Genomic DNA, 57,671 nt, shown 5'->3' on the forward strand with positions numbered 1-57,671 from the left:
CCCCGGCGTCACGCTGTCCCGCCGCGAACTCCCCGAGTGCCGCGAGCCCTTCGCCCGAGGACGCCACGACGACTCCGCCTTTGGCCTCGAACTCGATACTCGCGCCCAGCCCCGGCTCGGCGGCCAGCCGGGACCACAAGCGGCCCGAGAGGAGGGCGAGTTCGAGTTCCGGGCCAGGCTCCTTGTCGGAGACCAGGAGGTTGCCCTCGCCGGATCCGGTCGTTCCACCGGCCACCGGGCCGCGGTCCACAAGGACGACGGAGAACCCGGCCCGCGCGGCGTAAAGGGCGCACGCGGCGCCCACCATCCCGGCGCCGACTACCACAACATCGCAGGTCAGCTGCTTTGTCACGCCAGTACTATGTCACATGTTCCCTTATGGGCCAAGGGTCTCTACGCTGGCAGAACCGCCACCGAACACTCCGCCGCCGGCCCCGGAACGGGGCAGAAAAGGTGAACCCCATGGCCAAGCCCAAGGCGCGCAAGAACGCTCTGTACCCCGAGGTCTCCGGCGAGCTCTCCGCCCTGATGCGGACGGGCTGGGCCGACACCGAGCAGCGCGACCTGCGCCCCTCCGAACAGGCACCGCACGCCGCGCGCCGCCGCGCAGCCCTGTCCGCGCTGTTCCCGGGCGAGCGCCTGGTGATCCCCTCGGGAAGGCTCAAACTCCGGTCGAACGACGACCATTACCCTTTCCGCCCCTACTCCGCCTACGTCCACATGACCGGCGACCGGGCGAGGGACTGCGCCCTGGTCCTCGAACCACGCGCCGGCGACGAGCGCGGCCACGACGCGCACCTCTACCAACTCCCCCGCGACAGCCGGGACAGCGACGAGTTCTGGACCGGCATGACGGCCGAGTTGTGGATGGGCCGCAGGCGCAGCCTCGCCGAGGCCGAACTGCTCTACGGCCTGCCCTGCCGCGACGTACGCGACGCCCCGGCCGAACTCGCCGCCGCCCCCGCCGTGCCGACCCGGATCGTGCGCGGCCACGACCCCGACCTCGAAGCGGCGGTGACGACCGACGAGGAGCGCGACGCCGAACTGGAGGAGGCGCTCTCGGGTCTGCGCCTGGTCAAGGACGACTGGGAGATCGGCGAGCTGCGCAAGGCGGTGGACTCCACGGTCCGCGGATTCACGGATGTCGTACGGGAGTTGAGCACCGCCGTCGCCACGTCGGAGCGCTGGATCGAGGGCACCTTCTTCCGCCGCGCCCGCCTGGAGGGCAACCACGTCGGCTACGGCTCGATCTGCGCGGCGGGCGAGCACGCCACGATCATGCACTGGCAGGAGAACGACGGCCCGGTGCGTCCCGGCGAACTCCTGCTCCTGGACGCGGGCGTGGAGACCCACACCCTCTACACCGCCGACGTCACGCGCACGCTCCCCATCGGCGGCGCTTTCTCCCCTCTGCAGCGCAAGATCTACGACGCGGTGTACGAGGCGCAGGAGGCGGGCATCGCCGCCGTGAAGCCGGGTGCCGCGTACCGCGACTTCCACGACGCGGCGCAGCGGCACCTCGCGCACAAGCTCGTCGAGTGGGGCCTGCTCGACGGTGACCCGGAGCGGGTCTTCGAACTCGCCCTGCAGCGGCGCTTCACCATGGCGGGCACCGGACACATGCTGGGCCTCGACGTCCACGACTGCGCCCGGGCGCGCACCGAGGACTATGTGGGCGGCGTGCTCGAAGAGGGCATGGTCCTCACCGTCGAACCCGGCCTGTACTTCCAGCCGGACGATCTCACCGTGCCCGAGGAGTACCGGGGCATCGGGGTCCGTATCGAGGACGACATCCTCGTCACGGCCGACGGCAACGAGAACCTGTCGGCGGGCCTGCCGCGCGAGGCCTCGGCGGTCGAGGCCTGGATGAGCGGCCTGACGCAGGACCACTAGGGGCCGGCCCACCGACCGCGGCTCGCGCGTTTGCGGGCGGCGGCCTGGCAGGATCGCCCTGTGGCTCACTTCCGGATCGACCGCGCATCGTCCCTGCCCGCCGACGAGGCCTGGCGCCGGCTCACCACATGGGAACGGCATGCCGACGCGGTCCCGCTGACGCGGGTGTACGTGCGGACGCCGCCGCCCGGCGGGGAGGGGACGGTGTTCGTCGCCCGCAGCGGGATCGGCCCGGTCGGGTTCGACGACGTGATGGAGGTCGTGACCTGGCGGCCTGCCTCGGAGGGCGGCGGGGGCAGGTGCCGTCTGGAGAAGCGGGGGTCGTTCGTGACGGGCTGGGCCGAGATCGAGGTGTCCCCCGGGCCGGTGTCCGGTTCGACGGTCGCCTGGCAGGAAGAGCTGAATGTGCGGTGGCTGCCGCGTTTCCTGGACGGCGCGCTCAAGGCCGCGGCGCGCTGGATGTTCGCCCGCGCGGTGCACCGCCTGCTGTCCTCTCCCCCGCCCCGCCGTCCCGCCTGACGGGGGCAGCCCCGCCCGCCCCGCTCACGCGGAAGGACGGGGCCGCCCCGTCTCCGCGTCCAGGCGCAGGCCGGGGAACCTCTCGAACAGCGCGGCCAGCGCCACCCCGGCGTCCGGTCCGGCCGGCGGGTGGCGCCGTGCCGCAGCGGCAGGTTCGCGATGGACGGCGCGAAGCGCAGGTCGCCTCGATGACGTCGCTCCACGCCGCCCGCAGGAGGGCGAGGCAGACGCGGGTCCGCGGCAGCCCCTAGCCCCGGGGAGCCCCCGTCCGGCCGTGCAGCGTCCGCGCCACCCTCGGTCCGAGCCACCGCTTCATCCTGCGCAGCGGCTCCAACTGCTCCGCCGCGCGGTCGATCCGGTAGTACAGCTGCGGCGGGATGTGCGGCAGAAGCGGCGAGTGGCGCTGGCCGAGGAGCGCGAACATCTGGGCCGGGTCGAGCCCGATGTAGCGCGGCAGGTTCTCGTACCACTGGGCGCTGTAGCGGGCCGCGCTCTGCACGGAGAGGAGGGCCGACCTGCGCTCCCGCTCGTAGCGCGCGAGGGCGGGGCCGAGATCCGGGGGCCCGTCCGTGCTCCCCCGCAGTGCTCCCGCGAGGCCGATCGCGTCCTCCAGGGCGAGTGTCGTGCCGGCGCCGATCGAGTAGTGCGTGGTGTGGGCGGCGTCGCCGAGCAGGACCACGTTGCCGCGCCGCCACGTGCGGTTGGTCAGCGTGCGGAAGTTGAGCCACTGCGCGCTGCCGTCGCCCTTGGCGCGGCCGATCAGGCGGTGGCCGTCCAGCGGCCCGGCGAAGAGCCGCTCCAGGAGAGCCAGACCGTCGGCCTCGCTCGCCTCGTGCAGGCCGAGGCCGGTCCAGGTCTCCGGGGAGCACTCGACGACGCAGGTGCTCTGCTCGTCGCTGAAGCGGTAGCCGTAACACCAGATCCAGCCGTGCGCGGTTTCCACGAAGGCGAAGGTGAAGGAGTCGAAAACCTTGGTGGTGCCGAGCCAGATGTACTTGTTCCGCCCGATCGAGACCTCCGGGCCGAAGTGCCCCGCGTGGCGTTCGCGCAGCGCGCTCCGCACGCCGTCGCCCGCGACGATGAGGTCGGCGCCGGGCAGCTGGGCCGCGGCCGTGATCTCCGACTCGAACTCGACGCGCACGCCGAGGGACCTGGCCCGGTCGGCGAGGATGTCGAGCAGCCGGTGGCGCCCGATGCCGTGGCCCTCGTCGCCGTGGTGGACGGTGGTGCGGTCGCCGACGTGCGCGACGCCGTCGCTCCAGCGGACCGAGTGCTCGCTGATGGCGTCGGCGGACTCGGGGTCCCCGGCGCGGAGCTTTTCGAGGAGTCCGCCCCAGTAGGTGACCCCCCAGCCGTAGGTCGACCCGGCCGGGTTCCGTTCGTGGACGGTGATGTCGTGGGACGGGTCCTGCCGCTTGAGCAGGATCGAGAGGTACAGGGCGGCGGGTCCGCCGCCGACGCAGGCGACCTTCACGGATGCTCCCATTGCGTCACAAAGTGGTCATTATGTAACGCAACGTAGCAGGCATATGACATGATTCCCTGGATATCGGGCAGCGCCGTCCGGGGGCGTCAGGCCACGGAGCCGATGCGCCCCGCGGGCGGGCGCGAGCCGTCGTGGTGGATCGGCGTGTGCGCGCCGGTCAGCGAGACCCCGCTGCCGCCCCGCCGGTTCGCGACGATCTCCGCGGCGATCGAAAGGGCCGTCTCCTCCGGGGTGCGCGCCCCCAGGTCGAGGCCGATGGGCGAGCGCAGGCGGCTCAACTCCAGCTCGCTCACGCCGACTTCGCGCAGCCGGGCGTTGCGGTCCTCGTGCGTGCGGCGCGATCCCATCGCGCCCACGTAGGAGACCGGGAGGCGCAGGGCCAGTTCGAGCAGGGGCACGTCGAACTTGGCGTCGTGCGTCAGGACGCACAGGACGGTGCGCCTGTCGACCTCCGTGCGCTCCAGGTACTCGTGCGGCCACTCGACGACGATCTCGTCGGCGTCGAGAAAGCGCGCCGCGGTGGCGAACACGGGCCGCGCGTCACACACGGTGACGCGGTAACCGAGGAACTTGCCGACCCTGACGAGCGCCGAAGCGAAGTCGATGGCGCCGAACACGATCATGCGGGGCGGCGGGACGCTGGACTCGACCAGAAGCGTGAGCGGCTGCCCGCAGCGCGAGCCGTCCTCCCCGATCACGACCGTGCCCGTGCGGCCCGCGTCCAGCATCGCGCGGGCCTCGCCCGCCGCCGTGCGGTCCAGTTCGGGGTGGCCGCCGAGCCCGCCCTCATGAGCGGCGTCGGCGTCCGGACGTACGAGAAGGGCCCGGCCCACCAGCTCCGGGGGCCCGGCGGTGATCCGCGCGAGCGCCGCCGACTCGCCGGCGGCCGCCGCCGCGAGCGCGACGGCGAAGACCGGCCGTGCGCGGGAGTCCGCGCGGACCGGGGTGACGAGGATGTCGATGATTCCGCCGCAGGTCAGGCCCACGGCGAAGGCGTCCTCGTCGCTGTATCCGAAGCGTTCGAGCACGCTCTCGCCGTCTTCGAGCGCCTGCCGGCACAGCTCGTAGACGGCGCCTTCCACACACCCGCCGGAGACGGACCCGATCGCGGTGCCGTCCGAGTCGACGGCCAGGGCCGCGCCCGGCTGCCGGGGCGCGCTGCCGCCGACCGCCACCACGGTGGCGACGGCGAAGTCACGTCCCTGCTCGACCCACCGGTCCAACTCTTCGGCGATGTCCAGCATGTCCGTCTCCTAACGGGTGTGTGGTCAAAAGGAGGGGGCTACTTGACGCCCATCCAGTTCTCGATCGGATGGAGCGCGAAGAAGGCGAGGAACACGAGCGCGAGCACCCACATGAGCCAGCCGATCTCCCGGACCCTGCCCTGCGCGGCCTTGATCAGGACGTGGGCGATGACACCGGCCGCGATACCCACCGTGATGGAGTACGTGAACGGCATCAGGACCGTGGTCAGGAACACCGGGATGCTGGTGGCCTGGTCGGACCAGTCGATGTGCCGGGCGTTGCTCAGCATCATCGCGCCGATGACGACGAGGGCCGCGGCGGCGACCTGGGTCGGGATGAGCTGGGCCAGCGGGGTGAAGAAGAGGCAGAGCGCGAAGGCGAGACCGGTGACGACGCTCGCGAAGCCGGTGCGCGCGCCGTCGCCGACGCCGGCGGTGGACTCGACGAAGACCGTCTGCCCTGAGGCACCGGCGACACCGCCGACGACACCGCCGGCGCCGTCGATCGCCAGGGCCTTGTTCAGCCCCGGCATCTTGCCGTCCTTGTCGGCGAGGTTGGCCTGCTGGCCGATGCCGATGATGGTGCCCATGGCGTCGAAGAAGCCGGCCAGGACGAGGGTGAAGACGATGACACCCACGGTGATGCCGCCGATGTCGCCGATGCCGCTGAAGGACACCTCGCCGAAGAGGCCGAAGTCGGGCGACGAGACGATGGAGCCGTCGAGCTCGGGGGCGTTCAGACCCCAGTCCTGCTTGCTCATGCCCGCGACCTGGTTGACGATCGCGGCGAACACGGTGCCGCCGACGATGCCGATGAGGATCGCGCCGGGCACCTTGCGGACCTGGAGCACGAAGATCAGCAGTACGGTGACGGCGAAGCAGAGGACGGGCCAGCCGATGAGCTTGTCGTCGATGCCCATCTGGATCGGCTTCGCGCCCATGTCGCCGTGCTTGGACGGCATGGAGGTGACGAAGCCCGCCTGGACCAGGCCGATCAGCGTGACGAACATGCCGATGCCCATGGTGATGGCGTGCTTCAGCGCCAGGGGGATCGCGTCCATGATCAGGGTCCGCAGTCCGGTGAGGACAAGCAGGATGATGATGACGCCGTAGATGATGCACATCGCCATCGCGTTGCCCCAGGTCATCTCCGGGGCGACCTGGAAGGCCATGACGGCGGAGACACCGAGTCCGGCCGCGAGGGCGAGCGGCACGTTGCCGAGGATGCCCATGACGATGGTGGTGGCGGCCGCCGCGAAGACGGTGGCGGTGGTCAGCTGGTCACCGTCGAGACGGTGTCCCGTGGCGTCGGGGACCGAGAGGATCACGGGGTTCAGCAGGATGATGTAGGCCATCGCCATGAAGGTGGTGATGCCGCCGCGCACCTCCCGGCCGACCGTCGATCCTCTGTGGCTTATGTGGAAATACCGGTCCAGCCAAGACCTGCCGGCGGGGACGCGTGAGCCGTTGCCCGCGTCCTCCGCGCTGGTCTTCGGCTCCGTTGACTGCTGGGTCATGGTGCCTAACTCCCAAGGTTCATAGGGGCACCCGCAACAGGCTGGTCGTACAAGGGTTGGGCCTGTGGAGACTGCGGGATTTGGGATGCTGCGTTGGGCGCACGACCCGGGGGACGGCCCGAGACGAACTGGGGCTCCGTAGAGCGTGGGTACTGCGTGGGTGCTGCTCGGGTACTGCGCTGACCGCGAGCGGTGCGGCAGCGGTACTGGTGTTCTCCGGGCGGCGCGGGCGACGGGAAGTGTGACGTTCCATGGGAGGCACGCGCCGCCCGGAGAGATCGTGGGATCAGGTGCCGGTGAGGTGTTCGGGGCGTACCGGCGTCCTGTTCAGCTCCAGACCCGTCGCGTTCCGGATCGCCGCGAGGACGGCCGGGGTGGACGAGAGGGTCGGGGCTTCGCCCATGCCGCGGAGGCCGTAGGGCGCGTTCGGGTCGGCCAGTTCGAGCACGTCGACGGGGATGGTCGGCGTGTCGAGGATGGTCGGGATGAGGTAGTCCGTGAAGGAGGGGTTGCGCACCTTCGCGGTCTTCGGGTCGACGATGATCTCCTCCATCACCGCGACGCCCAGGCCCTGGGTGGTGCCACCCTGGATCTGGCCGACCACGGAGAGCGGGTTGAGCGCCTTGCCGACGTCCTGGGCGGTGGCGAGCTCGATGACCTTGACCAGGCCGAGCTCGGTGTCCACCTCGACGACCGCGCGGTGCGCGGCGAACGAGTACTGGACGTGGCCGTTGCCCTGGCCGGTCTTCTTGTCGAAGGCCACGGTCGGACGGTGCCGCCACTCGGCCTCGACCTCCACGGTCTCGCCTTCGAGCAGCTCGGCCAGGTCGGCGAGGGTCTCGCCGCCGTCGGTGACGACCTTGCCGCCCTCCAGGAGGAGTTCGGCGGTGGCCCACGCCGGGTGGTACGAGCCGAACTTGCGGCGGCCGATCTCCAGGACCTTCTCGCGGACGAGCTCGCAGGAGTTCTTGACCGCGCCACCGGTGACGTACGTCTGACGGGACGCGGACGTCGAACCGGCGGAGCCCACCTGGGTGTCGGCGGGGTTGATGGTGACCTGCTGCACGCCGAGCTCGGTGCGGGCGATCTGCGCGTGGACGGTGATGCCGCCCTGGCCGACCTCCGCCATCGCGGTGTGCACGGTCGCGACCGGCTCACCGTTGATGACCTCCATGCGCACCTTGGCGGTGGAGTAGTCATCGAAGCCCTCGGAGAAGCCGACGTTCTTGATGCCGACCGCGTAGCCGACGCCGCGGACGACGCCTTCGCCGTGGGTGGTGTTGGAGAGGCCGCCGGGCAGCGCGCGGACGTCGGCGCCCTCGCTGGACTCCCACTGGCGCTCGGGCGGCATCGGCCGTGCCTTGACGCGGCGCAGGATCTCGGCGACCGGGGCCGGCGAGTCGACCGGCTGTCCCGTCGGCAGGAGCGTGCCCTGCGACATGGCGTTGAGCTGGCGGAACTCGACCCGGTCCATGCCCACCTTGTCGGCGAGCTTGTCCATCTGGGCCTCGTAGGCGAAGCAGGCCTGGACGGCGCCGAAGCCGCGCATCGCGCCGCACGGAGGGTTGTTGGAGTAGAGGGCGATCGCCTCGATGTCGACGTCGTCGATCACGTACGGGCCGACCGACAGGGACGAGGCGTTGCCGACGACCGCCGGGGAGGCCGACGCGTAGGCGCCGCCGTCCAGGACGATCCTGCACTTCATGTGCGTGAGCTTGCCGTCCTTGGTGGCGCCGTGCTCGTAGTAGAGCTTCGCCGGGTGGCGGTGCACGTGGCCGAAGAAGGACTCGAAGCGGTTGTAGACGATCTTGACCGGCTTACCGGTGCGCAGCGCCAGGAGGCAGGCGTGGATCTGCATCGAGATGTCCTCGCGACCGCCGAACGCGCCGCCGACGCCGGAGAGCGTCATGCGCACCTTCTCCTCGGGCAGGCCGAGGACCGGGGCGATCTGTCCGAGGTCCGAGTGCAGCCACTGGGTGGCGACGTACAGGTCGACGCCGCCGTCCTCGGCCGGTACGGCGAGGCCGGACTCCGGGCCGAGGAAGGCCTGGTCCTGCATGCCGAAGGTGTACTCGCCCTTGACGATGAAGTCGGCCTTCTTGGCGGCCTCTTCGGCGTTGCCCCGGATGATCGGCTGGTTGTGCACGATGTTCGGGTGCGGTACGTGCTCGATGTACTCGTCGGTGCGGCCCTCGTGGACGAGCACGGCGTCCGGAGCGGTCGCCGATGCCTCGTCGGTGATGACGGGCAGTTCCTTGTACTCGACCACGATCTTCGCGGCGGCACGGCGTGCGGTCTCCGGGTGGTCGGCGGCCACGAGGGCGACCGGCTCACCGTGGTGGCGGACCTTGCCGTGGGCGAGGACCGGGGTGTCCTGGATCTCCAGGCCGTAGTTCTTCATCTCGGCCGGCAGGTCGTCGTACGTCAGGACGGCGTAGACGCCCGGCGTCTTGAGTGCCTCGACGGTGTCGATCGAGACGATCTCGGCGTGCGCGACGGTGCTGCGCAGCGTCTGGCCCCAGAGCATGTCCTCGTGCCACATGTCCGAGGAGTAGGCGAACTCGCCGGTGACCTTCAGGGTGCCGTCCGGGCGGAGCGTGGACTCGCCGATGCCGCCCTTGTTGTGCTTCTGGGTGACTTCGGTGGGCGCGCCCGTGGTGGTCTTGGTTCCAGCCATGATCAGACCGTCTCTTCCTGACGGGCGGCCGCCAGGCGGACCGCGTCCAGGATCTTCTCGTAACCGGTGCAGCGGCAGAGGTTGCCGGAGAGCGCCTCGCGGATGTCGGCGTCCGACGGAGAGGCGTTGCGCTCCAGGAGCTCGTCGGCCGCGACGAGGAGACCGGGGGTGCAGAAACCGCACTGGACGGCGCCGGCGTCGATGAACGCCTGCTGGATCGGGGAGAGTTCGCCGCCCTCGCCGGTCTGGCCGTCGGTGACCCTGTCAGCTGGACGAGCCTGCCACTGGCGGGCTTCCTGGAGGCTGGTGCCGCCGCAGACGGAGCCGCAGGCACCGCCCGGGTGGGAGTCCTCACGGTGCTTGGCGTAGTCCGCGAGACCCTCGACGGTGACGACCTCCCGGTCCTGGACCTGACCGGCGGCGACCAGACACGAACACACCGGTACGCCGTCGAGACGGACGGTGCAGGAACCGCACTCGCCCTGCTCGCAGGCGTTCTTCGAACCGGGAAGCCCCATGCGCTCGCGCAGGACGTAGAGGAGGGACTCGCCCTCCCAGACGTCGTCGGCTTCCTGCTGACGGCCGTTGACCGTGAAGTTCACGCGCATTATGCGACTCCCTCAGTGCTGCGGCCGTTGCCGCGGTACGACTCCCAGGTCCAGCCGAGCGTGCGGCGGGCCATGATTCCTACGGCGTGCCGGCGGTAGTTCGCCGTGCCGCGGACGTCGTCGATCGGGTTGGCGGCACCGGAGGCGAGCTCCGCGAACTGCTTGGCGATCGAGGGGGTGATGATCTTCTTGCTGTCCCAGAAGCCGCCCTCTTCGAGCGCGGCGTTCAGGAATTCCTCGGCCGCCTTCGCCCGGATGGGGGTGGGGGCGGCGGAGCCGATGCCGGTCCGTACGGTCCGGGTGTCGGGGTGCAGGGCGATGCCGAAGGCGCACACGGCGATGACCATCGCGTTGCGGGTGCCGACCTTCGAGTACTGCTGCGGGCCGGCCGCCTTCTTGATGTGGACGGACTTGATCAGCTCGTCCTCGGCGAGCGCGTTGCGCTTCACGCCGGTGTAGAACTCGTCGATCGGGATGAGGCGCGAGCCGCGTACGGACTCCACCTCGACCTCGCAGTCGGCGGCGAGCAGCGCCGGGTGGGCGTCACCGGCCGGGGAGGCCGTGCCGAGGTTGCCGCCGACGCCGCCGCGGTTGCGGATCTGCGGGGATGCGACCGTGTGCGAGGCGAGCGCGAGGCCGGGGAGCTCCGTGCGCAGCTCCTCCATGATCGTGGTGTACGGAACCGAGGCGCCCAGTCGGACCGTCTCCTCGCCCACCGCCCACTCGCGCAGTTCGGCGACGCGGTTGAGGTCAAGCAGGTACTCGGGACGACGGTGGTCGAAGTTGATCTCGACCATCACATCGGTGCCACCCGCAATCGGCACAGCTGTGGGGTGCTCGGCCTTGGCGGCGAGCGCCTCCTCCCAGCTGGCGGGGCGAAGGAAGTCCATGAGGCTCTCTTCTTCGTATCGGGGGTCGTTCGTTCGAGAAGATCCAGCCAAGTCGGACCGGAGGCCTCTCGACTGCTCGTTCATGTGCTGTTAACGCGGAGTGGGGTAAGTACACCGCCCCGTCGTCCGATGGGGTCAGTCACCGAAACCATGAAGGAGTTCGCTGGCCAAGGCGCGCGTCTTGTAGATTCGTATGAAGAACGGGCCTCAGTAACCTCGCGGATTCCCCCCGGAAACCGGAGGCGTCCCTGGGCACCGGGGTCCGGGACGATGATCGGCGACACCGGAGACCCCGGCGACCCCGAGTCGACTCGCCCGGACTGTCTGTACATCCCATTCGAGACAAGATCGGCGGCGACGACCATGCGGCTGCGCGCACTCCTTGACACCGACGCGCTGGGCCTGCGGCTGCTCGGCGGTGAGGAAGAGCTCGACCGCACCGTGCGCGGTGTGATGACCACGGACCTGCGCGACCCCAGCCGGTACCTCGCGGGCGGCGAGCTGGTCCTGACGGGCCTCGCCTGGCGCCGCGACGCCTCGGACACGGAGCCCTTCGTACGCATCCTCGCGAGCGCCGGCGTCGCGGCGCTCGCCGCGGGCGAGGCCGAGCTCGGCGACATCCCGGACGACATCGTCGAGGCCTGCGCGCGGCACCGTCTGCCGCTGTTCGCCGTCAACGAGTCGGTCGCCTTCGCGACGATCACCGAGCACGTCGTCCGGCAGGTCTCCGGCGAGCGGGCGGGCGACCTGGCGGCCGTCGTGGACCGGCACCGCCGGCTCATGACATCCGGCCCCACGGGCGGCGGCCCCGACGTCGTCCTCGACCTGCTCGGCTCCGACCTGGACCTGCGGGCCTGGGTCCTGTCCCCCGCGGGCCGCGCCATCGCGGGTTCCAGCGCGGCGGGCCCCGCCCTGCCCGCCGCGGTCTGCGCGCGCCTGGCGGCCGAGCATCTGGCCGCCGCCCGCACGGGGCGCCGCGGCCCGCACCGGGTCCTCCTGGACGGTACGACGTACTCGCTGTTCCCCATTCGGAGCAGCGGGCGCGGTTCGGCTTCCGCGGCGGCCACGGCGAGCACGGCGGCCCTGCGTGACGTGCGCGAGACGGTCCTCTCGGACTGGTTCCTCGCGGTCGAGGCCGACGCGGGCGACTGGCCCGAGGAGCGGCTCGACCTGCTCCAGGGCGTCACCCAGCTGATCGCCGTGGAGCGCGACCGGCGCGACGCCGCGCGCACCGTACGGCGCAGACTCGCCCAGGAGGTCCTCGAACTGGTCCAGACGGGCGCGGCACCGGCGGAGATCGCGGCGCGCCTGCGGGTCGCCGCCCCCGTACTGCTTCCCGGCATCGGCGCGGCGCCGCACTGGCAGGTCGTGGTGGCCCGCGTCGAGTGGGAGGGCGGCGAGATCGAGGGCGGCCCGGTGGCCCAGTCCCTCCTGGAGGAGATCCTCGTGGACCCCCTGTCGGCGGGCCCCGAGCCGTCCGACCGCATCGCGGTGGCCCATACGGGTGATGAGGCGATCGCGCTCGTGCCGCTCCCCGCGGTCTCCTCGGAGCACGACGGCCCGGAGACGGGCCTGCTCGCCGACTCGCTCCTGGAGTCCGTCCGCGACCCGCTCTCGGCGGGCCTGGACGGCGACGGCCGCCTCACCCTCGGCGTCAGCGCCTCCGTGCACTCGGCGGAGGGTCTGCGCGGCGCCCTGGAGGAGGCGCGGCACGCGCGCCGGGTGGCGGCGGCCCGCCCCGGACGGGTCTGCGCGGCGGGCCACCAGGAACTGGCCTCGCACGTACTCCTGCTGCCCTTCGTCCCCGACGACGTGCGCCGGGCGTTCACGGCCCGTCTGCTCGACCCGCTGCGGGACTACGACCGGCGCCACCGGGCGGAGCTCATTCCGACCCTGGAGGCGTTCCTCGACTGCGACGGTTCCTGGACGCGCTGCGCCGCACGCCTGCACCTGCACGTCAACACGTTGCGCTACCGGGTCGGCCGTATCGAGCAGTTGACGGGTCGTGACCTCTCGCGCCTCGAGGACAAGCTCGATTTCTTTCTGGCACTGCGCATGAGCTGACACGGGCGGCCCCGGCCGATCCCCTCCCGTGACGCGCCCTTTGTGAATTCTTTCACCCGGCCTCTTGGCCCGGTGCGCCGATCCATGCTGAGATGCGCCCACGACTCAACAGCTCAATGGCGTGCTCGGGGAGGGCAACGTGGCGTATCCCGCCATGTCTGGTACCGGAACGACTGCAGGGGACGATCCACTCCAGACCGCGGTATGGCGGCTGCGTTCGCGCGGCTGCTGGACCGACGCGGCCGCGCTGCTCGCCTCACGTGAGGGGCCGGGTCCCGCACTGCAGAGAACCTCGCTCCTGGTGGAGCGGTGCCTGTTCACGGGCGAGGGATGGGCGGAGGCGGAGGACGGCCTCCGTACGGCGGAGGCGCTGGCCGTGGCGGACGAGGACCGCGGGGCCGCGGCGTGCGAGCGCGGTCAGCTGGCGTACGCCTCCACGGTGCTCGCCGTGCGGGACCGGGCCGACGAGGCGCGTACGGCGCTCGGGCGGGCGGCGGCGCTGCTCGCCCCGAATGCTCCGGGGCGCCCTCTCCTCGATTTCCGGCGGGGTCTGATCGCCGAGCACATCGCGGACTCCCCCCAGGCGGCGCGGGCCGCGTACCGGCGGGCGCATGCGGGGGCGACGGCGCACTCCGATCCCCTGCTGCTCTCCTTCACCTGGCGTCACTTGGCCGGACTCGCCTTGCGGGAGGGCGAGTTGGCGGAGGCGCGGCACGGCTTCGCGGAGTCGCTGCGGATCAGGGAGGAGCTGGGATATCTGGTGGGCACGGCGCCGGCGCTGGCCGCGTTGGCGGACGCGGAGCCGGAGCCGGAGGCCGGGCGCCTTCGGGCCGAGGCGGCGCGTCTTTTCCGCTTGATGGGCGGGGTGCCGTCGTGGCTGGCACAGCATCTGACACCGCCGGCACCGCCTGCGCCTGCGGCGTGAGGCAGGGGGCTGGGGGCAGGGGGCAGGGGGCCATCACTAGCCCGGCCGGCGTTTGAGGCCAGTCTTTTCGGGGGTCCAGGGGGCGGAGCCCCATGGTTTCGGGAAGGGGCGGGATCGGGGAGAGCCCCGCGGGGACCGCCCGGGCCCTCAGCCCCCGGCCCCCGCGAAGTGCTCCCGCACCAGCGTCTGAACGACCCCCAGATCCTGCGCCACCAACGCCTCGAGCAGAGCCGTATGCTCCGCCGCGTCAGCGACAAGATCCGCCCGCCGCCCGGCGACAGGGCCGCTCACCAGGGGCCACTGCGACCGACGGTGCAGATCATCCGCCACCTGTACCAACTGCTGGTTACCCGAAAGGGCGAGGACCGCCCCGTGAAAGGCCCGGTCCGCCTCCGCGTACCGCGCGAGATCCCCGCCCGCCGCGGCCACCGCACTCGCCTCCGCGAGCGGCCGCAACTCACACCACCGCGCGGCAGGCACCGTACGGGCGAGCCGCAGCATCACCGGCACCTCGATCAGCGCCCGCACCTCCGCCAGCTCCCCCAGCTCGCGCGCGCTCCGTTCGGTGACCCGGAAGCCGCGGTTCGGGACGACCTCCACCGCCCCCTCGGTCGCCAGCTGCTGCATCGCCTCGCGCACGGGAGTGGCCGAGACCCCGAACCGCTCGCCGAGCGCGGGCGCCGAGTACACCTCGCCCGGCGCGAGCTCGCCCCCGACGAGCGCGGCCCGCAGGGCGTCCAGGATCTGACCGCGGACCGAGTTCCGCTGCACGGCCTTGCGGGGCGCGGGCAGCACCGCCTCCCCGTGCGTGTGCTCGCCGCGGGCCAAGGGGACGGCCGCGTCTCGGGCCGTCGCGGCCTGCACCTGCTCCGGCACGCGGAAGGCGAGGCGGTACGCGTCATGCGCTCTGGCCTGCTCCACGAGTCCACCCCAAAGTCCGCTCGGTTCGAAAGGTACGAGAGGCACCATAGGCGGACAGCCCTCCAGTTGAAACCTCGATCATTCCGGGTAAGGTTAGGCTTACCTGTAATCGATCGTGATTCGGTGGTTCCCTCATGTCCGTCCCCACCCTGGCCAAGCGCGCCCCCAGCGCCCTCGCGGACGCCTATGCCCGCCTCGCCGAGGTGTTCCCCGGACTGCGCGTGAGTGAGCTCGGCGACGGCGAGCAGGCCCCACGGGGCGGCGGCTGGGTCACCGCCGCCCGGCTCGCGGAGGGCGGGGCCGACCTCGACGCGTTCCTCGCGTGGGACGAGGCGCAGGTGCAGAAGGACTACGGACAGGCGGGCCGCCCGGACGTCATCGCCAGCTTCGCCCTGCACCGCTACGCCTGGCCGGCCACCCTGCTCTTCACCGTGCCGTGGTTCCTGCTGCGCAGGGTCCCCCGCTTCCCCGTGGAGAACGTCTCCTACGAACGCACCCTCGGCCGTCTCGCCGTCCGCAGCACGGGCTTCGCCTGCCTGCCCGACGACCCGGCCGCCTCCCTGCCGGGCGCGCACGTCGTGGCGGACGAGGAGGCGCTGCGCGCGGAGGTCCGTGACGCGGTCGCCGAGCACCTGGGACCGCTCCTTGACGCCTTCGGGCCCCGGATGCGGCGCCGCTCGCGCGCCCTGTGGAGCCTCGCCACGGACGAGATCGTCGAGGGCCTCTGGTACATCGCGCACCTCCTCGGCGAGGAGGAGCGCGCCACGGCCGATCTGGAGCGGCTGCTCCCCGGCGCCACCAAGCCGTACGTGGGCACGGCGGGGTTCCGTGAGCTGACGGGTCCGAACGGCGAGTCCCTGCCGACGCGGGATCGCGCGAGCTGCTGCATGTTCTACACGCTGCGCCCCGAGGACACCTGCGTGACGTGCCCGCGCACCTGTGACGCGGACCGCATCGAGCGGCTGAGCGCCGCCGCGGCGGCCTGACGGCGGCCTCCCGCCGGACCGAAACCACAACGCCTCCTTCCTGAACCACCCTTTCGTGTCCGTTTAATCGAACTCAACTCCCATCACCGTGGCCTGAGTTCGAGCAAAACGGCGCGCGCCACACCCCTTTGCACCCCCCTACGCGTTCTCTTGCCCCGAAACCCCTCTGAGGGCCATCGGGATTGGGTCACTATGGCGCCCGAACGCCCTACCGCGACGCAAGGGACCCCAGATGAGACTGACCGACATATCGCTGGACTGGCTGCTTCCGGGCTGCGTCCTGCTCCTGGGCATGCTGGCGGCGGTGGCGGTACTCGCACGCGGCAAGCGCGCAGGCCAGAAAGCGGCCGGCGGTGCCACCAGCGACGACTCCTGGGAACGCAGCGAGGAGCGCCGCAGGCGCAAGGAAGCCATCTACGGATCGGCCTCGTACGTTCTGCTGTTCTGCTGTGCGGCGGTCGCCGCCGCACTCTCCTTCCACGGCCTGGTCGGCTTCGGCCGGCAGAACCTCAACCTCACCGGCGGCTGGGAGTACCTGGTCCCGTTCGGGCTCGACGGCGCGGCGATGTTCTGCTCCGTGCTCGCCGTGCGCGAGGCCAGCCATGGTGACGCGGCCCTCGGTTCGCGCCTCCTGGTCTGGACGTTCGCCGGGGCGGCGGCCTGGTTCAACTGGGTGCACGCGCCCAGGGGTCTCGGCCACGCGGGCGCCCCGCAGTTCTTCGCCGGAATGTCGCTCTCGGCCGCGGTGCTCTTCGACCGCGCCCTGAAGCAGACCCGCCGTGCGGCGCTGCGGGAACAGGGTCTGGTGCCACGGCCGTTGCCGCAGATCCGGATCGTGCGGTGGCTTCGCGCACCGCGGGAGACCTTCGGCGCCTGGTCGCTGATGCTCCTCGAAGGCGTACGCAGCCTGGACGAGGCGGTCGAGGAGGTCCGCGAGGACCGGCGCGAGAAGGAGCGCAACCGGACCAACAGGCGCGACCGGGAGAAGCTGGAGCGTGCACAGCTGAAGGCGATCAGCAGAGGCCATCGCGGCCTCCCGATGCGCGGCGGTGCGCGGCAGGTCGACCTGCCGTCCGTCGCCCCGGCGGCGGGGTCCGCGCAAGTCACCGCGGACCCTGCCATAGCCACGCCGGAACAGTTGCCGCTGCGCTCCCGTCCCTCCCTCCAGGCCGTGAAGAACGGCGCTGAACCCGTCACCGTCGACCTCACCGCCGAGGACGACACCCAGACGCTGCCGCGGCTCGACTCCCTCGAGCAGAAGCTCAAGGATCTGGAGCAACAGTTCGGCTGATGTCAGCAGCGCAGGACGGGTAACGGTCGGCGGTCCGGTTCAGGCCGGGCCGCCGTCCAGTTCGAACCACACCACCTTCCCGACGCCGTGTGCCCGCACGCCCCATGCGTCGGAGAGCGACTGCACGAGCATCAGGCCCCGGCCGTGCGTGCTGTCCTCGGCGTTCACCGCGGTGAGCTTCGGCCGGCGCCCGACGAAGTCCCTGACCTCGACCCGCAGCCTGCCCGGCCGCACGGTCGCCGTCAGAATGGCGTCACGATCGGTGTGCACCAGTGCGTTCGTCACCAGTTCGCTGGTCAGCAACTCGGCTATCTCGGATTTTCCGGGCCTCCCCCAGGCCCCGAGAAGTTCACGCAGAGCGCCCCTGACTTCGGGGACCGCCCGCAGGTCGGATCGCCCCAATCTGCGCCGGAGCTGAGCCCGATGGAGCTCGCCCGGCTTGCTGTCGGTCGGCTCGTCCCTTGCTTTCGGCGAAGAGGTCCCCAGATGGATGGGACCGCCCCCTCTTACTTGCCTTGTCATGACCCCCGCCCACAAACGAGATAATTCCTCCTTGCTCGAACACGCTCACGGGATGCATGCCCCACCCGGTTGGCGGCACTCATGTCCATTGCTCAACGATTGAGGCGGGTGCGCCCGGGCCGGGCGGGGAAGTGAAGCCGGTGGACCGTTTCCGCTTGATCCCGACCGGGTCCCGCCGAGCCACACCGGGTCCCCCCGAGCACTCCGAGGAGCCGCCGTGCACGACGATCGACTGCTGGTGGAGGGACGCCTGGAGCGCGCCCTGCGGCAGTTCATCCGCCCCGCCCAGTACGCGGACCGTGTGCCGCTCGCCCTCTCCGTCTGGCACGCGCCGGGCGAACCCGTCCCCGTCGCCGAGGCCCTGGCCGCCTCGTACGAGCCCTTCGAGGCGGGCACCGCTTGGGGAAAACCCTGGTCAACCAGTTGGTTCCGGCTGCGCGGTCAGGTGCCCGACTCCTGGCGCGGGCGCCACGTCGAGGTGGTCGTCGACCCCGGCTTCACCGGCGAGGGACCCGGCTTCCAGGCCGAGGGTCTGGTGTACGACGCGTCCGGCGTCCCCATCAAGGGCATTCACCCCCGCAACCGGCACATCCCCGTGGCAACTGCCGCGCGGGGCGGCGAACCGGTGCACCTCCTCCTGGAGGCTGCCGCCAACCCGACCGTTCTGCACGATTTCGAACCGACCCCCCTGGGCGACGTACTGACCGCGGGTGATGGCCCCATCTACCGATTCGCGTCTGCCGACGTCGCCGTACTGGACGAGGACGTTTGGCAGTTGACACTGGACATCGAGGTCCTCTCCGAGCTCATGTACGAACTGGACGCCGCCCGTCCGCGGCGCCACGAGATCCTGCGCGCCCTGGAGCGAGCGCTCGACGCGCTCGATCTGCACGACGTGTCGGGCACGGCGGCAGCGGCCCGCGCCGAGCTCACGGAGGTCCTCGCGAGCCCCGCACACGCCAGCGCGCACCGGGTGTCGGCCACCGGACACGCCCACATCGACTCGGCATGGCTGTGGCCGCTGCGCGAGACGGTGCGCAAGGCTTCGCGCACCTTTGCCAATGTGACGGCTCTTGCAAAGGACTATCCCGAGCTGGTCTTCGCCTGTTCACAGGCCCAGCAGTACGCCTGGGTCAAGGAGCACCAGCCGCATATCTGGGAGCGGATCAAGAAGGCCGTCGCGGACGGCAACTGGTCGCCGGTGGGCTCCATGTGGGTCGAGTCGGACGCCAACATGCCGGGCGGCGAGGCGCTCGCGCGGCAGATCACGCACGGCATGCGGTTCTTCCGCGAGGAGCTGGGGGTGGAGACCGAGGAGATCTGGCTGCCGGACTCCTTCGGCTACACGGCGGCGTTCCCGCAGCTGGCGAAGCTCGCGGGCATCCGCTGGTTCCTCACCCAGAAGCTGAGCTGGAACCAGTCCAACAAGATGCCGCACCACACCTTCTGGTGGGAGGGCATCGACGGCACCCGCGTCTTCACGCACTTCCCCCCGGTGGACACGTACAACTCCCAGTTCCACGGTGCCGAACTGGCCCACGCGGAGCGGAACTTCACCGAGAAGGGCCGCGCGTCCCACTCCCTCGTGCCGTTCGGCTGGGGCGACGGCGGTGGCGGACCCACCCGCGAGATGCTGGAGAAGGCACGGCGGCTGCGGTCCCTGGAGGGTTCGCCGCGGGTCGAGATCGTCAAGCCCTCGAAGTTCTTCGCCGCCGCCGAGGAGGAGTACGGGGCGCAGGCTCCCGTCTGGTCCGGCGAGCTGTATCTGGAGCTGCACCGCGCCACGTACACCTCGCAGGCGGCCACCAAGCGCGGCAACCGCCGCACCGAACACGGCCTGCGCGAGGCCGAGTTGTGGTGCACCGCCGCAGCGGTTCGCGATCCCGCCTACGTCTACCCCTACGAGACCCTCGACCGGCTGTGGAAGACCGTGCTCCTGCACCAGTTCCACGACATCCTGCCGGGCTCGTCGATCGCCTGGGTGCACCGCGAGGCCCGCGACACGTACGCGCGCGTGCTCGCCGAGCTGGATGAGATCACCGCGTCGGCGGTCCGCTCGCTCGGCCCCGGCGGGCCCACCGCCCTGAACGCGTCGCCGTACGCGCGCAGCGAGGTCGTCACGACCGACGAGGGCACCCTGGTGCACGTCAATGTCCCGGCCCTGGGCAGCAAGGCACTCGACGAGGCCGCCTCGTACACGCGGGAGACCGGGGCGACCGCGCTGCTCGCCGACGGCGAGATCCAGTTGCTGAACGAGCATCTGCGCGTGTCCGTCGACGCGGACGGGCTCCTGACCTCCGTGCACGACAACGACGCGCACCGCGAGGTCCTCTCCCCCGGCTCGCGCGGCAACCTCCTCCAGCTGCACCCCGACCACCCCACGCACTACGACGCGTGGGACCTCGACAAGCACTACCGCAACACCCACACCGACCTCACGGCCGCCGAGTCCGTGGAGCTGGTCGAGGACGGGCCGCTGCGCGTAGCCGTCCGTGTGGTGCGGGCCTTCGGCAACTCGCGGATCACCCAGGAGATCCGCCTCGCGGCCGGCAGCCGCCGCCTCGACGTCGTCACGGAGGTCGACTGGCGCGAGTCGGAGAAGGTGCTCAAGGCCGCCTTCCCGCTGGACGTGCACGCCGAACGCTCCGCGGCCGAGATCCAGTTCGGGCACGTGCACCGCTCCACGCACGCCAACACCGGCTGGGACGCGGCCCGTTTCGAGATCTGCGCGCACCGGTGGCTGCGGGTCGCCGAGGAGGCGTACGGCGTGGCGGTGCTCAACGACTCGACGTACGGCCATGACGTGACGCGTACGCCGCACGGCGACGGACTCGGCACGACCGTGCGCCTCACGCTCCTCCGTGCGCCGCACAGTCCTGACCCGGAGACGGACCTGGGCGTGCACAAGTTCACGTACGCGCTGCTGCCCGGCGCGACGACGGGCGACGCGGTCGCGGAGGGGCTCGCCCTGAACCTGCCGCTGCGGGTGGCCGACGCGCCCGTACTGCCCTCCCTGGTGAGCGTCGACAATCCGGCGGTGACCGTGGAGTCGGTGAAGCTCGCGGACGACGGGAGCGGCGATGTGGTGGTGCGGCTCTACGAGTCGCGGGGCGGGCGCGCCGCGGCCGCGCTCACCACGTCGTTCGCGGTGACCACGGCCGAGGTGACCGATCTCCTGGAGCGCCCGCTGGAGGCGGCGCACACCGACGGCGACGGCGTCGTGCTCGCGCTGCGTCCGTTCCAGATCCTGACGCTCCGGCTGCGGCCGGCCTGAGCAGCCCGGGCGGCGGTCAGGGGCGTGGCACGTTCCGCAGGTTGGAGCGTGCCATCTGGAGCATGCGGCCGACCCCGCCGTCCAGGACGATCTTGCTGGCGGAGAGCGCGAAGCCGGTCACCATCTCGGAGCTGATCTTGGGCGGGATGGAGAGGGCGTTCGGGTCCGTGACGATGTCGACGAGGGCGGGGCCCTTGTGCGCAAAGGCGTCCTTCAGGGCGCCCGCGAGCTGCTTGGGCTTCTCGACGCGCACGCCGTAGGCACCGGCGGCGCGGGCCACGGCGGCGAAGTCGGGGTTGTGGTTGGCCGTGCCGAACGAAGGGAGCCCGGCCACCAGCATCTCCAACTCGACCATTCCGAGCGCCGAGTTGTTGAAGAGCACGACCTTCACCGGCAGGTCGTACTGGACGAGGGTGAGGAAGTCGCCCATCAGCATGGAGAACCCGCCGTCGCCCGACATCGAGACGACCTGGCGCTTCCGGTCGGTGAACTGGGCGCCGATCGCCTGCGGCAGGGCGTTGGCCATCGAGCCGTGGCTGAAGGAGCCGATGATGCGACGCTTGCCGTTCGGGGAGATGTAGCGGGCCGCCCAGACGTTGCACATGCCCGTGTCGACGGTGAACACCGCGTCGTCGGCGGCGAGTTCGTCGACCACGGACGCCACGTACTCGGGGTGGATCGGGATGTGCTTGTCGACCTTGCGCGTATAGGCCTTGACGACGCCTTCGAGCGCGTCCGCGTGCTTCTTCAGCATCTTGTCGAGGAACTTGCGACTGGTCTTGGGCGTGACGCGCGGGGTGAGACAGCGCAGGGTCTCGCGTACGTCGCCCCAGACGGCGAGGTCGAGGCGGGAGCGGCGGCCGAGGTGCTCGGGACGCACGTCGACCTGGGCGATCTTGACGTCGTCGGGCAGGAAGGCGTTGTACGGGAAGTCGGTGCCGAGCAGGATGAGCAGGTCGCACTCGTGGGTCGCCTCGTACGCGGCGCCGTAGCCGAGCAGTCCGCTCATGCCGACGTCGTACGGGTTGTCGTACTGGATCCATTCCTTGCCGCGCAGGGCGTGGCCCACCGGTGACTTGATCTTCTCGGCGAACTCCATGACCTCGGCGTGTGCGCCCGCCGTGCCGCTGCCGCAGAAGAGGGTGACCCGGTCGGCCTCGTCAATCATCGCGGCGAGCTTGTCGATCTCCGCGTCGCCGGGGCGCACGGTGGGGCGCGAGGTGACGAGGGCGGTTTCGGCCGACTTGTCCGGGGCGGGCTCGTCGGCGATGTCTCCGGGCAGGGTGACGACGCTGACGCCTGACTGGCCGATCGCGTGCTGGATGGCGGTCTGGAGCAGCCGCGGCATCTGCTTCGGGCTGGAGATCATCTCGCTGTAGTGACTGCACTCCTGGAAGAGGCGGTCGGGGTGGGTCTCCTGGAAGAAGGAGAGGCCGATCTCGCTCGACGGGATGTGCGAGGCGAGGGCGAGGACGGGTGCCATGGAGCGGTGGGCGTCGTAGAGGCCGTTGATCAGGTGGAGGTTGCCCGGGCCGCAGGAACCGGCGCAGACGGCGAGGCTGCCGGTGATCTGCGCCTCGGCACCGGCCGCGAAGGCCGCGGTCTCCTCGTGCCTGACCTGCACCCAGTCGATGCCCTTGGTGCGCCTGATCGCGTCCACGACCGGATTGAGGCTGTCGCCCACGACTCCGTACATACGGCGCACACCGGCGCGGACGAGGATGTCGACGAACTGTTCGGCGACGTTCTGCTTGGCCATGGCTTCACGAACCCTTCAGTCCCCTTGCTTCTCTTGGGGTCCATGAATTCACAGTGAGGGCGCTCACGCCTCCCAAACGGCGGCTGCCGTTCGGTCGTCCGCGTACCCCTTCACCCTCACCTGGATGTCCGCGAGGAAGGCCGCGAGGCCCGGCGGACCGCTCTTCGACCACCGCTGCGTGAGGTGGGCGGCCAACTCGGGCTCGCCGCTCAGGGGCTCGGCGAGGCCGCCGCTGCACAGCAGCAGGGCATCACCCGGGCGGGCTACTGAGGCCCGGAAGCGGAAGGGTTCGCGCGGCGGGGGTTCGGGGGCGGGTTCGTACGGACTCGGGGGCGTGATGATCCCCATGTCCATGGTGAGCCGGTCGCCCTCGGGCGTCTGGGGCGGCACGGAACCGAACCCCACGACGGGCGGCCCGACGTCGTTCGCGGAGTCGCTGACGTGCGGCTCGATGTCCTGCCAGGCACCGTCCCGCAGCCGGAAGAGCCCGCCGCTGCCGACCCCGAAGAAGACGCGGGTGCGGCACTCCGGGTCGGCCGGCAGGAGCAGACAGCGCAGGGACGCCGCGTACTCCTCGGGCTCGATGCCCAGGTCGACGGCGTGCGCGCGGAGCTTGCCGAGGCTGCGGTCCGTGAGCCGGTGCAGGCCGCTCTTGAGGTCGCCGCGCCGGGCGGCCCGGATGTCCTCGGACAGCCGCTGGTGGCTGCGGCCCACGGCCCGCCCGATCCAGGCGCAGGCCTCGGCGGCGGCGCGGTGGGCACCCGGCGTGGCCCGCGCGCCGGTGGCCATGGCGACCAGGACGAGTGCGCCGTCGCCCGTCCCGAAGCGCGCGGTGAGCAGCGAGTCGCGCCGGGGCTCGCCCCGGTACCGGGCGGAGTCCCCGCGCACGGAGACGGCCCGCAGGGTGGAGTGGCCGTACCTGGCTCCGTCGAGCACGGTGTCGGCGACCAGACCGGCGAGGTCGTCGGGGTCCGCGGCGGGCAGGACCGTGGGCTCGGCGTCATAGGTGGGCGGTCCGTCGCCCACGTACGGGACGGCGTCCACGGGTACTGGCGTGACAGTGGGCTCCGGGACAGTGGGCTCCGGGACAGTGGGCTCCGGGACAATCGGCTCCGGTTCCGGCCGGACGGGTGGCCGGGGGGCCGCCGGGGCGGGTGTCTGGGGGGCCGCCGCCGGAACGGCTGTCCGGGAATCCGGGACCGCGGATTCCTCGGGTACGCGGGGCGCGGGGACGGCGGTCGTGCGGCTCGGGTCGCCGGGAGGCTTGGGGGGCTCCGCCGGGAAGGTGACCGGTCCGGCGGGCGCGGCCGGGGGCTCCCAGGGGGCGGCGGGCGGGCGTACAGGGGCGGGAGGCGCCGCTGCCGGCGGCGCCGGCTCGCTCGGCGGGGGTTCGGCGTAGGGCTTCCGGGGGGCGGCGGGCGGAGGCTGGTGCGGCGATGCCTGGCCGGAAAGCGCCGGTGCCGGTGCCGATGGCTCGCTCGGCGGGGGCTCGGCGGAGGGCTCCCGAGGAGGAGCGGGCGGAGGCCGGTACGCCGGTGCCGGTCCGGGCGGCGGCAGTGGCTCGCGCGCCGTGAAGGGCTCTTCCCGCGCGGGTCCGGCGTCGCGGACGGACGAACCCTCCGCAGCCGCGGGGTCCGGCGTCCGCGCGGAGAGGCCCCGGGTGGCGCCCGGCGTGTCCCGCCGGTCCCGGAGGTCCGGGGGCGGCGGCTCCGGGGCGGGGAAGCGGCCGGGGCGCGGGACGGTTCCTCCCGCAGGCCCTCTCGCTTGTTCGCCCGCGTACTCGCCCGCGTGCTCGCCCGCCGGAGAGGGATCGGCCACGTCCTCGCCCGCCGCCGCGGAAACCGCCGACGCGAACCTGTCGTCGAGGCTGTCGGCCGCTTCGGCCGGCCCCGTGTCATGAGCGGAGTCGTCGTACAGCTGACCCCACCAGTCGTCCTCCTGGCCGGAGGCCCCGTCGTGCCTCTCCCCCTGCTGGCTCATGCCCCTATTGTCCACCGCGGAGGGCGCACGAAAACGGTGCATCCGGAATTTTTGACCGCCGGAAGGGTGATGAGGGCCGCCGGGCGGGCCCACCCCCCACGGGAGGACCGCCCGGCGGTGTCTGTGTGTTTATCGCACGTCGTAGGCGCGAGATACCGTCTGAGTGACGGAACTTCCGTTCGCATCCTTCAGTTCGGCCCTGAGCCAGACCTGCTTCCCCGAAGCGCCCGCATGATGCACGGTGGCCGTCCACTTCCCCTTGGAGACGGACATCTCGGCCCCGGTCCAGGTCTTGCCCTCGTCGTACGAGTAGGACAGGGACGCCGACTTGAGCGCGCCGGGCTTGTAGCCCGCGTGCCCGGTCGCGGTGAGCCCGATCCGCCGGCCGTCCTTCGCGGCCAGGGTCTTCATGCCGTCCTCGGGCAGCTCGTAGCGCGGGAACAGCATCGGGATGCCCTGCGAGTACGCCTCCTCGTCGAGGTGCGAGCGGAACGCCCACGTGGTCTGCGTCCCGGTGGACCGGCTCCAGACCTTCGAGCCGATCTTCCGGGTGTTCAGGGTGAGTTCGTACGCGGAGTCCTCTGCCGGTACCGAGAACACGCCGGACGGCCAGCCGGACTCGCCCACGACCTCGCCGTTCCGCTCCAGCCGGACGCTGCCGATGTCGCCGAACCCGCCCTGGATGCCCGCGTGTTCGCCGTCGCCCCAGAATCCGGGCGCGACGCCGATCAGATTGCCCTGCCGCTCTCCGGCGAGGGCGAGCGCGCCCCGCGCGTCACGCGGCGCCGCGGGGGTCAGCACTCCCCCGTACCACTTCTCGCTGCGCCGCTCCCCCTTCTCGTACGTCCGCACCGGGTCGATCATGAACTCGCCGAACGGGAAGCTGCTGGACACCTGGTGGCCCCAGCCGGTCGTGCCCGCCGAGTAGTACTCGGTGCGCTTGCCGGGGGCCGGGACCGACTCGATGTCGGCGAAGTACACCTCAAGTCCCGAGGGGCGGACGGCCGAGGGCAGGTCGACGTAGTCCGTGGCCGTGCCCATGGCCCGGTACGTCGCCTCGTTCGCGGCGAGGTCCTTGTCCCGTACCCGGTAGGTGCGGTCGTCGCGGATCTGGCCGGTCTCGGGGAAGGCGAGGTTGTAGACGTAGGGGCTCTTGGCCGTTCCCTGCCACTTCAACTCGACTTTCCCGTCCGCCAGTTGTGCGAGGAGCGAGGCCGCCTCGGTCGTTTGCAGGCCGAGGACCGGGAGCGGGGAGCCGCTGAGGCCGGCCGAGGGGTACCAGCGGCCCGGCGCCGCGCGGTGGGCGATGACCGCGAGCGCGCCCGCCGCCTTCGCGTTCGCCGCGACGGCCGAGGCGGCACCGCTGTCCGGCACCTCGACGAGGGCGATCCTGCCCTTGACCCCGGCGGCCTCAAGCTCCTGCGGCGTACCGGACTTGGCGTCCACGAGCGTCGCCTTGCCCGTGCCGTCGAGGTTGGCCGAGCCGGTGGATGCGGTCACGGCGTGCAGTGACTTGCCGCCCACCACGGCGAGTTCGGAGAGCAGGGGCGCCGCCGCGCGCCAGTAGCTGCCGGACTCGAAGGTGCCTTCGGTGGCCTTGCCCTCCACGGACTGGTAGAAGCCGCGGATGGAGCGCGGTCCGGCCGCGGTGCCCGCGTGCAGCCAGTTGTCGGTGCCCCAGGTGCGGGCGAAGCCGAGGGTGGCGCCGCGCACCTCGGACTCCTTGTCCGTCCTGACGGAGACACGGTGTGCCTTGCGGGCGTCGAGCGTGACGGTCATGTCCTGCTTGACCTCGATCTGAGGCCGGGCCATGTGCGTGAGCGAGTCGGTCAGTGTGCCGCCGTCCGCGTCCGGGGTCGCGATGAAGCCGGTCAGGAAGTAGGCGCCGGGGCGGACTTGGTACGTCTGGTCGTTCGCGCCCTCGTTGAAGCGCCGCTCACCGCTCGCGTCGTCGGTGCCGATCAAGTCGACGGACGAGGGTCCGTCCGCGGGCTTCCCCTCGCGGTCCACGAGCTTCACGCGGAGGCTGACGGTCTCGGGCTGCACGTAGAGGGAGAAGGGCGTGGAGACCGCGACGCCGGCTGCCTTCGCAAGGACGCGGCCGGTCACGTCGCCGTACTGGGCGCGCTTGAGGTCGGCGTCGGGGTCGAGCTTGAGCGGGATCTTGACCGTGGCTCCGGCGGGGACCTTCACGGTGCGGGCGCCGAGGGCGGCGATGCCGGAGCGCACGGCCGAGCCGTCGTTGCCGGTGACGCCCTGAACGGACAGCTTCAACTCCACTGTCTTGTCGGTGGTGTTGGTGTAGGGGATGTCGACCGTGGTGCGGTCGGAGTTGTCCTGGGGCCAGCCGAAGCTGCCGCCCTGCACCGCGGGCGAGCCGAGCACCTTCTGGTCGACGGCCGCCTTCACGTCGAGCCGCCCGCCGCCCGTCTCGGTCACATCGCCGGGGATGCCGCTGTCGGCCGACGACACGAGGGCCGACTTGATCTGTTGCGCGCTCCAGTCGGGGTGGCGCTGCTTGACCAGGGCGGCGGCGCCCGCGACATGCGGGGTCGCCATCGACGTACCACTCATGGACTGGTACGCGTAGACGCCCCTGCCGCCCGCGGCGGCGGCCGAGATCTCGACGCCGGGAGCGGCGATCTCCGGCTTGAGGGTGTGCGAGCCGTACGCGGGCCCCCGGCTGGAGAAGGAGGCCGTCGAGTCGTCGCAGTCCACGGCGCCGACGGTCAGGACGCCGGGCACGCAGCCGGGCGAGGACACGGAGTTGAGGCTCGGGCCCGTGTTGCCCGCGGCGAGTACGAAAAGGGTGTCCTCGCTCGACCGCGCGAGTTCTTCCGTCGCCGTGCTCATCGGGTCCGTGCAGTCGGTCCGGGCTGGGTTGCCGAGGCTCATGGAGACGACGTCGGCCTTCTCGTCGACGGCCCACTGCATGCCCGCGATGATCCACGAAGTGGCCCCGGAGCCGCTGTCGTTCAGGACCTTCCCGTGCAGCAGCTCGGCGCCGGGTGCGACGCCCTTCTTCTTGCCGTCGCTCGCCGCGCCGGAGCCGCCGACCGTGGAGGTGGTGTGGGTGCCGTGGCCCTGGCGGTCCTCGCCGTCCGGCGAGTCGGTGAAGTTCTTCGTCGCGCCGACGCGGCCCTTCAGGTCGGGGTGCTCGGTGTCGGCGCCGGTGTCGAGGACGGCGACCTTGGTGCCCTTGCCGTCGTAGCCCGCGGCCCAGGCCCCGGGGGCGTGCACCTGCTTCGTCGACCGTTCCAGGGTGGCCTTGACCTTGGCGTCCAGCCAGAGCTTCTTCAGGCCGGTCGACGCAGCGCGGGACTTCCGCGACGTGACGTCGGCCCAGAAGTCGGCGGCCTTCTTCTTGTCGGCCTTCAGCGCGACGCCGTCGACCGGTTCGAGGACGGGCCCGCGCTCGGCGCCGCGCGGAGTGGCGGGCACCGAGCGCGCGACGTCGACGGACTTGTCGTACACGGCGATCAGCGGCAGCTCCTCGGCGTGCGCGTCGTCATAGCCCTGGCGGACGAGCCCGGTGACGTTGAAGAGCTCCTCGTCGACCGCGCCCGCGGCGATCGCGTGGACGGCGCCCTCGGGGTAGACGTACAGGTCCTTGCCGGACTGCCTGGTCTGGATGAGCGGCACCGTGCCGTCGGCGGCGGGCAGAGCGCTCGCGCCCGCGCGGCCCTTGCCGTCGGACGACACCAGGACGCGGTCGCCGGTGACGAGGGTGACGACGGAGCTTCCGTCGCCGCGTGGCCCGCTCCCCACCGGCCGGCTCGTGTCCGCCGCGGCCGTGCGTGGCTCGGCCACGGACGGGACGGCCGCGGTGACGGCGAGGACGACGGCGGACGCCGCCCCCAAAGCCGTACGCGATATCGGGCGCATCGCTCTCCCCAAGGTTGACGGGCATGCGGAACCACAGCCGAAAAGGGACCAAAGGCACTGATTCCGGCTGCCGTTGGTGCTGCGGTGGCGTCACCTTGGCAGAGAGGCGGGGGGTGCGGGGATGATGTCCCCGGGCGGGTTTACGCCGTGGCTCTTTTCCGCCAGGGCGCCGCCGGAACGCATTCTGGGGAGGGACGTCGCCGCATGCTGGCCGCGATAGGTCTGGACGAGACGCACGAATCGGCGTACCGCGCGCTGGTCGCGGTGGGCGCCGCCGACGTACCCGACCTCGCGCGGCGCCTCTCGCTCGGCGAGCCGGAGACGGTGCGCGCGCTGCGCCGCCTGGAGCTGGCCGGACTCGCGGCACAGGCGTCCGGCAAGGCGGGCCGGTGGGTGGCGGCTCCGCCGGGTGTCGCGCTCGGCGCGCTCCTGACCCAGCAGCGGCACGAGCTGGACAAGGCCGAGCTTGCGGCGAAGCTGCTCGCCGAGGAGTACCGCGCGCAGGCCGCGGAGCCCGCCGTGCACGATCTGGTCGAGGTGGTCACGGGCGCGGGCGCGGTGTCGCAGCGCTTCCTCCAGTTGCAACTGGGCGCGAGCACCGAGGTGTGCGCCCTGGTGACCGGCAATCCCGTGGCGATCACCGGCATGGAGAACGACGCGGAGGAACAGGCCGCGGGCCGCGGCGTCAGCTACCGCGTGGTGGTCGAACGCTCCGTGCTCGCGCTCCCCACGGGCCTCCTGGAACTGGCGACGGCGATCGGCCGCAACGAACAGGTACGCGTCGTGGACCGCGTCCCGACGAAGCTGGTGATCGCCGACGGCTCGCTGGCGATGGTGCCGCTGACCTCGCGCAGGGCGGAGCCCGCCGCACTCGTGGTGCACGCGAGCGGCCTGCTCGAATCCCTCTCCGGGCTCTTCGAGGCGGTCTGGCGCGACGCGCTGCCGCTGCGGCTCGGCGAGAGCGGCCGTACGGTCACCGAGGACGCCCCCGACGGGCCCGACGGCGCCGACCTGGAGATCCTCTCGCTGCTGCTCGCCGGCCTGACGGACGCGAGCGTGGCCAAACAGCTCGATCTGGGCCTGCGGACGGTGCAGCGCCGGGTCAAGCGCCTGATGGAACTGACGGGCGTGACGACGCGGCTGCAACTGGGCTGGCATGCGTACGAGCGGGGCTGGGTGGCACGCTGACCCGGCCGCCGGGGACGGGCAGGGCCGACGCGCGACCTGCGGTTCTGCTCCGGTTCCGGCACCCTTGACAGATGGGAGCCTGGGAACTCCTGCTGGTCGGAGTGGTGCTGCTGCTCGGGATCGGCGGAGTGCTTGTGCCCGGCGTGCCGGGACCGTGGCTGGTGTGGGCCGCGGTGCTGTGGTGGGCGCTGCAGGACCCGGAGCCGGTGTCCTGGTGGGTCCTGGTCGGCGCGTCCGTCGTACTCCTCGCGGCCCAGGGCGTCCGCTGGCTGCTGCCCCCGCGACGCCTCCGGGAGAGCGGCGCCACGCGCCGGACGGCCGTGTACGCGGGGGCCGGGGCGCTTGTGGGGTTCTGCGTGGTGCCGGTGATCGGGTCACTCCCGGGGTTCATCGGAGGGATCTACCTGGCGGAGCGGCTGCGGCTCGGCGGGCACGGGGAGGCGGCGACGGCGACGCGGACGGCCATGCGGGCGGGCGGCTGGAGCGTCCTGACGGAACTGTTCGCGTGCCTGCTGATCGTGGGGGCGTGGCTGGGGGCCGTGATCTGGGGGTGAGGCCCTGGTCGCGTACGGGGGCTGCGACATCGAATCTCTCGCGACACGGGGTGCTGTTACGCGTACTCAGGCGTCGTTCGCGTACATGTGCCCCCATCGGATCTCTCGCGCCTCCTTGCCGGAATGCCGCAACCCCACGGTGCACGGCGTCCGTACACAGGGGGCGTTCCTGCTCAGCGCGGTGCGGGGCGGGCGGGGGCGATCGGCCGGATCTGCGGATCGTGCCGGTCGAACCGCACGAGGGGGCACCGCGGTGGGGGCTGCACGCGGCTTAGGCTCGCGTCATGACCGAATTCAGCGAGGCCGAGCGGGCGTACCTCAAGTCCCAGCGGCTGGGGCGGATGGCCAGCGTCGACGCGGCGGGACAGCCGCAGGCGAATCCCGTGGGGTTCTTTCCGCAGGACGACGGGACGATTCTGATCGGCGGGTATGCGCTGGGGACCACCAAGAAGTGGCGCAATCTCCAGAAGAACCCGAAGGTGTCGCTGGTCGTGGACGACATCGTGAGCGAGCGGCCGTGGAAGGTGCGGGGCGTCGACATCCGGGGCGAGGCGGAACTCCTCACGGGACCGCATGAGTTGGGCCCTCACTTCAGCGAGGAACTGATCCGGATCCATCCCCGGCGGATCCATAGCTGGGGGCTGGAGCAGTAGGCATTCCCCGACCCCAACCCTTCCCGGCTGTATCTGATTGCGGCTGCGCCGCGGGTCGCCGGCGCGAGGGCCTTGTGCGTACCGTCATCACCGGCTCCGCCGAGTTCGTCCTCAATCGCCGGACGGGCTGAGAGATGTCAGCACATGCCGCACCCCGTACGACCGCCAAGGCCGCCACCCCTCCGGCACATCCAGCCCGGGCAACCCCACGTCCGGGTCCCCCAGCGCCCGCATCCGAACAGCCGCCACCACCCCCGCGTCCACCCCCGCCAGAGCCAGGAGCCCCGCCCCCGCATCCTCCCGGTCCGCCCCCGCGTCGAGCCGGACCCGCCCGTCGGCAAGCGCGGCGGCCAGTTCCCCCAAGGGCCCCGGCTCCCCGGCGAGTGCGCCGGGCTCGGGGAACACATGGGTCAGCGTCCCGCACGGCGCGTCCAGCGCCTTGCCGTACCGCTCCACCAGCGAGGCAGCCTCCCCCCGCCCCACCAACGCCCGCACCGCGAACTCGTCGGGATCGGCCGCCCCCGGCGACCGCAGGCCGGGCCGTGCCGCGACCAGCGGGGCGAGGCGTGGATCGGCGCCGAGCCGCTCGTCCACGGCGTACGGATCCGCGTCGAGGTCGAAGAGCCGCCGCAACCTCTGCACGGCGGTCGTGAGGTCGCGAAGGTCGGTGAGGTGGAGCCGGGCGTCCAGCCAGCCGCCGACCCCGTGGTCGCTCTCCTCGACGGCCACGATCCCCGTCCCGTACGGCAGCCGCAGCGTACGCCGGTACGTCCGCCCGCCCCGCTCCCCGCTCACCTGCTCGACCCCGTCGACGGCCTCCTCGGCGAGCAGGTCGAAGACGGCGCCGGCCTGGTAGGCCCCGCGGTAGGCGAGCCGCAGCGGCACCCCGGCCGCGGGGGTGGCCCGCCCCGCGCTCCCGCCGCGCGGCGCTGCGGCCCGCAGCGCGCTGGGCGTCAGGGCGTACACCGCGCGGATCGTGTCGTTGAACTGCCGCACGCTGGCGAACCCCGCCGCGAACGCGATCTCCGTGATCGGCAGACCCGTGGTCTGGAGCAACACCCGCGCGGTGTGGGCGCGTTGGGCCCGCGCGAGAGCGACGGGCCCCGCGCCCAGCTCGGCGGTGAGCTGCCGCTGCACCTGCCGGGAGCTGTAGCCGAGCCGCGCGGCGAGGCCGGGGACGCCCTCTCGGTCGACGACGCCGTCACCGATCATGCGCATGGCGCGGCCGACGACGTCCGCGCGTACGTTCCACTCCGCGGACCCCGGCACGGCGTCCGGGCGGCAGCGTCGGCAGGCCCGGAATCCGGAGCCCTGGGCGGCTGCCGCGGTGGCGTAGTAGCGGACGTTCTGGCGCTTGGGGGTGACGGCGGGGCAGCTGGGCCGGCAGTAGATGCCGGTGGTCTCGACGGCGAAGAAGAACTCTCCGTCGAAGCGCGCGTCGCGGCTGCGCACTGCCTCGTATCCGGTCTCTTCATCGATCACGTTTCCCAGTGTGCGGCTTTGCCGGCGCTGCGGCTGGCGGAATTCGGACACGACGTTGCGGGGCGCCAGAGCACCAGAGCACCAGAGCACCAGAGCACCCCGCAACGTCGCGTGGCCCCTAGCGGAACCGGCCGCGCTTGGCCTCCATGGCGGCCTTGCCCTGCGCCCCCCGCAGCTTCCACTCGCGGCGCATGTCCGCCCGGAGCCTGGCGTCCGTCTTGGCGACGATGCGCTGGTTCTCGCGGATCAGCTTGCGGTAGCTCTCCAGGCGGCGGTCCGGGAGCGTGCCGTCCTCCACGGCCGCGAGTACCGCACAGCCGGGCTCGGCGGTGTGGGCGCAGTCGTGGAAGCGGCAGTCGGCCGACAGCTCCTCGATCTCGGAGAAGACCTGGCCGACGCCCGCCTCCGCGTCGTACAGACCGACTCCGCGCAGCCCCGGCGTATCGATGAGCACGCCACCCGCGGGGAGGACGAGGAGGTTGCGGGTCGTCGTGGTGTGGCGGCCCTTGCCGTCCACGTCACGGGCCGCGTTGACGTGCTGGACGTCCTCGCCGACCAGGGCGTTGGCCAGCGTCGACTTGCCTGCCCCGGACTGGCCGAGCAGGACGGACGTACCACCGGCGACGACGGCGCACAGGACGTCGACGCCTTCCCCGGTGGCGGCGCTGACCGGGAGCACCTGGACGCCGGGGGCCGTCGTCTCCACGTCCTCGACGAGGTAGGACAGGCCCGTGGCGTCCGGGACCAGGTCGGCCTTGGTGAGGACGACCAGCGGCTGTGCCCCGGACTCCCAGGCCAGCGCCAGAAACCGTTCGATCCGGCCGAGGTCGAGCTCGACGGCGAGCGAGACCGCGATGATCGCGTGGTCGACGTTGGCCGCGAGGATCTGCCCCTCGGACCGCTTGGAGGAGGTGGAGCGCACGAACGCGGTACGGCGCGGCAGGAGCGTACGCACATAGCGCGGATCGCCGCCGTCGGGGTCGACGGCGGCCCAGTCCCCCGTGCACACGACCTTCATGGGGTCGTGCGGAACGACGAACTCGGTGTCGGCGCGGATGACGCCCTCGGGAGTGACGAGGTCGCACTGCCCGCGGTCGACACGCAGCACACGACCGGGCAGCAGACCCCGCTCCGCGTACGGGATGAACTCGCTTTCCCGCTCCTCGTCCCAGCCGTAGGCCGCGAGGGGGTGCGAGAACGAAGAGGAGAAAGCCTGCATGGATGCAGAGGAAGACAAGGGGTGACCCTTCACAAGGGGCGGCCCCGGCGACCGCGCGTCAGCGCGGGAAGAAGGAGAGGTCAGCCGGAGGCCACGGAGGTGGACTTGATGAACTTCCGGATGCGGGCAGCGCCCATCTCAACGACAGCCATCGTTCACACCTCCCGGAGCACATCAGACCGAGTCACCCGCGGCCGCCTTATGGGGCCGCTGCCGTACGACGCCAACCTTAGAGACACTCCGGACGTGACGCCATTCAATTACGGACCGACTTCCAGCAACCCCTGGGCGGTGGCCAGCGCGTATGCGGACAGGGTGAATGCGTCGGTGATGCGCCGGTCCGCGACCATCGCGCGGAGTTCTTCCTGCGGTACGGCCTGGTACGCGTCGATCCCCTCCGCCCTGGCATCCCGGGCGGGTCTGTCCGTCAACTGGGCAGCTCCGATACGGGCGAGGTACAGGTGGTCCGCGCCGGCACGTAGCCCGGTATCGGGAGAGACGGCGCCGAGATACGTGAAGTCCGCGACATGGGCGCCCAGCTCTTCCCGGACTTCCCGGGCGGCCGTACCGGCACCGTCCTCCCCGGGGTCGCCGAATCCGCGGGGGATTTCCCAGTGCCAGGACCGATCGGCATGGCGGAAGTGATGCAGCAGAACGACGCGTCCATCGGCGAGCACGGGAAGCACAGCGGCTCCCCCCGACACGGACACAGGCACGATGCGGATATACGTTCCCAGCCGGCGGTCCCCGCGGTTCGCGAACCGTACGGCGTCACGCACCAGACAGAAGTAGGGGTCGCGATAAACGACGCCGATGTCTCCGACGCTCTCGGGCAGTCCGGCCGCGACGGCCGCCCGTGACGCTTCGCCGGACGCCTGTTCCTGGTCGGCTCGGTCGAGGAGGATTTCGAAAGCCGCGCCGGACGGGTTCTCGAAGAGCTCCGGGCGATGCTCACGCAGCGCGTCGTAGTCCGTGAGTGCCGCCTGCTTCCTGGCGGCTCGGTCGTGCGCGTTCATGGCTCCCCCTTGTCTGCGCGCCACGTCGTGGCCGCTGTTGCGGGGGACGAACGCACGTCGGTCACAGGTACAGAGCGATGGGGAGACGGTCGACCCGGGCCTCCACCGACGTGTACGTCTCCATGCTCTCCCGGTAATGGTCGTGCAATGCCTGGACCACGTCGAAGACACCGGTGGACGAGGAGCCCAGTGCCGCTCTGCTCTCGCGGAGCAGGGCACTCACCGTCGCCGCCAGCGCCGTGTCGCGCACGGACCACAGCGGCACGCCGATGGCACCGGCCCCACTGATGATCAAGGAACGCATGAACCCGAGGACGTCGCCGCCGTCGGACCCCATGCCCTGCCCGGCCAGACAGGCTCCCAGCACGGTGAGCTTGTTCCTCGGCAGGCTGACGCGCAGAGCGAGGTCGAACTGCGACAGCATGTCCGTCTCTCCCAGGTGGATCAGCGGGCCGGAAACCCCGGGCTCGTCCACGTACACCCCGTGGCCGGCGTACAGGAAGAACTCCGGCTTCACCGCGACCAGTTGCTCCAGTCCGTCCCAGTCGGCAGCGAAGGCACTCTCGACCTTGCCCACGAGTGCCTCGGGGACTTCACCCGCCACATGGACATGCGTTGCGGGCCAGCCGGCATCGACGACCTCGCGGCCTGTCGCCCGTGCATCGGTGGACAGCAGTGCGGCGAGGTCGTCGTCGTCCTCCATCAACTGCTTCTTGAGCAGATGGCGGCCACGGGTGACGAAGGCGGCCACGCTCACCGAGTGCGACAGCGGAACCCGGGCGGCGAGCGGCCGGTCGTCCTGTGGTTCGGTGGCGACATGCAGCGGGATCGCGAAGATGTCGTCGGTCGGAATCAGAGTGAGATGAGTCGGCGCCCCGCCCCGGTTGATGTGCTTCCACACAGGCCTGATCAGCAGGTTCCAGATGCGCCGACAGGTCTCTTCCCCGGGAACCGGGAACTCCCGGTCGCCTAGATCCTCGAAGACCTTGCGGGCGAGATCGGCCACGTCCGCGTAAGGAACAGAGGGCAGCAGCGTCAGCACCCCGTCGCGGCAGACCATGATGCCGAGCGAGTCGGGCTCGGGCGTCTCCTCGCCGTCCAGGGGCACGTCCGACGTGCCGAAGCGGAAGTACCGAACGACACACGAGCCCTGATGGTTGAGGGTGTACTGCACCAACTGATGGGCGATGTCCTCGTCATGTGTCGCCGATGTCAGCGGATGGTGGAGGAAGTGGTCCTCGTACTGCTGCTCCCGCTCGACGAGCAGTTCACGACGCTCCCTCGCCTTCTCCGCCTCGGCGGGGGGCTGTGCCCGCAGGGGCATGCGACGACCGTCAAGGAAGCCTCCCTGTGCCTGCGTTCCGTCCGTCGCCATGGGCAGCGGGTGGGCGGGGCGGCCGAGAACCGGCGGGCGGGAGGATGCGAGCAGGTCCAGAAGCTCCCGGCCCGATGACTCCTCCACCAGAGACACGATCTTCTCCAGGTCCTCCTGCCGGTGGCCGCCCCGTGCTATCTGCGTACCGATGGCCCGCAGGTACGCGGGCCTCACATGATTGGCATAGGCGCGTTTGTACACGGGGAGGGCGATCGCTTCCCGTACCGACTCCGCCATCTTCAGCCGGCGGTCCAGGACGTCCCGCGGACGATCGGCCGCGGGAAGGGCGGCAGCCGTCTCCCGGTAGTAGCGCACGGTGAAGGCGTAGAAGTCGACGTCGAGGCCGGCTCGGCGGCCGGCACCGGCCGCGTCGTCCTCCAGTTCGTCCAGCAGCCGCCCCAGATCGGCCAGGCCTTCGCGGCCTCCGCCGAGCCGGGCAAGGTTCTGGCGGGCGATACGCCTGCCCCGCTCCCACCCCGGCCCCTCGAACTCCGTCCGGCCGTGCACCAACTCACGCAGGGCCTCGAGCCGCTCTTCGGGACGGTCGCGGCAGAACGCCTCGTTCAACAGCGACTGTGCCGTGCGGTACATGTCGTGCAAGCCCTCGGAGATGGCTTTGGAGCGGGCGGTGACCCGCAGCGAACGCTCTCTGTCCCCGGCCTGCCGCAGGGCGATGGCGAGGTTGTGCAGACTGTTGGAGTAGCCGCGCAGGAACTCCCGGTGCCTCAGGGGCATGCCCTCGTCCAGGACGGCCTCGACGTCGACTCCCCGTTCGGTCGCCTGCTCGAGAATCCTGTCGTGCATCTGCTGCAGCGAGTGGACGAACGCGTCGACGTCCCTGCGTACGTCCTCTTCCGAGTCCCTCTCCCGCGCCACCTGGCCGCGCTCCTCGAACTCGGCCCGGGTGTAATTGCTGAGCAGGTCGGGCAGCGCCCACCACAGCCGGGCCCGCTCGGCCACCTCCACGGCGGTTCCGAAGGCACGGCGGGAGGCGGTGTAACTGCCCAGGCGGTATCGGATCCGGCCGGCTCCGTCGTACCAGCGGGCGAGGGCGTAGGCGGGGAAGACGTCATCGGCGTCATCAGGGTCCGCGGCACCGTCGGCCAGTAACGCCGACAGCCGTTCGGCGTCCGGCTGTGATGCCTCGATCAGTCGCAGCGCCGAGAGCAACTCGTAGCCGACGTCTGCCTGGACGATCTCGCACCAGTGTGCGCCGACCCGACGAGCGATGCCCCGGACGCCCGCCGCCGGGTCCTTGATGTGCGCTCGGGCCAGGCGCAGCATTCCGGTGGCATCCGCCTGGCGCATCGGGACGTCGAAGTCGATCTCGAACCTCATGATCAGGTCCTCGACGTCCAGGGCCTCCACAAAGGTCCTGATCACGGAGCTCGGGTCCTGCGGACGATGTCCGTCGGCCTGGGGCATGCGGCGAACTCCTCACGGGAGGGCTAGCGCGGTCGAGTCAGGAAGTGTGTGGCGAGGAACGTGATCAGGCCCGCCGTGAAGGCGCCGGAGAGCGTCCACGCGGCCGCGGGCGGCGCTGCTCCTCCGCGGGTTGCCCAGGCAGTGACGACCAGCCACCCCAGGGCGGCGCCGAGCAACCCCGCGGCGCACGAGTCGAGCCACCTGTACCGAGGTGTTGCGGGCGCGACACCGGCCCAGCGCAGCATGGCCAGCGGCAGGGCGAGGGCGAGAGCCGCCACCGCGGCGATGACCGGGGATTGGAGGACCGCCCGTATAGGCAGCTCGTAACTCATCGCTTGCACGGCCGCGAGCGCGGTGAGGACCGATCCCAGGATCGACGTCTGCACGAGCGTCAGCCACCCGCGGTGCACCGCCAGTTCGCGCTCGACGAGCACCGACACGGCCGCGCGCGCTCCTTCCGCCCGCTCGCGCACGGCTTCCAGATGCAGCCGGTCTTCCTCGACCTGCTTGATGATCCATTCAGCTTCGGCGAGGTCGGTCGCGGTCCAAGAGAGCCCCGTGCCGCGCCTGCGGACTCCTGGAGTGTGCAGACGCATGTTGGCGACGGCGGTCGAGAGGCTGCCGCTCAGCTGACGCTGCCGGGTGATCGTCCACAGCAGCCCCTGCGGGCCGAATTGCGCCTCGTCGACCAGCGTCGACGCCTTCAGCACACGCTCCAGGCGCACAGGGCGGCGCGTAGCGGACTTCAGCTCCCGCAAGAGTGCCGCGGTGCGCTCGTCGCTCTCGTCGATCTGCGCGTGCGACGCACCCGAGGCCTCGTACAGCTGCGCTTGGTACCGGATCTTCGAGAGCTGGAGAAGATAGCGTGCGAGCGGCATCAGTCCGTGCCGGCCCTCGACTGCCCAGGCCCACTCGTCGAGGGCCGCCTCCTGGCGGACCGGTGCGAGGACGTAAAGGTCGGTGGCCCCTCCCGGCCCGTCGGCGTCGGTGGAACGCCATACGTCGAAACCATGCTCCGTGCGGTCGAACCCGGTCCACCAGGACTCGCTTCCTGTCCGGGGAGCATGTCGGCGTACGAGATCGCACATCGCACGCTCTCTCCGTACGAACGCACGTCCATAAAGGGCCTCGAACACACGGAATTCACCGAGCACCCCCCGGGGCCGGGGCGGCAGATCCATGGCCTCCACCGCCCCGTTCCACTCGGCGTCGAGGTCGCTCCACTGGGTGAGGTCCGCCGTCGTGTCATTGGGCGCGAGCAGCGCGACGACGCCTACGACGTCATGTTCGGCGAAGGCGAAGGCCGAATAGAGGGAGGCGTCTGCCGGCCGTCGCGCGGCCGCCAGCACCTTGAACTCGGAGGTGGTCGAGAGGGCCGCGCCGAAGTCGATGTGGTCCGCGGGCGCCGGGATACCCGGAATCGGCTCGACCATGCCCAGCGACCGACAGGCACCCCACAGGGATTGGAGATAACTGCGCGAGTGATTGTCGATTTCCGAATCGGCCGGTGCGAACACCATGACGAGCAGAGCGGGCTTGGTGATTCGGTTCATGCCGCAGGCCAGCCTCGCGGACTTGCAGCTCGGGCATAGCCGGTCATTCCGACGCGCCCCGGTCCTCGCGGCCACCCGAGGCTCGGCCCACCGGACCACGTGCGTCCGCGGTGAGCCGTTCGATCAAGTGATTGCGCTTCTCCCGCTGCTGCGGCGGGATGGCCATACCCTTCGCGCCCAACCCTGCCCGTGCGCGGCGCACCTCTTTTCGCTCCAAGGCCTCGAGCGGGGCGAGCGCGCTCCTGATCTCGGTGTCGTCCCCTTCGGGGAGCAGGGGGTCGAGCCGGTCCAGCACGTCACCGACCGTGCGCCAATCCTCTGCGGTGAGCTGCTGCCAGTCCTCGATCTCTCTGAGGCGATCGATGATCTTCTGTGGATTCACGAAGCTCTCCCCCGATTAGCCCGCTCCCGCTCGCGAGTGCTCCTTCGCACTCGCCCGGGGCAAGAATTCTAGCGGCTGGCAGGGCGTCGAAATGAGTTTGGGGAAAGGCCGGTTCGTCCGAACCGCGGTCGGGATCAGGCAGAGCGCCTACTCGAATCTCATCGAGAGGCAGCGGGCTGCGCGGCCTCCGCACGCGCCCCCCGCACCTCCGCCGCCGGAGTAGCCGCCAGCGTCTTGCGGAGGTTGGTGCGCATCGTCGATGCCGCGTCCAGGACGTAGTTCTGGCGGACCTTCCAGGGGCTGCGGTCGCCCTGGCGGGGGAAGGCGTCGATGGAGCGTTGGACGTAGCCCGATGCGAGGTCGAGCAGCGGGCGTTCGTTCAGGGTGGTCGTCGGGCGTGGTTCCACGGCCGCGTAGTCATGTTCGCGCATGTGGTTGAGCACCTTGCACACGAGGCGGGACGTGAGGTCGGCGCGCAGGGTCCAGGAGGCGTTGGTGTAGCCGATGCAGACGGCGAAGTTCGGGACGCCCGTCATCATCGCGCCGCGCCAGACGAACTGCTCGTGCAGCGCGACCTGTCGGCCGTCGACGCTCGGGGCGATGCCGCCGAAGGCGAGCAGCCGAAGGCCGGTGGCGGTCACGATCACGTCGGCTTCCAGGACGCGGCCCGACGTGAGCCGGATGCCCTCGGGGACGAAGCGGTCGATGTGATCGGTGACGACCTCGGCCTCGCCCCTCTTGAGGACCTTGAACAGGTCGGCGTCGGGCACCGCGCACAGCCGCTGGTCCCACGGGTCGTACGAGGGGGTGAAGTGGTCGGCGACCATCCGGTCGTCCTTGACGTTGCGCTTGTTGAGGCCGGTGAGCAGGCGGCGCGCGGCTTTCGGGCTGCGCCGGCAGAACTGGTAGAGGCCGATGGCGAAGAGGATGTTCTTCGTCCGCACGATGCGGTGGGCCGCGTTCGCCGGCAGTACGGCGCGGATCGCGTCGGCCAGCCTGTCGCGCGAGGGCAGTGAGCCGATCCAGGTCGGGCTGCGCTGCAACATGGTGACGTGCGCGGCGCTCTGTGCCATCGCGGGCACCAGCGTGACGGCGGTGGCGCCGCTGCCGATGACGACCACGCGCTTGCCGGTGTGGTCGAGGTCGCCGGGCCAGAACTGGGGGTGCACGATCCGGCCGGTGAAGGAGTCGGCGCCTTCGAACTCGGGGGCGTGGCCCTGGTCGTAGTTGTAATAGCCCGCGCAGGAGTACAGGAAGTCGCAGGTGACGGTGGACCGCGTGCGGCTGCCGTCCGCCGCGGTGTGTTCGAGCGTCAGCGTCCAGCGTGCCGTAGCGGTCGACCAGTCGGCGCCGACGACCTTGGTTCCGTAGCGGATGTGGCGGTCGATGCCGAACTCCGCGGCCGTGTCCTTGATGTAGCCGAGGATGGACGGGCCGTCGGCGAGCACCTTCGCGCCGCGCCAGGGCTTGAAGGGGTAGCCGAGCGTGAACATGTCGGAGTCCGAGCGCACCCCCGGGTAGCGGAACAGGTCCCATGTGCCGCCCATGGACTGCCGCGCCTCGACGATCGCGTACGAACGCCCCGGGCACTCGGTCTGCAGCCGGTAGGCGGCGCCTACGCCGGAGAGCCCCGCGCCCACGATCACGACGTCGATGTGCTCGGCGGGAGCATCGGTGGCAGTGGTGCTTGAGTCTGCGGAGTGCGTCATTCCTTCAGTGTCCGGAAGCACACCCGGCAGGAATTGACCCGGGGCGACAGATCTTTGACCCTGGACGACATGTCCGTGATCAGATCGGCGGGGCTGCGCGGTTTCCGCGCCACGGTGGCGGAGCTCGGCGGCGACGCCGAGGCCTATGCCCGGCAGGCCGGCTGCCCCACGGCCGCGCTCGACGGGGACGACCTCCTGGTGCCCGAGGAGGCGATGGCCACGGTACTGGAGCTCGCCGCGGACGATCTCGGCTGCCCGGATCTCGGCCTTCGCATCGCGGCCCGGCAGGATCTGGGCATGCTCGGCGCCCTGGCGCTCGCCATCCAGAACTCCGAAACCCTCGGGGACGCCATGGAGTGCACGACGCGCTATCTGTTCGTGCACGCGCGCTCGCTGAGCCTCAGTCTGGAGCCCGATCCGTACGGCACGCCGGGGGTCGGCGCCCTGCGTTACGGCGTGCGCGAGGGCGTCGAGGCCCCGCCCCAGGGCATCGACCTCTCCCTGGGGTTCATGCACCGGGCCATCGTCTGTCTGGTCGGGCCCTACGGCCTCGTCTCGGTCGAGCTGCCGCATCCGCTCCTCGCCCCGCCGTCGGCGTACGAGGACTTCTTCGGCGTACCGGTGAAGGGGGACCGCCCCGCCGCCCTGCTGCGGGTCCCGCTCAGCCTGGCCGACCGACCGCTCGGCGGCGGCAACGCGCAGCTGCGCCGCCTCGCGCTCGCGTACCTGGACGAGCAGCTGCCCGCCGAGCGGGCGGACGTCGTCACCGGCGTCCGCGCGGTCGTCGGGCGGTCGCTCGGCACCTCGCCGCCCGCGATCGGGACCGTCGGCCGCCTCCTGAACGTCCATCCGCGGACCCTCCAGCGCAGACTGCGCGCCGCGGGCACGACGTTCGCCGAGGTCGTCGACGAGGAGCGGCGCGGCGCCGCCCGCCGCTACCTCACCGACACCGAACTGCCGCTCGGCCAGATCGCCCTGCTCCTCGGCCTCTCCGAGCAGTCCGCCCTCAACCGCTGCTGCCGCCGCTGGTGGGGAGTGACGCCGCGAGCGGTCCGGAGTGCATCACGTCAGCAATCCCGGACGCGGGAGGGTTGAGCGGAGGGTGCGATTCCGGCCAGTTTCGCGCGCGGAAGAAGCCGCCATCTGGCTCATTGTGCGGTGGACCAAGTAGATGCCCCAGGCATCCAATGGACAGGTAAAGGGAGCCCCTCCGCTTGTGAGGTAAGTCCATGACGGAATCAGTCGTGTCCGAACCGACCTCAGCAGCCGCCTCCGCACCAGTCGCCTCCGACTCACCGGCCTCCGAACCACCGGCCTCCGACTCAACAGCCTCCGCACCAGTCGCCTTCCCGCAGGACCGCACCTGCCCCTATCACCCGCCGACCGCGTACGAACCGCTCCGCGAGGCCCGGCCGCTCTCCCGGGTCCGGCTCTTCGACGGACGTTCCGTCTGGGTGGTCACCGGCCGGGGAACGGCCCGTGACCTGCTGATCGACCCGCGTCTGTCCACCGACCGGGAGAACGAGGCGTTCCCCGCGCCGACCGAGCGCTTCGCGCAGGTACGCAACCGCCGCGTCGCCCTGCTCGGCGTCGACGACCCCGTGCACAACGCCCAGCGCCGCATGCTGATCCCCAGCTTCTCCGTCAAGCGGATCGCCGCTCTGCGCCCGCGCATCCAGGAGACGGTCGACCGGCTCCTCGACGCCATGGAGGCGCAGGGGTCACCGGCCGAGCTGGTCAACGCGTTCGCGCTGCCGGTGCCGTCCATGGTGATCTGCGCCCTCCTCGGCGTGCCCTACGCCGACCACGAATTCTTCGAGGAGCAGTCGCGCCGGCTGCTGCGCGGCCCGCGTGCGCAGGACACCGAACGGGCGCGGGACGAACTGGACGCCTACTTCCACGCGTTGATCGAGCGCAAGCGCCGAGAGCCGGGAGACGGGCTGCTCGACGAACTCATCCGGCGGCAGCTCTCCGAGGGCGCGCTCGACCGCGAGGAACTGGTCAGCCTGGCGACGATCCTGCTGGTCGCGGGCCATGAGACGACGGCGAACATGATCTCCCTCGGTACGTTCACGCTCCTCCAGCATCCGCGGCAGCTCGCGGAACTGCGCGCCGAGCAGGAGCTGATGCCCGCCGCGGTCGAGGAACTGCTGCGCTTCCTGTCCATCGCGGACGGACTGCTGCGGGTGGCGAAGGAGGACATCGACGTCGCGGGCAACACCATCCGCGCGGACGACGGCGTCGTCTTCTCCACCTCTCTCATCAATCGCGACGCCGCGGCCTACGAGAAGCCCGAGGAGCTGGACTTCCACCGCGCCGACCGCCACCACCTCGCCTTCGGCTTCGGCATCCACCAGTGCCTTGGCCAGAACCTCGCCCGCGCCGAGATCGACATCGCCCTGCGGACGCTCTTCGAGCGGCTGCCGGGGCTGCGTCTGGCCGTGCCGGCGCGGGACATCCCCTTCAAACCCGGCGACACGATCCAGGGGATGCTCGAACTCCCCGTCATCTGGTAGGAGTTGAGCGTGCGTATCCATGTGGAACAGGAGCGGTGCGTGGGCGCGGGGATGTGCGCCCTCACCGCTCCGAGCGTCTTCACCCAGGACGACGACGGCTTCAGCGAGGTCCTCCCCGGCCGCGAGGACGGCGGCGGCGATCCCCTGGTGCACGAGGCCGCGCGGGCCTGCCCGGTGCAGGCCGTCACCGTCGACGAATCCTGAGCACCGGGCCCCGGATGTCCCCGGGGTCCGACATCAACCGCGCAACGTCACCGTAAAGCTCCGTCCGTACGCCCGGCGGGTGTCGACGTCGATCCGGGTCCCGCCGCGGGCCCGGCTCACCCGTACCCCCTCGTCGGCCGTGACCTCCCGCAGGGGACGGCCGCGGAGCAGCACGGTGACCTTGTCGCGGTCCATCGTCGGGTCCGACACCGCCACCGTCACCGGGCCGCGCCTCTCGCGCCGCACGAGCACGGACGCGGGCCCCTCGATCCGTGTCCCGGCGATCTCGTGGTGTCCCGGCGTGAAGCTGTTCGCGGCGGTCAGGCCGAGGCCGGCGTGGCTGACCGCCTGCAGCCGCACCGTGTTCGCGAGGACCTTCAGCGGCTGCCCGCCCCGGTACGCCCGCAGCCCCGCCTCGCCCGCGTTCGGCACCAGCGCGTAGGCCAGCGACAGGGGCCGGGCCCCGGCCGCCCGGTCCACGCTCACGCCGAGGACGGTGCGCGTCACCGCCGTGTCGGGGTTCGCGGTACGGACGACCCGGCGGCTGCGGGTGACCTTGTCCAGGGCGACCCGCACCCGCGGCGTGTCCAGGAAGACGTAGCCGACGGCGGCCTGCCGCGTGGCGTTGGCCCAGCGCAGCCACCGGAGGTCGCCCGTGCCCGCACCGGTCCACGGGCGGCCGTCACGCAGCTCCCCCGTCACGGAGACCTGGTCGTCCGGGGCCGCGGTGCGCGCGTCGACCGTCGTCGTCACGGCGCGCCCCGCCCCGTCGCCCACCCCGGCGGCGAGCACCACGATCTCCTCGTCCAGCAGAAACCACGACTTCGTCGCCGTCGCGCCCCGGTAGACCACGACGTCGTCCGGCAGGAGCTGCCGGTCGCGGAAGGCGGCGTCACTCGACTGCACCGCCCCGACCGCGCCGTACGCCCCGAGGACCGCGCCCCCGGAGTGCCGGTTGGTGCCGCGCGGGAAGTAGACGTACTTGTTCTGCGACTCGGACGACGAGGTGAAGTTCAGCGGGTGGCCGGGGTTGTCGTAGTACGGCTTCCCGTACAGCTCGGGGATCGTCCGGCGCTGCTCGACCGGCGCGGTGACACCCGCGAGGCCGTACGGCGAGACGGTGGTGAAGTAGTCGACCCCGAACGCCTGCGTCTGGTCCTGGCCCGAGAGGTAGAGGTAGTACGCGCCGTCGCCCTGGAACCACGGCATGAGATTTTCGCCGCTCATGTACTCGTACTTGCTGATCCGGTCCGAGCTGCGTGCGAGCGCGAAGGCGTAGCCCTCTCTGCGGTGGACGTGCCTGTCCATGGCGTTGAAGGCGACGCTGCGCGAGGCCGGATTCAGGTCCGCGGGCGGCACGGAGGCGTCGCCGATGATGTCGGCGTAGCGCACGATGCTGACCGGCGAGACGAAGCCGACCGGGTTGAGCGCGGCGCGCGAGGTCGACCGGATGTGCTTCACGTAGCTCTTCAGGGCGGTGGCGTCGGCGCCCGTGGAGAGGGAGGAGAGGTCCACGACGGCCTCGACGACGACCCCGACGTCGACGTAGCCGCCGTCGGGCCGCGACACCGCACGTCCCTTGACGATCTCCATCATCCAGCCCTCGAAGATGAGCGGCGCGAAGCCGTCGCGGACCCACCTGCGGACCGTCGGCACCAGCTCCTCGCCGTGCGCGAAGCCCGTGCCGTCGAGGATCTTGAGGGTCTGCACGACCCTGGTGAGCAGGCCCTTTCCGTACGAACCCGTGTACGCGACGGAGGCGTGCTGTATGAACGAGCCGTCGGCGTAGTAACCGTCCGTCACGCCGTGCCGGAGGCCGTAGGGGTCGATGGTGACGAAGACCGTCAGCTGGTCGGTGAGGGCCTTGCGGATGCGGGCCTCGCCGCCCGCGCCGACGAGCGCGCCCTGGAGGATGCGGTTGGTGGTGATGTCGGCGAGGTTGGCGCCGGTGTGGAAGCGCGAGTCGAGGTTCACGTCCCCGTCGGTGCCGTTGCGCAGATAGGCGTCCATCGAGGTGACGTAGGTGGTGATGAGGCCGGGCTCGTACGTCCGCACCTCGTCGACGAGAAGCGCGAGGGTCTTGCTGACGTGCTGGGAGATGCCGATCTCCCAGTTGAACCAGTTGCCGTAGTAGCCCTTGGACTGATCGCCGTAGTAGCGCTCGTGCAGCCATCCGAGGCCGTCGATCACGCGGCGCTGCACGGCGGTGTCGCCGTAGAGGTCCGAGGGGGCGGGGCCGGGGGTGCGGGTGGCGAGGGCGATCTCGTAGAGACGCCTGAAGGCCGTGTTGAGGTTGGCGTCGTCCGTGCCGAGCGCCAGGCCCGCGAACAGCTCGCCCTCGCCCGCGTCGTCCATGGACTTCAGGTTCGTCCGCGCGGTCTTCTCGATCGCGGCGAGCTTGGCGGCCGTCTCGGGGCGCGCGTTGGACTCGGCGGTGCCCGCGAAGATCCCCACGGTGTTGGCCAGGAGCCGGTCGCTGTCCGCCGCGGCCTCGGCCGCGCTCACGGGCGGCGCGGGGAGCACCGCCAGGAGACCGGCGGCCGAGAGGGCGGACAGCAGGCGTCTGCGGGTGATGTCCATGGCGACCTCCGCGGATCGGTTGGCGTTCGTTCCGGCGTTCCGGCGTTCCGGCGTTCCGGCGTTCCGGCGTTCCGGCGTTCCGGCGTTCCGGCGTTCCGGCGTTCCGGCGTTCCGGCGTTCCGGCGGGCGGAGTCAAGCAGACGCCCCGGGCGGCGACAAGGGAGAGTGCGCCCGCCGCGCGGCGGGACCGATCGGACCGGCAGCGACTAGGCTCGACACTGTGAGGACGGAAGAGCACGCACCAGGGCCGTTCGCCATCGTGGCCGTCGCCTCGTCCGCCGGAGGCATCCAGGGTCTCGCCGAGATCCTGGGCGCGCTCGGCCCCGGACTGCCCGTGCCCGTGCTCGTGGTCCAGCATCTCGATCCCCGTCACCGCACGCTCCTCGCGGAGGTCCTCAGCCGGCGCACGGCACTCAGTGTGAAGCTGGCGGAGGACCAGGAGAGCGCCGAGCCGGGCGTCGTCTATCTGGCGCCGCCCGACCGGCACCTCCTGGTGGGGCCGGACGGCGTACTCACGCTGTCGAACAGTAAGCTCGTGCACTTCGTGCGCCCCTCCGCTGACCTGCTGTTCGAGTCGATGGCGGGAGCGTACGGCCCGCAGGCCATCGCCTGTGTGATCACCGGCACCGGTATGGACGGCGCGATGGGTGTGGAGGCGGTCAAGTCGCGGGGCGGCACCGTGATCGCCGAGGACCCGGAGAGTGCGCGGTTCGCGGGGATGCCCACGGCGGCGGTGGACACCGGAGCCGTGGACTTCGTACTCCGTATCGAGGAAATCGCCGCGGCCATCCGCGGCCTTGTCGAGGACAAGAGGCAGTAATGGGTGAGTCGTCCGGCGCCGGGGCAGAGCAGGGCGCGCAGCCCGGGGCACAGGGACATCCGGAGCCCGCGAGCGAGGCACAGCAGGTACGTGAAGCGGACAGGATGCGTGCAGCAGAGCAGGGGCATCGGAGGGAGCGGGGACAGGAGACACGGCCGGCCCGCGAACAACAGCCCGACGGACTCCCCGACCCCGGTCTCGAGGATCTCCTCGCGTTCATCCGTGACGCACGCGGGTTCGACTTCACCGGCTACAAACGCTCCACCCTCGGCCGTCGCATCCGCAAGCGCATGGGCGACGTCGCCGTCCAGGGGTACGCGGACTACCGCGACCTCCTGGAGACCGACGCGGACGAGTTCCGTGCGCTGTTCAACACGATCCTGATCAACGTCACCTCCGTGTTCCGCGACCCGGACGCCTGGGGCCTCCTCCAGCGCGAGGCGCTGCCCGAACTCCTCGGTTCCGTCGACCCGTCCTCGGAGATCCGGGTCTGGAGCGCGGGCTGCTCCAGCGGCGAGGAGGCGTACTCCCTGGCCATGATGTTCGCGGAGGCGCTCGGCGTCGAGGAGTGCGTGAACCGCGTCAAGATCTACGCCACGGACGTCGACGAGGAAGCCCTGCGTGACGCGCGCTCGGGGCAGTATCCCGCGAGGTCCCTGGAGCCGCTGTCCAGGGAGCTGCGCGACAAGTACTTCGAGCGCAACGGCACGCAGTACGCCTTCCGGACGGATCTGCGGCGCCGCGTCATCTTCGGCCGGCACGACATCACCCGTGACGCCCCGATCTCCCGCCTCGACCTGCTCGTCTGCCGCAACACGCTGATGTACTTCAACGTGGAAGCGCAGGCGCAGATCCTCGACCGCTTCCACTTCGCCCTGCGCGAAGGCGGCTGTCTCTTCCTCGGCAAGGCCGAAATGCTCCTGAACGACACCGATCGCTTCGAGGCGATCAGCATCCGCCAGCGCGTCTTCCGCCGCCGGCCCGGCGGCAGCGCGCCGCCGTATCCCGCGACGCCGCCCCTGAAGAGCAGGGTCGGCGTGGGCCTGGAGAGGCAGCAGGCCACGCAGACGGGACAGCTGCGTGATCTGGTTCTCGACGCGACGCCGGGGGCGAGCATCGCCCTGGACGGCAACGGCATCGTCGTCCTGATCAACCACGGGGCACGCTCGCAATTCGGTCTCACGCCCAACGACGTGGGGCGCCCCTTCCAGGACCTGGAGATCTCCTACCGGCCCGCCGAGCTCCGCTCGCTGATCGACCAGGCCGTCTACGAACGCAGGTCGATGCACGTCCGCGGCGCGGAGCGCCGGCTGGGCAACGATTTGCAGTACTTCGACATCGGCATCCAGCCGATCATGGGCGGTCCCGGCGGGCCCGGTCTGCCGATCGCCATCAACGTCACGTTCATGGACGTCACGCAGTCCACCCGGCTCAAGGCCGAGGTCAAGCGCGTGCGTGAGGACCTGGAGACGGCGTACGAGGAACTCCAGTCGACCAACGAGGAGCTGGAGACCACCAACGAGGAACTCCAGTCGAGCATCGAGGAGCTGGAGACCACCAACGAAGAGCTCCAGTCGACCAACGAGGAGCTGGAGACGACCAACGAAGAGCTCCAGTCCGGCAATGAAGAGCTCGAGACGATGAACGACGAGATGCGGCTGCGCACCACGGACCTGGACGAGGCGCATGCCTTCCTCGAGGGAGTGGTGAGCAGTATCGCGGCCGGGGTGGTGGTGCTCTCGGCCGACATGCGCACGAAGAACTGGAACCGCGGCGCGGTCGACCTGTGGGGGCTGCGCCCGGACGAGGTGCTCGACGAACCCTTCTTCGCCCTCGATTTCGGTCTGCCCACGGACCGCCTGCGCGACGTCATCCAGCAGTGCGTCGCGTCGGGCAAGCGGGCGGGTCCCGTGGTCATCCCCGCGGTGAACCGCATCGGACGGAAAATCGACTGTTCGGTGATCTGCTCTCCGTTCGACGGTCACAACGGAGGTGTTGTCCTCCTGATGGAAGACGTCGCCGACTCCGGCGGCAGCTGACACGACACGTCGTAGGCTGGTGGGATGAGCGCGATGGAGGGCGGCTTCCCGGAGGCGGGCGGCCCGGCCGACACCGCCCGGGCGCGTGCCGGCCGGGCGGACAGGCGCGCCGCGCAGGAGGTGGCGAACGCCGAGCGGCATGAGCGGCGCTTCGCGGAGACCGGCCGCGAGTTCCACTCGGCGATGGCGACGCGGCACCGTGCGGTCGCCGAGCGGCATCTCACCACGGCACGCCTCCAGCACGCGTACGTTCTGCGGTTGGCGGAGGCGGAGAGCGAGAACAGCGGCGTACCCCCTCTCTTCATGGCGGGGGTCGCCGAAGCCTGCGGGACGCGCAGTGCCGCGCTCACGCTCCTCGGGGACGACCTGAGCCAGCTCGCGGTCGCCGCCTCGGACCAGCCGTCGCGCGGCGCCCAGGACCTGGAGTACGTCCTGACCGCGGGCCCCGGCCGCGACGCGGCCCGCCACCGGCGCGCGGTGTACGCGTCGGGTGCCACGCTGGAGAGGCGCTGGCCCGGTTATGGCTCCGGCCTGGCCGCCCTCGGTCTGCGCGCGGTCGCGGCGCTGCCGCTGAACGCGTCGTCGGACTGCATAGGTGTGCTCACGGTCTTCGACCCCGCGGCGGCCCTCGCCAGGTCGGGCAGGTTCCGCGAGGTCGCCGCCGCGCTGGCGGACGGGGTGCTCATAGGGCCCGACGCGGACCCCGGGCTCTACGGCGGCACGGATCTGCGTGCCGTGGTCCATCAGGCGTCCGGTGTGCTGTCCGAGCAGTCGGGCAGTTCGGTCGATGATGCGCTGGCGCTCATCAAGGCGCGGTCGTTCGCCCTGGGGGTGCCGCTCGAAACAGTGGCCCGGCGCGTCATCTCCGGGGATCTGAAGCTGAAGTAGTCCGGGAGCTGACGCGGGGGTCCGTATTCCCGGCAACCATCCCCGGCAGCCCGCGCATCCCCGGCAACCCGCGCCCCGTCGCCCCCGTCGCGGTTGATAGCGTCGCTCGTCCGATCTTGCTGCGTGATCTTGCTGTTGCCCGACGGGGGAAGGGGGCCGCCGTGCCCGGGATGCGTGACGTCCGCAGGCGTACGTGGCTGCTGGTGGCCGGCGGGACCGCGCTCGCGCTCGCTGTCGGCGGCACCGGGATCGCCGTGTCGCGGTCAGGGGAGCGCGACGCCCGTGCCGCGGCCAACCAGGAGCAGCTGGCCCGGGGCTGCAAGGGCCTGTTCCCCGGCGAGCTGCGCTCCTTCGTGCCGGACGACTCGGCGGGCGTACTGACCGAGTACGGCACGATGCTCGCCCCTCGGCAGCAGAGCCGGGCGCTGCTCGACTGCACGCTGTCGTGGGGCGGGGGTGCCGACCGCGTGGAGCCCGACGCGCAGGTGAGGGTGCGGGCGGAGGCGGTGCTCGGCCGGACCGACGCTCCGGACGGCGGCTTCGGACTGCCGCTGCCGAGCAGCGCGCTGGGCGGGGGTGGCGCCGAGGACCGCCGTGACGGCAGCGAGGTGTCGGCCACGATCCTCGCCGAGTGCCCGAAGGGACTGAGCGGGCGGGTACGGCCGTCGGAGGATCTGCGCGTTTTCGTGGCTCTGCCGTCGAGGGCGGACAGCGAGTACGACGTCTCGGAGGCCGACCGGCTCCTTGCGGAACGCACCGCGGTCCGGGTCGCCGACCGGGTGAGCCGTGAACAGGGCTGCGGCGCGCGGCCGTTGACCGGCGCCGCGAAGCCGAAGGGCTCCGACTCGCTCTGCGACTGGCTCTCCCCCGAGGCCCTGGAGTTCGCCCGCGGCGACTGGAAGTTCTACGGCAACGACACGACCTACAGCGAGCGCGCGGGGTCCTGCGGCGGCCGGTGGGACGGCGCCGGAGGCCGGGCGGCCTGGCCGAAGACCGCGGCGGCGGGTGTGGACAGCTGGTCCGGTGTCCTCGCCCCGAGCGCGTACGACGACTTCGCCGGCGACGGCGACGTCCCCGGCAGCGATCGGCGCCGGCACAAGCCGGACGGCGAGGGCCGGTTGACCGTCAAGAAGTCGGGTGACGACCCGCTGCTCGCGCTCTGGGCGCGGTCGGTCTGCGACGGCGGTCCCGCGTTCCACCGGGCCACGGTCATGCCCGCCCTCGACTTCGCGGACCAGGACGAGTTGCTCCTGGAGAAGAAGGACCGGCGGCGGATGTCGGCGGACGCCCGGGCCCTGCTCGACCGCTATCTGGCGGCGGACGACGGCTGGGCACGGCGCGCGCACTGCCGGGACACGAAGATCATGGGAGAGGTGGAGGAGTGGCAGGGCTGAGCCTGCGGCCCGGGACCGGACGGAAGCTCGGCGGGGCTGCCGGGGCGCTGCTCGCCCTCGCGCTGGTGGCGGGCGGGTACTTCTGGTTCGGCGGGGGCTACGACCGGTGGGTGGCGCAGCGCCTGGTGAGCGGGGCCTGCGAGGGAGTCCTCCCGGCCTCCGAGGTGCGTGACGTACTGGGCGAGGGGCCGTACAAGGACGAGACGCAGGACCGGGCCGAAGGCGGGCTGGGCGATGGCTCCCTGCGCGTGCGCTGCACGATCGTGCGCGACGCCGAGCACCACACGGGCCGTTCCACGCGCGACGGCTCGGTGACGGTGAACGTGCGGGCGGTGCCGGAGCGGGTGGCGAAGGACGACAACGGCCGGGAGGCCCGGGAGCGGCGGCGCGAGGACATCACCGGCGATTACGAGGGCGCGTACCCGGACGTGAGCACCGACCTGCCCCCGGTCGCGCTCGGGCCCGGCTGGAACGGCGCCTTCACCGCCGGTGAGTCGAGCGTCGACGGTGCGACGGCCACCACCGCGGTCTTGCTCGACTGCGCGCGCGGCCGCGGCGGACTCCTCGTCACGGTCGACGCCAAGGACGAGACCGGGACTGCGGACGACCCCCGTCGGCGCACCGCCTTCGCCCGGATCGCCACCGCCACGGCCGCGAACGCCTCCGGCCACTGGGGCTGCGACGCCGATACGGGCAAGCCTCCGCGTACGGTGGCGCAGCCCGTGAACGGCGACGAGGACGTGGCGCCCGCCGACGCCACCGGGTCGTGCGAGGGTGTTCCGGGTCGCGGCTCCGAGGTCGCGCGGGCGTGGGAGGGCGCGCGGGGCGGGACGCCGGTCGAGGTGTGCGTGCTGGGGCCCGCGAGTGTGACGGAGGACGGCCTGCCGGTGGCCCGCTCGTCCTCCGACGTGGGCGGGCTCTACCGGCTGAGTGCGTTCTACGGCCCGTTCGCGCAGGACGAGCGGTACGGCTACCAGGACCGCTACGACTACATGGAGCAGGACCGCGTCCCCGGCGGGGCGCCGTCGGGCCGGCTCCCGGACGGCGGCTACTGGGTGAGCGCGGTGTGCGAGAAGGGCGGCGAGCGGGCCCTGTTCACGATGGAGCCGCCGGGCTCCCGCACCCCGTCATACCAACAGGACAAGAAGGACAAGCCCACACCCGCCGACCGCACCTACCAGCGCACCGCCCTCAAGGCATTCGCGAAGGCCTCGGCAAAGACGCACGCCTGCGGCACGCCTGCCCCCGTGCGCCCCTGACCCGGCGCGATCCCGCCGGACGGTGCGGCCTCGCGGGACGGGGCGGCGCGCGCCGGTGGTGTGTGCTGCATTCGTCCAACTCCGGGGCCGAGAATCCAACAACCCCCGCCGTGCGGGTGTTGTGACGTCCCGGCTCCCCGCTGTCTGATGGAGGTCATGGATCTCCCCTACCTTGAGGACGTATCCCCCGGTACCGGCTGCCTCCCGCCCCGTGCGTGGTACCCGCGGTCGGATGCCGTCTCCCTCTCGCTGAACGGCAGTTGGCGCTTCCGGCTCTCTCCGGCTGCCGACACCGCCGATGACTCCTTCGCCTCGGACGGCTACGACGCCGGGGCCTGGGACACCGTGGCGGTGCCCGGCCACTGGGTGTTGCAGGGGCATGGCGCGCCCATCTACACCAACATGGTCTATCCGTTCCCGGTCGACCCGCCCCGCGTGCCCACCGAGAACCCGACCGGCGACCATCTGCGCACCTTCGACCTGCCGGACGACTGGCCCGCGACCGGCGGCGGCACACTGCGCTTCGACGGCGTCGAGTCCTGCGCCCGCGTCTGGCTGAACGGCACGGAACTGGGCGAGTTCAAGGGCTCGCGGCTGCCGCACGAGTTCGCGGTCGGCCACCTCCTGAAGCCGTCCGGCAACGTCCTCGCGGTCCGCGTCCACCAGTGGTCGTCCGGTTCCTACCTGGAGGACCAGGACCAGTGGTGGCTGCCGGGCATCTTCCGTGACGTGACCCTGCTGCACCGCCCCGAGGGCTGCGCGCTCGACTTCTTCACGCACGCCTCGTACGACCACCGGGCGGGTACGGGCACGCTGCGGGTCGACTCGGACGCGGCCGGCCGGGTCACCGTGCCCGAGCTGGGCATCGATGTGGCCACGGGTGAGTCCGTGAAGGTGCCCGTCGAGCCCTGGACCGCGGAGACGCCCCGCCTGTACGACGGGGTCCTTGCCACGGCGGGCGAGCGCGTCCCGCTGCGCATCGGGTTCCGTACGGTGGCCGTCGAGGACGGGGTCATCAAGGTCAACGGCCGCCGGATCCTGTTCCGTGGCGTGAACCGGCACGAGTTCCACCCGGAGAGGGGCCGCGCGCTCGACCTCGACACCATGCGCACCGACGTCCTGCTGATGAAGCAGAACAACATCAACGCGGTCCGCACCAGCCACTACCCGCCGCACCCCGCTTTCCTCGATTTCTGCGACGAGCTGGGCCTGTGGGTCATCGACGAGTGCGATCTGGAGACCCACGGCTTCACCGAACAGGAGTGGCGCGGCAACCCGGTCGACGACGACCGCTGGACGCCCGCCCTCCTGGACCGCGCGGCCCGCATGGTCGAGCGCGACAAGAACCACCCCTCGGTGATCGTCTGGTCCCTCGGCAACGAATGCGGGACGGGCCGCGGCCTGGAAGCCATGGCCCGCTGGGTCCGCGAGCGCGACACGGGGCGCCTCATCCACTACGAGGGCGACCAGTCCTGCGCGTACACCGACATGTATTCGCGCATGTACGCCGACCATGCCGAGGTCGAGCGCATCGGCCTCCGCGAGGACACGGGCGGCCCGGAGCGGCGCCGTCAACTCCCCTTCATCCTCTGCGAGTACGGGCACGCGATGGGCAACGGCCCCGGTGGCCTGAGCGAGTACCAGCGGCTGTTCGAGGCGCACGAGCGCAATCAGGGCGGCTTCGTCTGGGAGTGGATCGACCACGGCTTCGAGCACCCGGAGCTCGGCTACGCCTACGGCGGCGACTTCGGCGAGGAGCTGCACGACGGGAACTTCGTCTGCGACGGCCTGGTCTTCCCCGACCGGTGGGGGTCGCCCGGGCTCGACGCGTACAAGCGGGTCATCCAGCCCGTGCGTTTCGGGTACGACAAGGCCGCGGGGACGGTCCGGGTCACCAATCTGCACGACTTCGCTGACCTGTCCCACCTGTCCTTCGAGTGGATGTACATCGGCGACGACGACGCGGTGTACGAGGTGGGAGAGCTTGCCGTCCCGCCGGAGCTCGGTCCCGGCGAGTCCGTCGAACTGAAGCTTCCGGACCCACCGCCCGCGAGCCGCACCGCCGAGACCTTCCTGCACCTCACGGCGTCGGTGGACGTCGGGACGAACTGGACGAAGCTGGACCACGTCGTCGCGCGGGACGAGTTCGCGCTGACGCCGCGACCCGCCGTCCGCGTCGCCACCGGTGAACGTCCGGTGCGCGAGGGCGCCTCCATCACCCTCGGGCCCGGCACTTTCGACGCCCGCACCGGCGAGCTGCGCACGCTGAGCGGCATTTCCCTGGCCAGTGCGCCACGCCTCGACATCTGGCGTGCCCCCACCGACAACGACAACGGCGCTTCCTGGCAGGGCGGCAGGCGCAACGGCCTGCTGTGGCGCGAGCTCGGTCTGCATCGCATGCAACACCGCCTCGACGCGGTCGAGTTGACCGATGACGCCCTCACTGTCCGCACCCGGGTCGCACCCGCATCGCGCGACATCGGGCTGCGTGCCGTCTACCGCTGGACGTCCGATGCCGCTCAGCTGCGCCTCACGGTCTCCGTGATGCCGGAGGGCGAGTGGACGGTGCCGCTGCCCCGGCTCGGCATCCGGCTCGGGCTGCCCGCCGCGTACGGCTTCGCGCACTGGTTCGGCGGCGGACCCGGCGAGGCGTATCCGGACACGGCCGCGGCATCCGACACTGGGCGGCACTTCATGCCGGTCGACCGGATGCAGACCCCGTACGTCCGGCCGCAGGAGAACGGCGCCCGCGCCGGCGTCCGCTGGGCCGAGCTGCGGGCCGGGTTCAGCGGCGAGGGGGTGCGGGTGGTCGGGGACCCCGCCTTCTGGTTCACGGCGCGCCGCTGGACCACCGAGCAGCTGGACGCGGCCACGCACCGCACGGATCTCACGCCCGGCGAGACGCTGTGGGTCCATCTCGACCACGGGCAGCAGGGCATCGGCTCGCAGTCCTGCGGGCCGGGAGTCCTGCCGCAGTACGAACTCCACGCCGCTCCGGCGGAGTTCTCCCTCACCTTCTCGCGCCGGGAGGCCACACCCGAGGACGAGCCGACGCTGCCGCCGTCCGCCGGGTGAGCCTCATCCCGTCAGACCCCCGGCGTCCGTTTTCTTCAAGACGGGCCCGGGCCGGCTGCCTACGCTCAGGAGCATGAACACGAACATCACACCCCGCTTCGATCTCATCGGCATGGTCGTCTCCGACATGGCCGCCACCCTCGCCTTCTACCGCCGCCTCGGCCTGGAATTCCCCGCGGGTTCCGAGGACCAGCCGCATGTCGAGGCGGCGCTCCCCGGCGGTCTTCGCATCGCCTTCGACACGGAGGCGACGATCAAATCCTTCGTCGAGAACTGGGAGCCGCCGCAGAGCTCCGGCCGCATCGGTATCGCGTTCCACTGCGAGACCCCGGCCGGTGTCGACGCGACGTACGAAGAGCTGGTCGGCGCCGGTTACCACGGTGAGCTCAAGCCGTGGGACGCCTTCTGGGGCCAGCGGTACGCCACCGTCGCCGACCCGGACGGGAACGGCGTCGACCTGTTCGCGCCGCTGTCTACGCAGGCCGGGGGCTGAGCAGCTCGCCCAGCGGCATCCCCGTCAGCTCCTTGACGTCACGGGCCAGATGGGCCTGGTCGGCGAAGCCCGCGACGAAGGCGGTCTCCGCGTACGAAAGGCCGCCCCTGGCCAGGGCGAGCGCGCGCTGGAGCCGCAGGACGCGGGCCAGCGTCTTGGGGCCGTAGCCGAACGCGGCGAGTGAACGCCGGTGCAGGAGGCGGGCGTTGATGCCCGCCTCCTCGGCGGTCGCCGCGACGGACCGCCCCGCGTCCAGGGCCTTGACGACGTGTGCGAGCAGCGGGTCGGGGGGCTCGGTCCCGCCCACCCTTGCGAGGGCGACGGACTCCAGGACGGCCGCCGGGTCGCGGGCGGCGTCCATGCGCTCGGCCAGCCGACGGGCCTCGGCGGACGGCCACAGGTCGGCGAGGCTCACGCGCCGGTCGCGCAGTTCGTGGGCGGGCACGCCGAGGAAGGCGGGGGCGGTGCCGGGGTAGAAACGGATCCCCACATACCGGGCGGCGGCCTCCGGGGCGGGGCGGTACGCGCGCGTGTCGGGCCCCGCGACCATGAGCCTGCCCCCGGTCCACAGAAGGTCCATGCAGCCGTCCGGCAGGACGGGATAGACGAGTCCCGCCGCACCGCCGCTGGTACGGGTCCACAGCACCGCGCCCGGCACCCGGGACGGCCGCTCCGCGTACTCGACGGTCTCGTACGACACGTCTTCCAGGCTACGCCGCCCTCGGTTCACGCGACCCGTGAGCGGTGTTCCTGCGGGCTGACCCCGTACACCCGCTTGAAGGCGCTGGACAGGGCGAACGCGCTGCCGTAGCCGACGCGGCGGGCGATCGCGGCGATCGTCTGGCCGCTGTCCCGCAGCAGGTCGGCGGCGAGCGCGAGCCGCCACCCCGTCAGGTACGCCATCGGCGGCTCGCCCACGAGTTCGGTGAACCGCCGGGCGAGCGCGGCACGCGAGACCCCCGCCTTCGCGGCGAGCGCCGCGATCGTCCAGGGGTGCGCGGGGTCGTCCTGGAGCAGCCGCAGCGCCTGCCCGACGACCGGGTCCCCCATCGCCCGGTACCAGGCGGGGGCCTCCGCCTCCGGCCTGGAGAACCAGGCACGCAGCGTGGCGATCATCAGCAGGTCGAGCAGCCGGTCGAGCACGACGTCCTGTCCCGGCTCGTCCTTGGCGATCTCGTCGGCGAGCAGCGGGGTGAGCGGGCAGTCCCACACCTCGGTGGGCAGGACGAGGAGCGGGGGCAGCGCGTCCAGGAGCCGCCCGGTGATCTCGCCGTGCGCCTGATAGGTGCCGATCAGCATCTCGGCGCCGCCGTCGAGCGTCTCGCCCCATGTACGCAGGCCCAGGTCCCGGTACCGCCCGATCGGGGTGCCGTCGAGGGGTACGCAGCGCTCGCCGGGCCGGATCT

General features: G+C 71.4%; 42 protein-coding genes (2 of these 42 cut by a window edge). 20 read left to right on the forward strand and 22 right to left on the reverse strand.

Annotation, left to right across the window (positions count from 1 at the left end):
• On the reverse strand, nt 1-352 hold the 5' end (the start) of the coding sequence (locus tag IE226_RS17760) for an NAD(P)/FAD-dependent oxidoreductase (protein WP_190082246.1). The gene continues 827 nt to the left of window position 1, outside the view; the window shows 352 of its 1,179 coding nt (coding positions 1-352); it begins with the start codon at nt 350-352; the stop codon falls past the left edge of the window.
• A 110-nt stretch (nt 353-462) separates the two neighbouring features.
• On the opposite strand from IE226_RS17760, the gene IE226_RS17765 reads away from it, so the two are divergent.
• Together IE226_RS17765 and IE226_RS17770 are read left to right on the forward strand one after the other, a co-directional pair.
• Nucleotides 463-1,893 carry an aminopeptidase P family protein gene (locus tag IE226_RS17765; protein ID WP_190082247.1) on the forward strand — a complete coding sequence of 477 codons (1,431 nt, stop codon included), beginning with the start codon at nt 463-465 and terminating at the stop codon, nt 1,891-1,893.
• A gap of 60 nt (nt 1,894-1,953) precedes the next feature.
• Nucleotides 1,954-2,412 (forward strand): SRPBCC family protein, encoded by a 459-nt coding sequence (locus tag IE226_RS17770; RefSeq protein ID WP_190082248.1) that lies wholly within the window; start codon nt 1,954-1,956, stop codon nt 2,410-2,412.
• Between the two features lie 247 nt (nt 2,413-2,659).
• Here the strand turns inward: IE226_RS17770 and IE226_RS17775 are convergent, their stop codons facing one another.
• From IE226_RS17775 to IE226_RS17800, 6 genes are all read right to left on the reverse strand, one after another.
• Complete coding sequence (locus IE226_RS17775; protein WP_229871144.1) at nt 2,660-3,898, reverse strand: FAD-dependent monooxygenase; 1,239 nt, start codon at nt 3,896-3,898, stop codon at nt 2,660-2,662.
• Between the two features lie 86 nt (nt 3,899-3,984).
• The gene (locus IE226_RS17780; RefSeq protein ID WP_190082249.1) at nt 3,985-5,142 is read right to left on the reverse strand and encodes an XdhC family protein; all 1,158 of its coding nucleotides are present in this window, start codon (nt 5,140-5,142) and stop codon (nt 3,985-3,987) included.
• Between the two features lie 38 nt (nt 5,143-5,180).
• Complete coding sequence (locus IE226_RS17785) at nt 5,181-6,659, reverse strand: NCS2 family permease (protein WP_190082250.1); 1,479 nt, start codon at nt 6,657-6,659, stop codon at nt 5,181-5,183.
• Between the two features lie 286 nt (nt 6,660-6,945).
• Nucleotides 6,946-9,336 (reverse strand): xanthine dehydrogenase family protein molybdopterin-binding subunit, encoded by a 2,391-nt coding sequence (locus tag IE226_RS17790; RefSeq protein ID WP_190082251.1) that lies wholly within the window; start codon nt 9,334-9,336, stop codon nt 6,946-6,948.
• 2 nt (nt 9,337-9,338) lie between these two features.
• The gene (locus IE226_RS17795) at nt 9,339-9,944 is read right to left on the reverse strand and encodes a (2Fe-2S)-binding protein (protein ID WP_190082252.1); all 606 of its coding nucleotides are present in this window, start codon (nt 9,942-9,944) and stop codon (nt 9,339-9,341) included.
• On the reverse strand, nt 9,944-10,834 hold the full coding sequence (locus tag IE226_RS17800; RefSeq protein ID WP_190082253.1) for an FAD binding domain-containing protein: 891 nt from the start codon (nt 10,832-10,834) through the stop codon (nt 9,944-9,946). Before IE226_RS17800 ends, IE226_RS17795 begins: the two co-directional genes overlap by 1 nt.
• A 363-nt stretch (nt 10,835-11,197) precedes the next feature.
• Between IE226_RS17800 and IE226_RS17805 the strand changes: the two genes are divergently transcribed.
• Nucleotides 11,198-12,898 carry a PucR family transcriptional regulator gene (locus tag IE226_RS17805; RefSeq protein ID WP_190082254.1) on the forward strand — a complete coding sequence of 567 codons (1,701 nt, stop codon included), beginning with the start codon at nt 11,198-11,200 and terminating at the stop codon, nt 12,896-12,898.
• A 154-nt stretch (nt 12,899-13,052) separates the two neighbouring features.
• Nucleotides 13,053-13,823 carry a hypothetical protein gene (locus IE226_RS17810; RefSeq protein WP_190082255.1) on the forward strand — a complete coding sequence of 257 codons (771 nt, stop codon included), beginning with the start codon at nt 13,053-13,055 and terminating at the stop codon, nt 13,821-13,823.
• 147 nt (nt 13,824-13,970) lie between these two features.
• On the opposite strand, the gene IE226_RS17815 is transcribed toward IE226_RS17810, so the two are convergent.
• The gene (locus IE226_RS17815; protein WP_373306983.1) at nt 13,971-14,744 is read right to left on the reverse strand and encodes a GntR family transcriptional regulator; all 774 of its coding nucleotides are present in this window, start codon (nt 14,742-14,744) and stop codon (nt 13,971-13,973) included.
• Nucleotides 14,745-14,878: 134 nt separating this feature from the next.
• On the opposite strand from IE226_RS17815, the gene IE226_RS17820 reads away from it, so the two are divergent.
• Together IE226_RS17820 and IE226_RS17825 are read left to right on the forward strand one after the other, a co-directional pair.
• On the forward strand, nt 14,879-15,730 hold the full coding sequence (locus IE226_RS17820) for a (2Fe-2S)-binding protein (RefSeq protein WP_190082257.1): 852 nt from the start codon (nt 14,879-14,881) through the stop codon (nt 15,728-15,730).
• 232 nt (nt 15,731-15,962) lie between these two features.
• Complete coding sequence (locus tag IE226_RS17825; protein ID WP_190082258.1) at nt 15,963-17,021, forward strand: DUF2637 domain-containing protein; 1,059 nt, start codon at nt 15,963-15,965, stop codon at nt 17,019-17,021.
• Nucleotides 17,022-17,060: 39 nt separating this feature from the next.
• Here the strand turns inward: IE226_RS17825 and IE226_RS17830 are convergent, their stop codons facing one another.
• Nucleotides 17,061-17,543: an ATP-binding protein gene (locus tag IE226_RS17830; RefSeq protein ID WP_190082259.1), complete on the reverse strand. Its 483-nt coding sequence runs from the start codon at nt 17,541-17,543 to the stop codon at nt 17,061-17,063.
• Nucleotides 17,544-17,760: 217 nt separating this feature from the next.
• On the opposite strand from IE226_RS17830, the gene IE226_RS17835 reads away from it, so the two are divergent.
• The gene (locus IE226_RS17835) at nt 17,761-20,817 is read left to right on the forward strand and encodes an alpha-mannosidase (RefSeq protein ID WP_190082260.1); all 3,057 of its coding nucleotides are present in this window, start codon (nt 17,761-17,763) and stop codon (nt 20,815-20,817) included.
• Between the two features lie 16 nt (nt 20,818-20,833).
• Here IE226_RS17835 and IE226_RS17840 read toward each other — a convergent pair whose 3' ends face one another.
• The 3 genes from IE226_RS17840 to IE226_RS17850 form a co-directional block, all read right to left on the reverse strand.
• Entirely contained in the window at nt 20,834-22,576 is a 1,743-nt protein-coding gene (locus IE226_RS17840) for a pyruvate dehydrogenase (protein ID WP_190082261.1), read from the reverse strand.
• Between the two features lie 63 nt (nt 22,577-22,639).
• The gene (locus IE226_RS17845; RefSeq protein WP_190082262.1) at nt 22,640-24,556 is read right to left on the reverse strand and encodes a protein phosphatase 2C domain-containing protein; all 1,917 of its coding nucleotides are present in this window, start codon (nt 24,554-24,556) and stop codon (nt 22,640-22,642) included.
• A 129-nt stretch (nt 24,557-24,685) separates the two neighbouring features.
• Nucleotides 24,686-28,441, reverse strand: a complete 3,756-nt coding sequence (locus IE226_RS17850; protein ID WP_190082263.1) for a S8 family peptidase — start codon at nt 28,439-28,441, stop codon at nt 24,686-24,688.
• A gap of 204 nt (nt 28,442-28,645) precedes the next feature.
• Between IE226_RS17850 and IE226_RS17855 the strand changes: the two genes are divergently transcribed.
• The 3 genes from IE226_RS17855 to IE226_RS17865 all read left to right on the forward strand — a co-directional run bounded on the left by IE226_RS17855 (nt 28,646) and on the right by IE226_RS17865 (nt 30,836).
• On the forward strand, nt 28,646-29,629 hold the full coding sequence (locus tag IE226_RS17855; RefSeq protein WP_190082264.1) for a helix-turn-helix transcriptional regulator: 984 nt from the start codon (nt 28,646-28,648) through the stop codon (nt 29,627-29,629).
• 71 nt (nt 29,630-29,700) lie between these two features.
• Complete coding sequence (locus IE226_RS17860; RefSeq protein WP_190082265.1) at nt 29,701-30,183, forward strand: DUF456 domain-containing protein; 483 nt, start codon at nt 29,701-29,703, stop codon at nt 30,181-30,183.
• A gap of 284 nt (nt 30,184-30,467) precedes the next feature.
• Nucleotides 30,468-30,836 (forward strand): PPOX class F420-dependent oxidoreductase, encoded by a 369-nt coding sequence (locus tag IE226_RS17865; protein ID WP_190082266.1) that lies wholly within the window; start codon nt 30,468-30,470, stop codon nt 30,834-30,836.
• 111 nt (nt 30,837-30,947) lie between these two features.
• Here the strand turns inward: IE226_RS17865 and IE226_RS17870 are convergent, their stop codons facing one another.
• From IE226_RS17870 to IE226_RS17900, 7 genes are all read right to left on the reverse strand, one after another.
• Complete coding sequence (locus IE226_RS17870; protein WP_190082474.1) at nt 30,948-32,315, reverse strand: DNA-3-methyladenine glycosylase 2 family protein; 1,368 nt, start codon at nt 32,313-32,315, stop codon at nt 30,948-30,950.
• 121 nt (nt 32,316-32,436) lie between these two features.
• Nucleotides 32,437-33,537, reverse strand: a complete 1,101-nt coding sequence (gene rsgA, locus IE226_RS17875; RefSeq protein ID WP_190082267.1) for a ribosome small subunit-dependent GTPase A — start codon at nt 33,535-33,537, stop codon at nt 32,437-32,439.
• A 260-nt stretch (nt 33,538-33,797) separates the two neighbouring features.
• Nucleotides 33,798-34,553 carry an NUDIX hydrolase gene (locus tag IE226_RS17880; protein ID WP_190082268.1) on the reverse strand — a complete coding sequence of 252 codons (756 nt, stop codon included), beginning with the start codon at nt 34,551-34,553 and terminating at the stop codon, nt 33,798-33,800.
• A gap of 61 nt (nt 34,554-34,614) precedes the next feature.
• Nucleotides 34,615-37,353, reverse strand: coding sequence for a CHAT domain-containing protein (locus tag IE226_RS17885; RefSeq protein WP_190082269.1), 2,739 nt, complete (start codon nt 37,351-37,353; stop codon nt 34,615-34,617).
• 23 nt (nt 37,354-37,376) lie between these two features.
• Complete coding sequence (locus IE226_RS17890) at nt 37,377-38,906, reverse strand: CATRA conflict system CASPASE/TPR repeat-associated protein (RefSeq protein WP_190082270.1); 1,530 nt, start codon at nt 38,904-38,906, stop codon at nt 37,377-37,379.
• Nucleotides 38,907-38,949: 43 nt separating this feature from the next.
• Nucleotides 38,950-39,288, reverse strand: a complete 339-nt coding sequence (locus IE226_RS17895) for a CATRA system-associated protein (RefSeq protein WP_190082271.1) — start codon at nt 39,286-39,288, stop codon at nt 38,950-38,952.
• Nucleotides 39,289-39,446: 158 nt separating this feature from the next.
• Nucleotides 39,447-40,997, reverse strand: a complete 1,551-nt coding sequence (locus IE226_RS17900) for a flavin-containing monooxygenase (RefSeq protein WP_190082272.1) — start codon at nt 40,995-40,997, stop codon at nt 39,447-39,449.
• Between the two features lie 69 nt (nt 40,998-41,066).
• On the opposite strand from IE226_RS17900, the gene IE226_RS17905 reads away from it, so the two are divergent.
• The 3 genes from IE226_RS17905 (at nt 41,067) to IE226_RS17915 (ending at nt 43,717) form a co-directional block, all read left to right on the forward strand.
• Nucleotides 41,067-42,092 carry an AraC family transcriptional regulator gene (locus IE226_RS17905; protein WP_190082273.1) on the forward strand — a complete coding sequence of 342 codons (1,026 nt, stop codon included), beginning with the start codon at nt 41,067-41,069 and terminating at the stop codon, nt 42,090-42,092.
• A gap of 134 nt (nt 42,093-42,226) precedes the next feature.
• A complete protein-coding gene (locus IE226_RS17910; protein WP_190082274.1) occupies nt 42,227-43,513 on the forward strand; it encodes a cytochrome P450 in 1,287 nt (428 codons plus the stop codon).
• Between the two features lie 9 nt (nt 43,514-43,522).
• Nucleotides 43,523-43,717, forward strand: coding sequence for a ferredoxin (locus IE226_RS17915; protein ID WP_190082275.1), 195 nt, complete (start codon nt 43,523-43,525; stop codon nt 43,715-43,717).
• Between the two features lie 33 nt (nt 43,718-43,750).
• On the opposite strand, the gene IE226_RS17920 is transcribed toward IE226_RS17915, so the two are convergent.
• Nucleotides 43,751-46,297, reverse strand: a complete 2,547-nt coding sequence (locus IE226_RS17920) for a polysaccharide lyase family 8 super-sandwich domain-containing protein (RefSeq protein ID WP_190082276.1) — start codon at nt 46,295-46,297, stop codon at nt 43,751-43,753.
• A gap of 220 nt (nt 46,298-46,517) precedes the next feature.
• On the opposite strand from IE226_RS17920, the gene IE226_RS17925 reads away from it, so the two are divergent.
• The 7 genes from IE226_RS17925 to IE226_RS17955 all read left to right on the forward strand — a co-directional run bounded on the left by IE226_RS17925 (nt 46,518) and on the right by IE226_RS17955 (nt 56,265).
• On the forward strand, nt 46,518-47,117 hold the full coding sequence (locus IE226_RS17925; protein WP_190082277.1) for a chemotaxis protein CheB: 600 nt from the start codon (nt 46,518-46,520) through the stop codon (nt 47,115-47,117).
• A 104-nt stretch (nt 47,118-47,221) separates the two neighbouring features.
• Complete coding sequence (locus IE226_RS17930) at nt 47,222-49,156, forward strand: CheR family methyltransferase (protein WP_190082278.1); 1,935 nt, start codon at nt 47,222-47,224, stop codon at nt 49,154-49,156.
• A gap of 24 nt (nt 49,157-49,180) precedes the next feature.
• Nucleotides 49,181-50,044, forward strand: coding sequence for a GAF and ANTAR domain-containing protein (locus tag IE226_RS17935; RefSeq protein WP_229871147.1), 864 nt, complete (start codon nt 49,181-49,183; stop codon nt 50,042-50,044).
• A gap of 170 nt (nt 50,045-50,214) precedes the next feature.
• Nucleotides 50,215-51,438, forward strand: a complete 1,224-nt coding sequence (locus IE226_RS17940; protein WP_229871227.1) for a hypothetical protein — start codon at nt 50,215-50,217, stop codon at nt 51,436-51,438.
• The gene (locus IE226_RS17945) at nt 51,426-52,697 is read left to right on the forward strand and encodes a hypothetical protein (protein WP_229871149.1); all 1,272 of its coding nucleotides are present in this window, start codon (nt 51,426-51,428) and stop codon (nt 52,695-52,697) included. Before IE226_RS17940 ends, IE226_RS17945 begins: the two co-directional genes overlap by 13 nt.
• A 156-nt stretch (nt 52,698-52,853) precedes the next feature.
• Nucleotides 52,854-55,772 (forward strand): glycoside hydrolase family 2 TIM barrel-domain containing protein, encoded by a 2,919-nt coding sequence (locus IE226_RS17950; protein WP_190082279.1) that lies wholly within the window; start codon nt 52,854-52,856, stop codon nt 55,770-55,772.
• Between the two features lie 73 nt (nt 55,773-55,845).
• Complete coding sequence (locus tag IE226_RS17955) at nt 55,846-56,265, forward strand: VOC family protein (protein WP_229871151.1); 420 nt, start codon at nt 55,846-55,848, stop codon at nt 56,263-56,265.
• Here IE226_RS17955 and IE226_RS17960 read toward each other — a convergent pair.
• A complete protein-coding gene (locus tag IE226_RS17960) occupies nt 56,246-56,965 on the reverse strand; it encodes a helix-turn-helix transcriptional regulator (protein ID WP_190082280.1) in 720 nt (239 codons plus the stop codon). The genes IE226_RS17955 and IE226_RS17960 overlap by 20 nt on opposite strands.
• Nucleotides 56,966-56,991: 26 nt before the next feature.
• Nucleotides 56,992-57,671, reverse strand: partial view of an AraC family transcriptional regulator gene (locus tag IE226_RS17965; RefSeq protein ID WP_190082281.1) — the 3' portion only. The gene runs 256 nt beyond the window's last position; only the last 680 of its 936 coding nucleotides appear in the window; the start codon falls outside the window, past its right edge; the stop codon is at nt 56,992-56,994.

The organism is Streptomyces longisporoflavus, from assembly GCF_014649775.1.
GTDB lineage: Bacteria > Actinomycetota > Actinomycetes > Streptomycetales > Streptomycetaceae > Streptomyces > Streptomyces longisporoflavus.

What these genes read in the sequence shown, in the direction of transcription:
- IE226_RS17765 (WP_190082247.1), top strand. Translation starts at nt 463, where the DNA reads ATGGCCAAGCCCAAGGCGCGCAAGAACGCTCTGTACCCCGAGGTCTCC.
- IE226_RS17775 (WP_229871144.1), bottom strand. Translation starts at nt 3,898, where the DNA reads ATGGGAGCATCCGTGAAGGTCGCCTGCGTCGGCGGCGGACCCGCCGCC.
- IE226_RS17780 (WP_190082249.1), bottom strand. Translation starts at nt 5,142, where the DNA reads ATGCTGGACATCGCCGAAGAGTTGGACCGGTGGGTCGAGCAGGGACGT.
- IE226_RS17785 (WP_190082250.1), bottom strand. Translation starts at nt 6,659, where the DNA reads ATGACCCAGCAGTCAACGGAGCCGAAGACCAGCGCGGAGGACGCGGGC.
- IE226_RS17790 (WP_190082251.1), bottom strand. Translation starts at nt 9,336, where the DNA reads ATGGCTGGAACCAAGACCACCACGGGCGCGCCCACCGAAGTCACCCAG.
- IE226_RS17795 (WP_190082252.1), bottom strand. Translation starts at nt 9,944, where the DNA reads ATGCGCGTGAACTTCACGGTCAACGGCCGTCAGCAGGAAGCCGACGAC.
- IE226_RS17800 (WP_190082253.1), bottom strand. Translation starts at nt 10,834, where the DNA reads ATGGACTTCCTTCGCCCCGCCAGCTGGGAGGAGGCGCTCGCCGCCAAG.
- IE226_RS17805 (WP_190082254.1), top strand. Translation starts at nt 11,198, where the DNA reads ATGCGGCTGCGCGCACTCCTTGACACCGACGCGCTGGGCCTGCGGCTG.
- IE226_RS17810 (WP_190082255.1), top strand. Translation starts at nt 13,053, where the DNA reads ATGTCTGGTACCGGAACGACTGCAGGGGACGATCCACTCCAGACCGCG.
- IE226_RS17820 (WP_190082257.1), top strand. Translation starts at nt 14,879, where the DNA reads ATGTCCGTCCCCACCCTGGCCAAGCGCGCCCCCAGCGCCCTCGCGGAC.
- IE226_RS17825 (WP_190082258.1), top strand. Translation starts at nt 15,963, where the DNA reads ATGAGACTGACCGACATATCGCTGGACTGGCTGCTTCCGGGCTGCGTC.
- IE226_RS17830 (WP_190082259.1), bottom strand. Translation starts at nt 17,543, where the DNA reads ATGACAAGGCAAGTAAGAGGGGGCGGTCCCATCCATCTGGGGACCTCT.
- IE226_RS17840 (WP_190082261.1), bottom strand. Translation starts at nt 22,576, where the DNA reads ATGGCCAAGCAGAACGTCGCCGAACAGTTCGTCGACATCCTCGTCCGC.
- IE226_RS17845 (WP_190082262.1), bottom strand. Translation starts at nt 24,556, where the DNA reads ATGAGCCAGCAGGGGGAGAGGCACGACGGGGCCTCCGGCCAGGAGGAC.
- IE226_RS17850 (WP_190082263.1), bottom strand. Translation starts at nt 28,441, where the DNA reads ATGCGCCCGATATCGCGTACGGCTTTGGGGGCGGCGTCCGCCGTCGTC.
- IE226_RS17855 (WP_190082264.1), top strand. Translation starts at nt 28,646, where the DNA reads ATGCTGGCCGCGATAGGTCTGGACGAGACGCACGAATCGGCGTACCGC.
- IE226_RS17860 (WP_190082265.1), top strand. Translation starts at nt 29,701, where the DNA reads ATGGGAGCCTGGGAACTCCTGCTGGTCGGAGTGGTGCTGCTGCTCGGG.
- IE226_RS17865 (WP_190082266.1), top strand. Translation starts at nt 30,468, where the DNA reads ATGACCGAATTCAGCGAGGCCGAGCGGGCGTACCTCAAGTCCCAGCGG.
- rsgA (WP_190082267.1), bottom strand. Translation starts at nt 33,537, where the DNA reads ATGCAGGCTTTCTCCTCTTCGTTCTCGCACCCCCTCGCGGCCTACGGC.
- IE226_RS17880 (WP_190082268.1), bottom strand. Translation starts at nt 34,553, where the DNA reads ATGAACGCGCACGACCGAGCCGCCAGGAAGCAGGCGGCACTCACGGAC.
- IE226_RS17885 (WP_190082269.1), bottom strand. Translation starts at nt 37,353, where the DNA reads ATGCCCCAGGCCGACGGACATCGTCCGCAGGACCCGAGCTCCGTGATC.
- IE226_RS17890 (WP_190082270.1), bottom strand. Translation starts at nt 38,906, where the DNA reads ATGAACCGAATCACCAAGCCCGCTCTGCTCGTCATGGTGTTCGCACCG.
- IE226_RS17900 (WP_190082272.1), bottom strand. Translation starts at nt 40,997, where the DNA reads ATGACGCACTCCGCAGACTCAAGCACCACTGCCACCGATGCTCCCGCC.
- IE226_RS17905 (WP_190082273.1), top strand. Translation starts at nt 41,067, where the DNA reads ATGTCCGTGATCAGATCGGCGGGGCTGCGCGGTTTCCGCGCCACGGTG.
- IE226_RS17910 (WP_190082274.1), top strand. Translation starts at nt 42,227, where the DNA reads ATGACGGAATCAGTCGTGTCCGAACCGACCTCAGCAGCCGCCTCCGCA.
- IE226_RS17920 (WP_190082276.1), bottom strand. Translation starts at nt 46,297, where the DNA reads ATGGACATCACCCGCAGACGCCTGCTGTCCGCCCTCTCGGCCGCCGGT.
- IE226_RS17930 (WP_190082278.1), top strand. Translation starts at nt 47,222, where the DNA reads ATGCGTGCAGCAGAGCAGGGGCATCGGAGGGAGCGGGGACAGGAGACA.
- IE226_RS17935 (WP_229871147.1), top strand. Translation starts at nt 49,181, where the DNA reads ATGAGCGCGATGGAGGGCGGCTTCCCGGAGGCGGGCGGCCCGGCCGAC.
- IE226_RS17940 (WP_229871227.1), top strand. Translation starts at nt 50,215, where the DNA reads ATGCGTGACGTCCGCAGGCGTACGTGGCTGCTGGTGGCCGGCGGGACC.
- IE226_RS17950 (WP_190082279.1), top strand. Translation starts at nt 52,854, where the DNA reads ATGGATCTCCCCTACCTTGAGGACGTATCCCCCGGTACCGGCTGCCTC.
- IE226_RS17955 (WP_229871151.1), top strand. Translation starts at nt 55,846, where the DNA reads ATGAACACGAACATCACACCCCGCTTCGATCTCATCGGCATGGTCGTC.